The organism is Erythrobacter sp. KY5, assembly GCF_003264115.1.
Classification (GTDB): Bacteria; Pseudomonadota; Alphaproteobacteria; order Sphingomonadales; family Sphingomonadaceae; genus Erythrobacter.
Map to the genome: position 1 here is coordinate 975,001 of NZ_CP021912.1, position 57,671 is coordinate 1,032,671.

Sequence of the window (57,671 nt, forward strand, 5' to 3'; positions counted from 1 at the left end):
AAATCTTCTCAGGCCCACCATTTACCTATAAGGGGCCTTAGCTCAGCTGGGAGAGCACCTGCTTTGCAAGCAGGGGGTCATCGGTTCGATCCCGATAGGCTCCACCAGGTAACTTTCCGATTGTATGAAACGAAAACAGATCTCGTTTTCGAACGAGTAGGCGGATTTGCCGCCGACATTTGACATTGTGAATGGGTTTTTAAATCGATGCCGTGGCGCATGGATTGCATGGATGGTCTAGCCGACCATTCTATACGCGATCGATGCATCACAAAATCAATCAAATTGATTATCTGGCTGAGATAATTCCTCCGCATCATCGTTAGACTGCAGACTTTTATGCAGGTCTGTCGTTGATGGTGTGGATTCTCAAGCGTGAGGTAAGAGCATTTGGTGGATGCCTTGGCATGTACAGGCGAAGAAGGACGTGGCACGCTGCGATAAGCGTCGGGGAGTTGTGAGCAAACTTTGATCCGGCGATTTCCGAATGGGGAAACCCACCTTCACCATTTCTTTCGTTGGTCGTTCGCGGCCAACGAGAGAGGTGGATAAGGTATCACCTTAGTGAATATATAGCTTTGGTGAAGCAAACCCGGGGAACTGAAACATCTCAGTACCCGGAGGAAAAGACATCAACCGAGATTCCCGTAGTAGTGGCGAGCGAACCGGGACCAGGCCAGTGCCTTTTCATAAATTAGCAGAACTCTCTGGAAAGTGAGACCATAGTGGGTGACAGTCCCGTATGCAAAAATGATTGAAAAGGACTTGAGTAGGGCGGGACACGTGAAATCCTGTCTGAACATGGGGGGACCACCCTCCAAGCCTAAATACTCGTACATGACCGATAGCGAACACAGTACCGTGAGGGAAAGGTGAAAAGCACCCCGATTAGGGGAGTGAAACAGTACCTGAAACCGGATGCTTACAAGCAGTTGGAGCCCCATAGGGGGTGACAGCGTACCTCTTGCATAATGGGTCAGTGACTTAATCTAGCATGCGAGCTTAAGCCGTTAGGTGTAGGCGAAGCGAAAGCGAGTCTGAATAGGGCGACTGAGTATGTTGGATTAGACCCGAACCCCGGCGATCTAGGCATGAGCAGGTTGAAGGTGCGGTAACACGCACTGGAGGACCGAACCGTTGCATGTTGAAAAATGCTCGGATGACTTGTGTTTAGGGGTGAAAGGCCAATCAAGCCGGGAAATAGCTGGTTCTCCGCGAAATCTATTGAGGTAGAGCGTCAGATGTATGCCGATGGGGGTAGAGCACTGGATGGGCTAGGGCTGCGCGAGCGGTACCAAACCTAACCAAACTCCGAATACCATCGAGTCTTGTCTGGCAGACAGACGGCGGGTGCTAAGGTCCGTCGTCAAAAGGGAAACAGCCCTAACCTACAGCTAAGGTCCCCAAGTCATATCTAAGTGGGAAAGCATGTGGGAATCCCAAAACAACCAGGAGGTTGGCTTAGAAGCAGCCATCCTTTAAAGAAAGCGTAACAGCTCACTGGTCTAAATAAGGGTTCCTGCGGCGAAGATGTAACGGGGCTAAAGATATGCACCGAAGCTTAGGGTTCATAGTTTACTATGAGCGGTAGCGGAGCGTTCCGTAAGTGGTTGAAGCCGAAGGGTAACCGACGGTGGACATATCGGAAGTGCGAATGCTGACATGAGTAGCGATAAAAAGGGTGAGATGCCCTTTCGCCGAAAGACCAAGGGTTCCTGCGCAACGCTAATCGGCGCAGGGTAAGCCGGCCCCTAAGACGAGCCCGAAGGGGGTAGTCGATGGGAACCACGTTAATATTCGTGGGCCTGAAGATGTGTGACGGATGTCGGAAGTAGTGTGTCCTTATTGGATTGGGCATGCTGCCAAGATGTTCCAGGAAATAGCCTCTTCATATAGACCGTACCCGAAACCGACACAGGTGGTCAGGTAGAGTATACCAAGGCGCTTGAGAGAAGTATCCTGAAGGAACTCGGCAAATTGCCTCCGTACCTTCGGAAGAAGGAGGCCCTGAATCGAGGCAACTCTTTTCAGGGGGCACAGGCCAGGGGGTAGCGACTGTTTATCAAAAACACAGGACTCTGCTAAGTCGGCTTCAAGACGACGTATAGGGTCTGACGCCTGCCCGGTGCTGGAAGGTTAAGAGGAGGAGTGCAAGCTCCGAATTGAAGCCCCAGTAAACGGCGGCCGTAACTATAACGGTCCTAAGGTAGCGAAATTCCTTGTCGGGTAAGTTCCGACCTGCACGAATGGCGTAACGACTTCCCCACTGTCTCCAGGATATGCTCAGCGAAATTGAATTCTCCGTGAAGATGCGGAGTACCCGCGGTTAGACGGAAAGACCCCGTGCACCTTTACTGCAGCTTCAGAGTGGCATTAGGAAAGAGTTGTGTAGCATAGGTGGGAGGCTTTGAAACTTGGGCGCCAGTCCAAGTGGAGCCATAGGTGAAATACCACCCTGCTGTTTTCTGATGTCTAACCAACTACCGTTATCCGGTAGTGGGACCCTCTGTGGCGGGTAGTTTGACTGGGGCGGTCGCCTCCTAAAGAGTAACGGAGGCGCGCGATGGTAGGCTCAGGCCGGTTGGAAACCGGCTGCGAGAGTGCAATGGCATAAGCCTGCCTGACTGCGAGACTGACGAGTCGAGCAGAGACGAAAGTCGGTCATAGTGATCCGGTGGTCCCTCGTGGAAGGGCCATCGCTCAACGGATAAAAGGTACGCCGGGGATAACAGGCTGATGATTCCCAAGAGCTCATATCGACGGAATCGTTTGGCACCTCGATGTCGGCTCATCACATCCTGGGGCTGGAGCAGGTCCCAAGGGTTTGGCTGTTCGCCAATTAAAGTGGTACGTGAGCTGGGTTCAGAACGTCGCGAGACAGTTTGGTCCCTATCTGCCGTGGGCGTCGATACTTGAAAGGAGTTGCCCCTAGTACGAGAGGACCGGGGTGAACATGCCTCTGGTGTACCTGTCATCCTGCCAAGGGTGCCGCAGGGTAGCTATGCATGGACGGGATAACCGCTGAAAGCATCTAAGCGGGAAGCCTCCCTTAAGATAAGGTATCTTCGAACCGTCATAGACCATGACGTTGATAGGCTGGGTGTGGAAGCGCAGTAATGCGTGAAGCTAACCAGTCCTAATAGTTCTGTTCGCGCTTGAGAGTCTGCACTGTCAATGACAGACCTGAATAGGTCAGTCTGCGACGGAGGAGTTCTCCAGCCAGATAACGCCCTTTACCAATGTATTTGCCAGATTGAGGCAGGTGCACATCGATTTAAACCCGCTTTCGCTGGCTCCATTGCTTGGTGGTCATAGCGTCTGTGACCCACCCGATCCCATCTCGAACTCGGCCGTGAAACCAGATAGCGCCGATGGTACTGTGTCCTAAGGCACGGAAGAGTAGGTCGCCGCCAGGCATTGAAGCCAGCGATAGCGTGGAATAACCCATTCATTTGTCAAAGGGCTTGCCTCCGGGCTGGCCCTTTTGGCGTCTTTGGCGAATATCGCTTAAACGCCGAGTTAGGTGCCGCGGGATGGAGCAGTCCGGTAGCTCGTCAGGCTCATAACCTGAAGGTCGTTGGTTCAAATCCAACTCCCGCAACCAGCATCTTATTGAATTCATTAAGCAAAAGGTCCCATTGTCACCAGTGGGGCCTTTTTGCGTTTCAGCTGGAAGCATATAGGAAGCAGTTGTCGGCGAACTTCTCGGTATAATTCCAGTTGTCGCAGAATGACCGCTTTGCGCCCTAAATTCGGACCTAGGGTCGCACTACTTTCATTCGAACAGCAGACGTTCATGACAGGACGAGGCATCCACAAACTTCATCTGCCGACGGGCGTTTCTGCCGAGGGCGCCCTCACGACCCCCTCGGCGTTCCCTCAGATGCGATTATCTCGACCATGGTTTCGATCGCGGCATCGGTTAACCAGCGACCACCACTGGTGGTCAGGATCGTGAGCCCAAGATCGTGCTCCGGTGAAAAGACATAGACTGCAGCAAATCCATCGGCATCGCCATCATGCAGGTAGAAAGTGCCCTTTGGATGGCTGAGCTGGATCAGGCCGTAACCGAATTTAACCGGCTGGCCTTCGACATCGGTCAGGTTCGTGGTCAACACCAGCGGCGATGGACCGGCGGCGTTTGCAGGCCGTCGATAGGCCGCAAGCTGCGCTATCTGGAACGTCATCAAATCATCGAGAGTCGAATAGATCGCGCTGCCGGGCGTCGCCATGCCCATCACCGAGGTTGAGGTCGCGGTGCTGCGATCATCCTTGCGATAGGGGGTGGTCACCCGCTTACGCTGCATTGCATCGGGCACGACTGTCGTATCGCGCATGCCATTTGGGCGGGTGACATTTCCCGCAAGCAACGATGCGAAGTCCTGTCCTCCCGCACTTTCGGCTACCAGGCCAAGAACCGCATAGCCGCAGCTGGAATAGGCGAAACTGCCCACCTTGCTGCGATCGATCTTGATCACATCGAGATCCGCAACCAGTTTCGCGCGTGAATAGCCGTGCGGCCACGCCTCGCCTTCTTCGCGCTGGCGATAGAGCGAACAGGCCTGTTCGGGGATCGCCGCAGTATGCTGGAGGAGGTTCTCCACAGTGATCGCTTCGAGCTGCCTGCTCGCGTCGTCGCTCACGATATCGCCAAGATAGCTTGCGACCGACCGCTGCGGATCTATCGCGCCATCGGCGATCATCGTGCTCACCAGCGCACCGGTCAGCGTCTTGGAAAGCGAGGCGATCTGGTAGATCGACTGCGCATCGACAGGGCGTTCGCCGCTGCGGTCATGATGGCCCAGATTGACGATTGCCGCCTTGCGCCCGCCGCGCACCACGCCGATCGACATGGCCGGAATATCCTCCGTCTCGGCTATATCGGCAAAGCGCGTCGTCAGAAGGGCGCGCACATCCATATCCTCTACCGCCATCTCGGCCGATGCGCCGTCGGTTGCGTGGCGCACTCCGCCATTGTCAGCTGCACAGGCACCAAGAGCGAGCGACGCCGAAACGCTCAGGAACGATCGCAGGGGGAGGGACATAGACAAGTTTTCCAGTACCTGAGTGAGTGTATTGCATAAGTAATACACTACCTTGCAATTGGCAAGATGGGCTTCGACGCTAGGATTACTCGGTCGCCGGTCTGGTTCTTTCTGATCGTAAACCGCACTCAACTCCCCTCAGCGTCACAGCTCGTTCTCAGGCTCAAAAACCATCCGAAGCCGGCCGCCATCATCACGGTCACGCTCCACCACCGCGATTGGCGGCCATGCCCACTGCCACACATTGATGCCTGGCACTTTGGAGAAGGTAATTCTCCCTCGCGTTCCATGAATATCGACGCCCGCCCAGAGTTCTGGATCGCGCACCTCTCGCCGATCCAAAGCGTCAACCAAGGCCAGGATCGTATCGAAGCCTTCAAGCGCGACAAACGATGGTTGGCAGTTCAGGTGGGCGCGCAACGAATCCTGTATCTCCTGACCCAATGGAGGCAATTCCGGTGGCAGATAGCTCAGAAATGGTATCCCCATGCCGTTCTGACCCAGCGATGCCGCCCATTCCGCAAACTCGGCCTGTCCGGCGGGAGTGCCGATAAGAATATCCTCAAGCCCGGCAGCATTTCGCACTGCCTTCGCAACTGAAGCAGCAGGTTCGGGATACCCAGCGAGGATCAACACTGCCGTCGCTCCATCGGTCGCAAGTGCCTTTGACAGTTCGTCCGGTGAAAGGGAATTGAGTTCGAACACCCCCAGTTCCGCCCCGTGTGAAGCCAAATGGCTGTTCAAGATCTCCGATCCGGCTTCCCAGTAAGCGCTCGGTTGTCGGGCGACGGCTATTCGGCGATGCCCAGCTTCGAGCAGATAGTCGGCAAAGACACGCCAACCCCGCGACTGGGCAGGAGCCAGGCGAGCGACGACATTCGTCGGCATGTCCGTGAGATTGTCGAGGACGGCTGAGGAGCAAAGAAAGGGCAGCCCCAGTTCGGTCGCCCTTTTCGCCACTGCGCTGGCAACGACGCTGTGATATTCACCGGCCAAGGCGGTTATGCCCTCCGCCGCCAACTCGTCGACGATCGCGACCGCACGTGAGGCGTCGCCCGCCGTATCCCGCACCAGAAGCTCGACCGGTTCTTGATGGGGGCCGCGCCGATCATTGATCCAACGCGCTCCGAGCTTGATCCCTGCCAACAGATGCTCCCCAGCCTCTGCCCAACCGGGGCTCGTCAATGGAACCAGAGCGCCGACGCGGATCATGCCTTCGTCACCATTTTGTCTCCTTTCGAGAGTGTGGGCATCACACCTATACTGAACCGATATCGGCAGTGTTTCAGTGCTCTAGGCGCTAAGGCCGTTACCGCGCCTTCATGTAGACTTGGGGGCTGCGGCGGCCATAGAACACTTGGAGGTGCGTTCCGCAGGAGGCACCCAGCTCAGATCGGTTCCTCTTTTTTTTGGAGCAGGCCCGATCACCGCGAGCCTCTGGACTTAACCCCGCAAATGCAGGGCGAAGAGCGGAATGAACCCGGCAATGTTGACCAGGAGATGGCTTGCGATCGGCCAACCGACCGAATTGCTGAACCGGGTCACCACCATCCACACAGCGCCGAGCATCAGGCTTCCCCCGACCAATCCGATTGCACCCCGGCCACCAAGGTGGTCATTCGGCAGGTCTCATCTCGGCAATCGAGCGAGTGACGGGCGCGCTGTCATCGCCCTCTCGGAAAACATGCACATTGGCCAGCGAGCCATCGGCGCCGCGCTCGAAGCGCAGGCGGTTGGGATAATCCTCGACCGCGAACAGACCATTGCCGAGATGATGCATCCGGCTGCGATCAATACCGAGGAAATGCTGGAAGAATTCCGAGCCCACCCACAGCTCGCCCTCAATCTGCTCAATCCGGTAGTCAAAGCCCATGCCGTACAGAAGCCCGTTGTAAGGGCCGAGGATGGCATCACGCAGAGCCGGCTCGACCGGGCGGCTGTCCAACCGCTGGCGATGCCGCCAGCCCATCGCGTCGATGATTTCCCGCCGCAGCGTGGCGAAGACCGGGTTGGTGTTCGGATCGTCACCATTGCCCATGATCACGACACCGTAGCCTCCCTGCATCGAGGCGAGCATCTCTACATTGACCCCCGTGTTGGACCCGTCGTGGCGGAACCAATCGGTATTGCCGAACCCCATGCCCCGGAAGAAAGGCGTTCCTATCCCGCCCACGTAGCGCAAAGAGATAATTTCGGTCATCTCGCGCGCCAGCGATGGGGTGATCACGCCGACCTCCTGCCCGTCCAGCGCGCGCTGGAAGGCAATCATGAACCTCGCCATGTCCGACGGCGTCGACCACATTCCCGATGCGCTGATCTGCGGCGTGATCGGCAGGCCGGTGCGGATGACGGCACCGCTCTCGTCGTGGACAAGCGCGACGTTAGTCGGAAACCCCGCCGAACCGGGTTGCACCATGGTCGTATCCGCCATCCCCAATGGCTCGAAAATTCGCTCTGCAGCGAATTCTTCGAGAGTGCGACCCAGATGATCTTCGAGCGCCAATTGCACGATGACATACCCGCCGCCGCTATATTTCCAGCTGGAGCCAGGCGCGAAAAGGAACTCTATTGGCTTGTCATAGCGCGGCAGCCTTCCTTCGAGGCTGTCGATGAGCGAAGGGACCGCGTCTCCTTCGTAAAAATCCGCGAAGCCGTGCTGCGATGTGCCCGCAGTGTGCGTGAGCAATTGCCGCCATGTCACATCGGCCGCGCCGGGCACCTCGCTCGCGGGCAATTGCCAGCTCTTGAGATATCCACTGATCGGCTTGTCGAGATCGATCACCCCGTCGCGCGCGAGCATCAGGCATAAAAGGGCGGTGGCGACCTTCGAAATCGAAGCCGTCGAAAAGGCCGTCCGCTCATCCATGGCAGCGCCTGTATCGATAGATTTCACGCCTGCAGTGTGCACTTCGACGATCTCGTAATTGTCGAAGACTGCAACGCTGAGGCCGTGCAGCTTGCTCTGCGCCATTTCGGCAGAGACCTGCGGCCAGAGCTGGGCAAGCCTGACATGTTGAGCGGGCGGCAGCGCAGTGGCGGGCCGCGCTTCGAGGACCGGGCTGGCGGGCGCGCAGGCGGAGGCGCTCATTGCGAACGCACAAATGGTCATCAGTTTTTTCAAGGGGGCTCCAATCGGTTTAGATAGAACTGTATTAGTGTTGTAAAACACTAAGTGTCAACCGAGGCGGCAAGATGCCTGCCATCGGACTTCCAGCTAACCCTTCACGATCCGTGAGAGGGACGCCGGGACCGGCGCATCGCGCGGCACGCAGGTGTCGGCAATCGGTCGCCCTAGGGTAGTCGTCACCGGGACTACACCCACCCATGTGGCAGGGTCGAACTCGTCGTAGTCATCGATGGGAGGACCGGCCCGCACCTTGGCAGAGGCGGCTTCTATGACGACCTCGTAGACGCCAGTGCCCTTGATTTCCTTGTCATACGGCGCGCGAACCTCGTCCCAGCGACCCGGGAACATGTGCTCCGAGACGCATCGCAGCGCCTCCATCCGCGCCTCCGTCTCCTCGATCGGGAATGCCCGTCCATGCACGACGACCGAGCGGTAATTCATCGAGGATTCGAAGATCGAGCGACCGACCACAATGCCGTCGACCAGGGTGACGCACAGGCTCACCGGTTCCCCGTCGCAAGACGTCATCGCGCGCGACTTGCGGTGACCATGGAGAAAAAGGCGATCATCGTTGCGGCCATAGACCAGCGGGATGACGACGGGTCGGCCCTCGTCGATAAAGGCGACATGCGCGACGAACCCCCGGTCCAGAATCGCAAAAACGGACTCGCGGTCGTACGCACCGCGTTTTGCGATCTGCTTTACGCGGTTGATCCCGGCGGCAGTGAAGGGACTTTCGGGTAGATAGGGTGTTCGTGATCGCGCCATCGTGTTTGCCTTTCCCGTTTGCACGAGAGCGCAATCGCTTGCAGATTGGCTCTTTCCAAGAGCCAATTCTCGCAAATTGAGCAGTCCACTTGGGGGAGAGGCTAGGTCTCGGCCAAGGCGCCAGCCAGCAGCCTCACGCCTTTGGCGAGCGCCTTTTCCGGCCAGCCCGCGTAGCCCATGACCAGTCCAGCTGCGCCGCCTTGCGGATCTGCGAAATATGCGGAGAGCGGATTGGCACCGACCCCGCTCTGCTTCAGGGCCGCCGCCAGCTTTGCTTGCGCAACAGGCGCGGTAAACTCGCCCGTAATATGAAGCCCGGTGTCGTCGGGACCCACCTTCAACCTGTCGCGGAAATGCTGATCGAGGGCCGTCAGCAGCGCCTGCTGGCGCTCGCCATAGACTTTCCGCATGGCTCGCACATGCGATGCGAACTGGCCCGAGACGATGAACTCGGCCAATCCTCTCTGGGCGGTCACACCGGTATGTCCGCTCATTGCAAAGCGTAGGGATGCCGCCGGGTCGACCAGCGCAGGGGGCAAGACCAGATAAGCGAGGCGCAGCGCGGGAAACATCGACTTGCTGAATGTGCCCATGTGGATCACGCGATGCGAGCGGTCGATGCTCGCCAGGGTTGCGGTCGGCGAGCCGCGGTGCCTGAACTCGCCATCGTAATCGTCTTCGATGATCCATGCCCCGCTACGCTCGGCCCACGCCAGAAGGTCCATGCGGCGTCTTGCGCTCATGATGACCCCCGACGGATATTGATGCGCAGGCGTGACGTAGGCCATCCGTGCATTAGGAGCGGCGCGTTCCCCGTGTTCCACTATCAGCCCCTCCGCATCGCACGGCACCGGCACGACTTCGACGCCATTGTGGCTGATGACGTGCCGGGCTTCGGTATACCCCGGGTCCTCGAGCCACGCGCGATCGCCGGGGTCGGTAAGCAGCTTCAGCATCAGCTCGATAGCGCTGCGCGCACCGTCGAAGATCATGATCCGATCGGGATGGCAGGCCACGGCCCGCGAGGGGCCGATATGATCGGCGATAGCCATCCTAAGCGGCCGCCAGCCCAACGGATCGTCCTCGACGTCCCTTCCTGCGGCCAACCTCCCGCCGCGGGCGATGGCTCGTGCCCAGCTTTCGCGCGGGAAGAGGTCGGTGGCGGGAACGCCGGGGGCCAGCACCGGGCGCCGGGTGAGCGGATCGACAGGCGGGCTCGCTTGCACCATCGCCTCACCCCTGCGTGAAAGCTGCGGCGGGCCGTTCGGCGGCGCGGCGTCGACCACCGAGACGGTGGAGGCCAGCCCTTGCGCAACATAGGTCCCGGAGCCAGGCCGCGACACCGCGAAGCTTTCCGAGATGAGCTGAGCATAAGCATCCGCCACGGTATTCCGGCTAATGCCGTGCGCTTCCGCCGAACTTCGCGACGAGGGCAGACGCTGGCCAGACTTGATGGAACCACTCGTTATCGCGCTGCGGAGCTGGCGCGCAAATTGGCTCGAAAGGCTCTCCCTCGAAGTGCGATCGAGCGAGATGGTGTCGATATTCATAGCTGCTGTATAACAGGCCGAGCAAAGCGTGGCAGCTGTCTATCCCCGCGGCGGAACCCCCTTAGCTCACGCTCAAAAGATTATATCGACAGCCTGCCAATCCTAAGGCGACACACAAGGGCCGAACAACAAGGTTGGGGGCCATCGGCTCGAATTCCGAAGTGGAAGATGACGCATTGTCGCGCCCCAGCTTCGGCCACTGACACGCGACTTGAACTGGGCCGTTACCGGACGCCCCGGTCTTAGCGTTCAGATTGAAACAGCAGGTCCTCGCTTTAAGCAAGGAGTGACTGCACCAACAGCCGCGAAATCGCTAATGCTGCGGCTGGCGGCGTCTCGCGGCTGCAGCAAACTGGATGGCATTGGCTAGAGAGGAAATGGCTGTCGGGCAGAACTGCCGTAAGCATGGGCACGATTTGGGAGCGGGCCGCAATCGTCGTCATGTTGCGCGTCGATGGCCGCTTCGAGCTCTTCCCGGTTGCCAACTCGTCGCCGAATGAGCGCCAGTCCGCGGTTGGAAGGCGAGCGGACGACCTGCCGCGCCATCGCGCCCTTGGAGATCGTGAAGATTCGCAAGTCTTCGCTGCCACCTCCGTATCCCCTTACATCGAAATTATTGGTGGCCTCATCATAGAATGAGATGGACCAATATCCCGGCGTGCTTCCTACCTTCACAAGAATATCGCTCTCGGAGACGTCGTAGGCGCAGAGAGAATACAGGAGATCGGGAGAGGGTCGCACGACCTCGCGGCTCTCCTCGTCGACCGGTGGTGCCTTGATCATTTGGTTCGGACCGCCAGCCTCAGCCTCAATGCGTTCGAGCGCCGCGCTCATGATTACGCGCGGGGTCGCCCATGTGGTGGCCGTCCACCCCACGGCTCCTGCGACCAGGAATGTGAGGCCAAGGCCGACAACGGAAGGCCCTTTCAGCATGACAGTCGCCTTATGCGAGGAAAGTCAGCTGCTACTACCGAAGCGAGCAAGTCCTCGTCCGGCTCGTAGAGCCGCAAGACGAGATCGAACTCTCCGGCCTGATCTGTAGAAATCCAGTTGCCGGTTTCACCGACCTTCTTATTCGACAAGAGAGCGGACCAAGCCGCGTCGTTCTGTTCCAGCGAGCTCTTGTTGATCGAGTAGGCGCCTGTATCGTTTCGCGGCAAGAAGGCATCGGCCGCGTAGATGGTGATCGACCACCACTTGGCAGGTAGCTCGCCGCCATCAATCCTGTAGTAGCACCGCGCGCTCAATGGGCGCCCCGTGTCATCGGTGGAACGTGTGTAGTAGATCGCCTCGGATCGATTGAGCGCGAAAAGGCCGCGGCGTGCAGTGTGGGCACGCAGCAACATGTTCGCATTGTCGGAGCCTATGTCTGGGTCCGTGGTCCAGGCTTCTCCGTCTTTTCCGCCTATCCCGTTCAAAACCCCCGGACGTCCAGTCTGCCAGATCGATACGCCCGCGCCGACCAGGAGACCGGCGAGTGCAACAATGCTCACCGCCAACAACCTTGAGCTGCGCTTTGTCTCTTGCGCCTGAGGGTCGAGCCCCCGTCCATTCCTGAATTCGATGTCAGCGATTTTAAGCGCCTCCAGACATTCGCTCAGAGCCAGCGACTGACAAGGTCACCTTATCTGACACGTATCATCGTGCGGCGACCCGAATAAACGATCGACCCATCGTCAGCCAAGGCATGATTGTTGCCCTGGTCGAGCACGTTCGGATCGATTCCCAGATCGACCCGCCCGCTTTCTTCACCAGTCTCCAGATCGATCGAAGTGTACTGGTAGCGGTTTCCGTAACGGCCCATGCCGTAGGTATGGCAGTCGCTGCGAACACACGAGATGGTCGGCACGCCGTTGAAGAGGATCGACGGATTGGCCCATACAAGCCGGAAACGCCGCAAGTTCGGCAGCCAATCCACGCGCTGTACACCGCGCGGCGCGTTCGCACCGGGCTGGAACCCCGCCCATTGCGCGGCGACAATAGCTGTATCGAACACCGCGGGTGAGTTTTGCGCTGTGAAGCCGTCACCGTCTGGTGTGGAATAGGGAAGAGCGAAGACACCCGCGACGCGGCGGTCCAGGAACTCCCCGGCCTTGTTCGGATCGGGAAGCGCGCTCCAATCTGCAGGAATCGCCCCGCGCCAAAAAGCAACCAGATTGTTCTTGGGAGAATGCCCATCGACGATGACCATGACATCGCTGTCTCCGCCGATAAGCGTCGGCGTGGTCCCTGTCCCGGTACATGTCTCCCCGTTGGCCACGGCCAGAATTTCCTCCTCACGTGATCGGTCAGGCGGGACATCCTCGCAGCCAGGTCCTCGCATGTCATAAGGCGCTTCCCATGCACGGCGGAAGGCGCGGCCCGTCCAGTCGACCGCCACCGTCAGGTTTTGTGCTGCGACGAAGATCCGGCCATTCTGGTCGATTGGAAAGGAGTTCTGAAAGCTCGCGCCGCTATCGCCGGGAAGCTCGAAATTCGAGATGACCTGCCCCTGATCGAGATCGATCGCGATGAGCTGGTTTGCATCGGTCAAGGCTATCAGCGTTCCGTCGAAAGCCACGGAATGGTGGGCGAGCAGGTTGCCGTAGAGGTTTCGGTTGACGGCAATCCGGCGTTTGACTTCGAGATCCGAGGTCGGATTGGCTGGATCGATATCGCCGACTATCGCGATCGAATTGGTGAGGCGCTCGCTAACAACGGCATTGCCATTCGCCAGCAAGAGCAGACCCCAGTCGAAATCGAGCGGGTCGCGATTGAGCGGGAGAAAGTCGATCGCGCGAAAGTCGTCGCCATTGATCAGATATTTTGCCACTCCATTGTTTGGCGTCGTGATGACGGGCTGCGATCCGTCCCCGTATATCGGCCCCATCACGGTCCAGGGTGACACGTAGACCGGCGCAATCAGGCTAGTGAGCGATCCAATGATCTGCGCCTCTTGCACCGGACCCGGGCCTATGCGTGCAGATGCGGTTGCATAGCTGTTCGCATGAAAAATCGGCCAGCTCGACCCCGCGAGAAAGGGATTGCGCGGCGCTGCCGAAACATCTGCAGCCGGCGGAGGCGAAGCGGTGGGAGTCGGAGTGGGAGCAGGTGTCGACGTGGGCGGCGGCGGGGCGTCCTCACCTCCACAACTCGCTAGCATCAGCGCGCCCGTCAGCACCGCAGCGACAATATGAGGCCGCTTCATCGACCTTCCTCCTCGAAAGCGAAGATTCTGAGCGTGCCCTTGCGCACACCGACGATGATCGAGCCATCATCCGCGATCGTCTGCTGGTTTCCCTGGTCGGTGAAGTGATCCTCGTCTCCGAGCTTCAAGTCGAAGGCGATTTCGCCGGTATCGATGTCGAGCCCTCGATAAACGTAGCCGCAGCCCGCGCCCCTCCCGGTGCCGTAGACCAAACCTGTGGTCGAAGAGGCGGTGGGTATGCCGTTGAAATGAACGTCCGGGTTCGACCAGACCAGTTGGAAGCGCCGTGCCGATGCATCCCAATCGACGCGCTGAACTCCCTTCGGCGGCGTGCAGTCCGGGTTGAAGCCTGCCCATTGCGCGATGAAAACGGAACCGCCGAGCACCGCAGGAGAGTTCTCAGCCGTGTGACCTTCGCCTTCGGGTGTAGAAAGCGGCAAGGCGATGCGCCCCGCGAGACGTCGGTCCTGCCCGCGCAAGCCCTGCCAATCGTCAGGTATCTCGTCACGCCAGAATGCCACCAGATTGTTGCGCGGGGCATGGCCGTCGGTCATCACCACCAACCCATCCTTGGTCGTGCCCATCAGCGTTGGCGTCGTGCCGGTGCCGGTACATCGCATTCCGCGGATCGTGCGGATACGCTCGCGCAGGCGGGACGTGCGGCGCGGTGTCTTGCAGCCCGGTCCGCGAAAATCGTATTCGGCTACCCACGCATTGCGAAATTGGCGGCCATCCCAGTCGAGCGCCGTGACAGCGCTCTGCGTAGAGATGAAAATCCGCCCAGATTCATCGGTCGCGAAGGCGTTGTGGTAGCTGTAACCGCGTTCGCCATCGCCGAGCGAGTGCACCGCATCGACCTTGCCCGTCTCTATCGAAATTGCGGCCAGCTTGTTGTCCTCCATCAAGATGAGGACGTGGCCTGAATAGCTGACCGTGAAATGGATCGTGAGTTCGCCGACAGATCTTGGGACGTCGATTGTCCGGCTCACGATCAACGGACACTCAGCGCACCCCCTTTGCTCATCGCGCAGGAGGTAGATGCGGTTGTGTTTGATACTCGTCACCGCGATCTCGCCATTGCTGAGCGCAGCAACATTCCAGTCGAAGTCCCAACGCCCGCGAGGCAGGTCGAGATAGCTCACCTGCGTCATTTCCAGACCGTCTATCAGCCATTTGACGACACCCTTTTGCGTGTTGCTGATGACGGCCTGACGGCCGTCGGCGTAGGGCTTCATCACCACGGTCCAGGGCGCGGTTCCGTCTTCCGGGTTATCGAACCGCTGGAAACCAGCGCGAGCGTCGCGTCTGATCGAAGGAAGCGGGCCAGACGCCTGAGCATAGCCATTGCGATGGAAAAGCGGCCAGCTTGATGCGGCGAGATAAGGGTTGTCGGGAACTTGCTCAGTGCGCTGCGTGCCTGTGTTGTCTTGGGCAGAGCCCGGCATGGCGAGCATCCATCCGGCGCATATCGCGATTGCAGAATGTCTGTTCACGACGCGTGCTTTGAAAGCGCCATGAGGGCTGATTTCGAGAGATCCATAATCTCAGTCCTGTTTCCCGACTGAGCCGATCTTCCGCGCGCTTCGTAACGACCGTATTTCAAGATGCGCCCGATTTGTAACGAAGTGTTACAGGCATTGCATGCGGCGAGCTTGATTGGGAAAGTCTGCGAATGACGCAGCCCAAAGATATCATCGTCGTCGAGGACGACAGCGAGATCCGCGAAATGGTGGTCGAACTCCTGCGCAAGGAGGGGTGGTCGTGCGCCGGAGTGGGATCCGGAGAGGAACTCGATCGCCTCCGATCGGGCATCCGGGCCCGGCTCCTAATTCTGGACCTCAACCTTCCTGGAGAGGACGGCCTCCACATCGCCAAGCGCGTTTCTGGGGAGGGCGACGCGCCGGCGATCCTCATGCTCACTGCACGCAGCGACGACGTGGATCGGATCGTAGGCCTCGAGGTCGGCGCCGACGACTACCTCGGCAAGCCGTTCAATCCTCGCGAACTCGTCGCCCGGGTCCGGGCCCTGTTACGACGCCTCGATCGAACGCTGAGCTCAGTGGGAGCCCAAACGCTATCGGTTGCGGGGTACACCATAGACAAGGCTGCACGGTCAGTTCGTGGTGAAAGCGGAGAGGACATTGCCCTGTCCGGAGCTGAATTTGCCCTTCTCGCCGCATTGTCCGAGGCGAAAGGCCGGGTGCTGTCGCGCGATTACCTGCTCGACCACATCCATGGTCGTGAGGCTACTCCTTTCGATCGCTCGATCGACGTGTTGGTCAGCCGGGTGCGCAAGAAGGTCGATCGCGAGGGTCGTCCTTCGATCATCGAAAGTGTGCGCAATGCAGGTTACGTCATCAAGGATCACTCATCATGATCAGCTTTCTTCGCCGTTCGCGCCTCCGATCTTGGCTAATCGTCCTGAGCATTCTGGCCGCGCTTCAATTGCTGCTCGCCATCGTGTCCTTCTGGCAATCGACGACTACCCGGGACGAAGGATTCGCCCTTCCCGGACCGTCGCGCATTGCTGCAATTGTCTCGACACTCGAGGCGTCGTCGCCGTCAGAGCGGACAGCGATCCTGACCGCGATCTCAGACGAGCGCTTTTCCGGAACGATCGTGATGTCCGACCCGGTCGCCGATCGAAACGCGTCAGCACACATGCTCCCTGGAGTAGCCATGCTGATCGAGGCAGAGCTTTCTCACCGCAGCGGAAGAAATGTAGAGGCGTGGCTTGTCGGAAACGCAGGCGCACAAAACATCCGACGAACCCCGTTTGAGCTTTGGAGCACCGCCCCATTGCAGGTTTCAATCGCGCTTGCGCCGAACGAATGGCTGTTACTGGAAGCGATTGGCGATCACGCGAACTTCGTTTTCGGTCTGCCCCCAGGGTTCTGGGCCGGCTTCCTCGGCGTCACCGTCGCGTTTGCGGCTCTGGCGCTCCTATGGTGGAGTTTGCGACCGCTCGAGAGGATCGAGCGGGCGATGGAGCAGTTCGCCATGGTACCGGTAGCTGTTCCGATCGAGCCTCAGGGCCCGCGCGAAACTCAGCGTATCGTTGCAGTCGTGAACCGCATGCAGAGCCAACTCGCCAATCTCTTTCAGGAACGGCAAGTCATGTTCGGGGCGTTGTCTCATGACCTTCGCACTTTGCTTACCCGGCTGAGACTGCGCGTTGATCGGATAGAGGATGCGATCTGGCGCGAAAAAGCGGATGCCGATCTGGCGGCGATGAACGAAGTCATAGAAAATGGTCTCGCCCTTGCCCGGCTCGATGCTGCACGAGGCGGACATGCGCAGCGCGTCGACATTGCGGAGCTCTTGCGCGAAGTTGTGCGCAGCACCGAGCTTGCCCCAGATGATCTCGTAATTTCAAGAGAGGCGAAGCCGCTCGCCATTAACGCCGACCCGCACATCTTGCTGCGCGGTATTCGCAATCTGGTCGACAACGCGTTTCGCTATGGAGGCGATTGCTCCGTCGCGGTCGCCTTTTCCGAGGGCCGTCTCACGATTGATGTTGCTGATACAGGTCCGGGCATCGACGCAGCCGAGCTGGAACGACTGGTTCGCCCGTTCGAGCGAGGCGCCGAGACGAGGACCATGAAAGATAGCGGGTCTGGTTTGGGCCTCGCAATCGCCAAGCGAGCGGCCGAGAGCGCGGGCGGATCATTGACGCTCTACAATCGCGCCGCTGGTGGCCTCGTGGCGCGCATGGAATTGCCGGTCAAAGCCTGAGTTTGGGCCGGTAGCCGAATGGCAGCTTTCCGCTAGTGCCACACCAAGAGCTACCAGTCTGGAGACGGCCCAGTTACGGCCGTCACACTGCCGCAATTGACTGGAACTTTAGCCGATACTGGCTCGGCGTGATGCTCGTCGTTCGCTTGAAGAGACGACGGAACGAATTGGGATCCTCGTAGCCAACGTCCAGCGCGATATCGTCTATGGCCGTGTTAGTCGTCTCAAGCATCTGCTTGGCTTCCTCGATTCTGAGCGATTGAACATAATCGAGCGGTGCGTAGCCGGTGCATTTGGCGAAACGCCTCTTGAATGTCCGCTCGGCAAGACCCGATCTGTAGGCCATCTGGGAGACCGGGTTTGGCATCGCGTAATGATCGGCGATCCATTGCTGGCTATCAGCGATGATCTCGTCGTCGTGCTGCTTGGGACGCACCATCGCGGCAAAGGGCATCTGCCCGTGGCTGAGGTCGCCAAACAGGAATATCCTTGCGGTGCGCCGCGCCTCTGCCTCTCCGCAAAAGCGAGCAACCAGATAGAGCGCGAGCTCGGTCCAGCTGGCGGACCCGCCGCTGGTGACGATGCGGTGCTCGTGGCCGCCGGGCACCAGCAATCGTTCAGGCTGGAGGATCACGCGAGGATAGCAATCCGCGAAGGTCTGGGTTGCGCTCCAATGCGTGGTTGCATCGACACCATCCAGCAGTCCCGCTTCGGTCAGCATCATCGATCCCGTACAGACCGAGCAGACAATCGCGCCCCGGCTATATTGGTCGCGGATCCAGGCGATCTCGTCTCTCCACCGCCCAACCGGGCCCTGGCCGTCATCCAGGAACAGGTCCGCGACAATGACGACATCCGACCTGTGCATTTCGGCGAACGTATGGTCGGGAACGAGGATGGCGCCGATCGAGGTGCGCATGGGCTCTGTGTTGCGTCCGACGATACGCGGCACCATCGAACGCGTTTCGAAGCGGTCGCCGGTCAGGGCTTCCCAGGCGACGCCGACATAAGCGAACACTTCGTGCAGGCTGAGCACAATGGCGGCGGACACCTCCGGCACGGCAACAAGGCTGATCGAGACGGGTCTTTGAGGAGCAGACGCGGGCATTTTGCCATGATGGCACATTTGACCCGTTTCTGTCGATTCCAGCTCTCACTGTACAAGATCCTTTGCCGCCAGAACGCCCCTCAACGCGGGACCGCCCGCTTCTGAGGAAAGATTGACCATGTTTCACACATCATGTCGCCGGATGATCGGCGCATCCATGCTGGGCGTGGGGACTGTCCTTGCCGGTCTCGGTGCCAGCGCAAAGGGCGCAACGCTCAAGACCAAAGGAAACATTATGCTGGACCGCATTCCTGATCTGCCGAAAGGGCTGTCCGAGGCGGTGGAATTCCCCCTTATCGAGGCCATCCACGGGAGGCGCTCGCGCCGGTTCGCTCGCGGCGCGGCGATACCCGGCGGCCCACTTGCCTATGCGTCGAAGCACCCGCCGCAGCCCCTGTCCGAACTTGAACAGATGATGTTGCTCACGACCGTGGCCGGCAATACCGGCTGGTCGAACCTCATCCCCTACAACCGCAATTACCTGCCCAACATTCCGAACTATGCGGGTGCGGCTGGCGGACGCACTTTCCCCTCAGCGGCGGGATTTCAGATCACCGAGTTCTTCTACACGGACGATGACGGGGTCTATTTCCTGCCGACGCGGGACATGTCGGCCGTCGAGGCCAAGGCCGCGAACGGAGAAACCGATCTCAACGCCTATCTCGATGCCCACCGGAGCCGCATCGTCAAGATTGCCGACGGCCGTCTGGCAACTCCGGCGCGGCCGGAACATATGGAAATGCACAACGACTGGTGCGTGAACATCCCCGGCAGCACGCTGATCATTCCGGTGGCCGACCTCGCGCAGCACATCATCCAGGGGCTGTGCTACTTCGTCCAGAATGGCGTCTGCATCTATGACGACGTGAACAACCGGCCGATCCCGGGGCTCGAGAAGTTCAAGCACCTGGTCGATATCGAGAACCCCTACCCCTTCTCCTATGTCGAACAGGTCAGCGCCACCGAAGTGACCGTTGAGCTCTCATGCGCCTGCTATGCCGGCGCGCTGATGCTGCAGGCGATGGGACTGGGTGGCTGGATGTTCAATGGCCTCAATCCCTTCAGCATCCTCGGGGCCAGCGGCGATCCCGAGGTTCCGGGCCTGGGCTTCCGCTACGACATGATCGAAGGCGGACCCCTGCCGCATGTGACCGGTCTGCCCGGCATTCTCGAAGGCCACACCCAGCCGCATTTCAAGGATATGCGGGCTGCGGTGGAATCCGTTGTGAAGCGCAAATTCGGAAGCGGCGGGCCGTTCAACGCTGCCACGAAGGGTCCGTACAAGGTAACCGATGCTGTTAGGCGGAAGGCTGCGCCGATCGATGACGAGTTTATCGACTGCGTCGCGCATATGGCGCAATACATCCAGGACACCTTCGGGCGGTTCCCGGCCAAGGTACCTGCCATGCTGACACTCATGTATCTGCAGGCTCACAAGCTCGACACCGATTTCTACGACGAGCATTTCGAGCCCGGTGCCTATCTGCGCACCCACGCAAAGAACAGTCGGAACTGGTGAGCGGCCATGCGCAAACTTCTCATGCTTGTATTCGCGGCAGTCGCCTATCTACTCAGTCTGGCAAGCCTCACCTATATTGTCGGGTTCATCGCTGACATTGGCGTGCCCAAGGGCATTAGCGATGGCGAGCAGGTCTCGATCTGGGCGGCGATTGTGATCGACGCCACGCTGATCGCCATGTTCGGACTGCATCACTCGATCACTGCGAGATCATCGTTCAAGCGTTGGTGGACGAAGATCGTCCCGGCACCGATCGAGCGGGCAACATATCTGTACATGACGGCGATCAATGTCGGCTTGCTGGTCTATTACTGGAAGCCCATTCCGATCACGATCTGGCGGGTAGAAGCGCCTGTATCGTTAGGATTGATATTGACGGCCTATGCGGGGGTGTGGGTCATGATGGTGGCAGCAACCTTCCACTTCGGTCACTTCAGGTTCCTGGGCCTTGCGCAGGCGTGGGAGAATTTCCGGCAAACACCGCCCGAGAAAGGAGCGATGAGCGCAAGGTTCCTTTACGCTCTGGTCCGCCATCCGATCAGCGTCGGCTGGATGCTTGCCCCCTTCTTCGTAGCGCATTTCACGGTCGGCCATCTTGTGTTTGCGGGCGCGACCATGGCTTATGTGCTTCTCGCGACACCATTCGAGGAGGCCGACCTGATCGAGGAGATCGGCGAACCCTACCGCGAATATCGCAGGCGTGTTCCGGCTTTCGTGCCTTTCACGGGGCAGCGCGGCTCGCCATCCGACCCACAACCCAAGTTGGGAGAAAGCCGTGCAAGCGAAAACCAAGCTCGGAGTTAGTCGCTACATCTATCAGGAGTTCCGCCTGCCCGAGGGCGGTGCGATAAACTGACAATCTCAAGCCAGTCTCAAGACACCACCGGGAGTTCGAAACCATGCAACCGCTCCATATCCAGCGATTGATCGCGTTGCCCTATTTCGTTCTGGGGGGATGGTGCCTGCTGGCCCCGCAAACGGTCGAGCGGCAGACGATCGCGCCCGACTATCAGGTCCTGAACACAACCAGCGCAGTTTTGATCGGCTGTTTCGGGGCGCAGGCCGTTCTCGGCGGCCTCTTCATCTGGTTCAGCCGGTGGCAGCGCATGACTTTCCTAGTCTACGCCCTCGCCCTGCTTCCGTTCTTCTGGTTCAACTATTGGTTCGTATTCGAAGTCCCTGTCTTCAGTCGCTGGCTTGCGCTCGACCTGATCGCAAATGTGGCGATGCTTGGCCTAAGCCTGTGGGGATGGCGAGCAATGGCGAGCGACGAACCTGCATCAGCCCAAGGCGATGGTTCATAAACAATCGATCCTCAATACTTTGCCCACACTCATCGAAAGCGGCCTTATGAAAAATCAGCTAATCCTATCGATACTGGCAGCGCTCCTGGTCGGTCTGTCTGCATGTACCCCTTCAACTTCAAAGCCTGGCGATGCGGTCTCGCTGATCATCAGGTTCGAGGCGAGCGAGCAGGGAGTGCAGGAGTTCGCCGAAATCATGGCCGGCGTATCGGACGCCATGGCATCGGAGCCGGGCTTCATGTCCGCAAAGGTCAATCGCAATGTCGATGATCCGAACATCTTCGTCCTCGAGGAAGTCTGGGCGACGAAACAGCTGCATCAGGAACATTTCAACCGCATCAACCAATCGGGTGATTGGTCGCACATCAGTTCGCTGCTGATCGAAGAGCCCGACATGGGCTACTACAAGTCGATGTGATTGAAGTTGCGAGGAATCTCTTGGCATGTCCGCCTTATCGAGGAACCTTGGCCGCCTCTTGGCCAGTGTTCGATCAAGCGTTTAACTGGCAGTAGCCAGAAAAATTCAGATCCACATCACAATGTCTGCTTTTCCATCCCAGCCTACCATAAGCGGACCGACCGCTACCGGCCCAAAGCCAGCCCAACGGCGAAGGTTTCGCGCGTCGTTCGAAGCCCGAGCCTTCACTACTCAAAGAAGCGATCCGTCGGATCCGGCTCGTCTTCATGGTCAATTGCTATAGCGGTCCTGGCAGCAGGTGACAGCCCCAACACTGCTACGAAGCCTCGAACTATAACGTTCTGCTGATTGACGATACGCAGAAACGGGGATGTCGTGATGCTTCCTCACTCGATGCGAACGAGCATCGGCAAGGCTCGCAATTTTTCTTGTGCTTGCCTTCGCGTTTCCCAAGCCTCGACCAAAGCCTGGACGGTGAAGTGATCGAGCGCCTTGAGCATGCCCCGAGGCGAATTCTCTATCAAAAAGTCCCATGTCCCGCGCTCTTTCTCCGAGAGATGCTTTGGAGCTTGTGCGAGCGGCTGCGTCGGCACTGGCTCGCCTTCGATCAGTTTCGGATCGCGGCGATCGCGCGAGTTCTCGACGATCTTCAAATGCGTGGGCTTCTTGCGACGTCCCATTCTGATTACTCCAGGCTTCCTAGGAGAGCGCCGTCTTCCACATCAAGAACCTGATCGGAATGGGGCTCGTCGCTTATCCGCACTCAAAAGTAGGTGCACGAACCGGGGCGAACTTCAAAATATCGAGCCAGCCGAAATTTTTGCCGCCCGCCGGTGTCCTCTTAAAGGGCTCCAAGGTTTTCACTCCCCCCCTTCCCTACCAGCGTCGAGAGTGCTGAACGAGCGCGCATGCATGCGCATGCGCGGAACCGGTGCATCTCTATTTTTTTGATCGCTGCGCTTAGGAAGGCCTGCGCCGCTCCGCTAGTTCGAAGGCTCCCGCGTCGCAGGCCTTCCTAGTCAGAGGTTTGTGCTTGCTCTGACTGCAAGATGATCCTTGGTGAGGTCCGAGCGGAGGGCATAGGACGACCAACCCCCGCCGAATGGCTGGGTTGGTCCTCCCCTGATGCATATCGGATGCTCCTCGGAGCCGGCCGTCGCATTCGGGCACGCGTGGTGCCGACACCGGCCCACCCGCTTAGCAGCTGCTTACGAAACAATGTGCCATTTCGGAGGTCCCCGCTCTGCCGTTCGGACTCGGGTTTCCGCTATGACCTCACCCCATTTGGTAGCGGAACTGGTTGGGCGCACCGCCACACGTGTTTAGCCAAACGAGTGCGCCAGCCGCAACGAGGCGGCGGGATTGCATTCGTTCAGAGATGTTCGGGATTGATCGACGACCATTCGCGCTCAGCACGCTCAATGACGTCAATGTGATAGCGGACCCGATTACCTATTCTTGTGTAAGCTGGACCGATCCCTTTGTCTCGCCACCGTTCAAGGGTGCGCGAACTAATTCGCCAGCGTTCGGCCAATTCAGCCGTGGTGAGAAATATCGTCCTTCTGACCAAGAGAGCCTGCTCGTTTGAGAGGCTCCCCATCAATAGGTAACTTCCGATTCCTTTGAGGCGATAATCAGGAAACGAATTCCAAAGTCATCGCCCAGATTTGCGAAAACCTTCGGGAATTTTGGCGTGAGCCCAGGCAGCCTTGAAGATGTCGTCACGCACATCGAAGGGTAACAAACGATCTGCCAAATCCTGGATTTGCCGCTTCTTCACACCCTGCTTCGGCGGGACAACCGAGCAGACTTATTTGATGAATCACTTGGTACTGAGGTATCTATCTGTTGCTGGGGTCTCTGTTATTTCGACAAACGAGAACGGGCCAATTTTGTTACGCTCGAAGTCGACCTTCGCTGCGCCTTCCACAAGTTCGACAGCTATCTCTTCTCGGTCAGACTTACCGCGAGGTATCGCCCTTACACCCCACCTTCCCGTTCCGATCTGAATACGAAATTCTTCAAGCAGGGATTCTTCTAACTCTCTTCTCCGGAGCCAATCTGCTGAAGGCGCCTCATGGATTTGGAGAGGAATGCCATCCTTCAATCGTGTATTCGAACTCGGGCCTGTCACATCCGAAAGTGAATCCAACTCATCCCATAACTCTGGCGTAAGTAGCGTCTCTCGCGAAAACCTGCGCAGCGACCGATCGGGTCGCGCCTTAAGTCCTGGCGGTGTTATTTGTTCCACTACGCAACACTACTGCGCCCTGCTCAGGTCGCAAGCACCCAGCCGCCGGATTGACAACGCCGTTTATGAAAAGTCACGATAGCATCTGGGCCGATAGCCGAATGTCCGCTAGTTCACTGCAGAATGTTCGAACTAGACATTCACTTTGATGAGCACTGTAGAACAGACAACCATACACGTGATTGGTTGGAAGGGGCCGAAATGGGTTGTCCAGATCGAATTACGGTGCTTCGAGATCATTTTGATCTTTGTAACCACGATTCAGTCAGGCAAGATCGGCGGCAACTGACACAGCCGAGAGGTCCGAACAGCTAAGTTTGCTGATTTGGTCCGATATCTTTGCAGGCTGCTGCGGCTAGTCGGTGTTCACGGAATGCTCGAAAAACAGGGCGATAATCGCATCGGCATGCCGTTCGACCCATTCAGGCTCAGTGGGCTCCAACCCATAGATTTCCTGAATCTCTTGAGCGAGCACAAATGGCATCTGGGACGCAGCGACCAGAATGTAAGTGATCGATATCTCGTTGATCGCTGGCCAAAGGCGCTGCGATGCGTACTTTTCTCGAGACACCTGCCCGGCGCGATGCAGCGGAGCGATAAATTTCTCGACCATCCACTTGAAGCGCTCGCTCCCGTGGATCGATTGCTGCACCATGATGCGCGCGTGTTCCGGGTGACGGGCGCAATAGCGAACATATCGGCGAATGCCGTTCTTGAGCCGATCGAATTCGCTCAAATGATCTTCGCTGCCCGGCTCGATCGCCAATTCGGCCTCCATGCGACCAAACAGCAAAGCGACCGCTTCTTTCCACAATTCTTCCTTATTCGTGAAATGATGCCGGATGAGGCCATGATTCACGCCGACGCTGCCGGCGATTTCGCGCACGCTCGTCGCATCGAAACCCTTTTCCGCAAAGATATTAAGCGCTGCGTCGAGTATCTCGCCTCGCGTTTTCAGTCGCTGCTTTTCGCGTTGATTGACTGGCGTCTCTAAGTTCATGATCGAAAACCTAGCTTGGCGCTCCACACGGGGCAACCAAGCTTATCGCACAGCGTCAAGCTCGGCCACGATCTCGCGATGGCGCGACGAAGTGAGCGGATAGAACCACAACAGGGCGATCGCGCCGGCAAGAAAGCCGGCTGGCAGCAAGGTCATGATGACCTTGATTGATAACAGCGTCGAGGCCCCCTGCTCGGCATTGGGTACGTAGCCGATCCAGTCCAGCAGGAATCCGAGTATGGCTGCGGCGAAGCCGAAGCTGACCTTCTGAACGAAAGACATCAGACCGAAGGAAAGAGACTCGACCCTCTTGCCGGTCTGCCACTCGCCGTATTCGACAGTGTCAGGCAGCATGGACCAGAACGACAGGTAACTAGCCGCAGTGCCTGCAGCACCCAGCGCGAACAGCAAGGTGACGACGGGAACGGTCTCCAACGGATTGACATAGATTGCGATCGAGACAGCCAGCGATATTGCAAGACCGGAGAGCCAAACCGTCCGCTTCTCCAGTCGCGTTGCCAGCCATGCCCAAACGGGAATGAGGATCGCGGCCCCGCCTGTCATCAAAGCCAGCGCCGTGCCCGAGGCCGCTTCGTCACCCAGCGTATACTTGTAGTAGTAGATTAGTGTCTTGCTGGTCATCACGCCGCCCATAAAGAGCAGCGCAGTCGCAAGACAGACAAGCATGAAAGCGCGATTGCGAAACAACGCGCCAAGCGCATCCAGAAGGCCTATGGCATTTTCGTTGACGGATGAAGCGCTGGGTGACGTCGGTTCCTGTGTCGTGAAGAATAGGAAAAGGTAGATCGGCAGCGACAGTGCAGCAAAGCAGATAGCAGTCCAGAAGAAGCCGGCGGCCAGATCACCCTGCCCGAAATACTCGACAAGCCGCAGAGTGGCGAAGGCAACCAGGAAGCCGCCCGAGGTCGCCGACACCATCCGCCAGGCAGAAAGCTCGTTGCGCACCGCAGAGCTGCGCGTGATGCGCGCGGAAAGCGATGAATAGGGGATCGACATCACGGTGTAGAACGTGCGGAAAAGGACATGCGTGGCTGCCGCATAGACCACCAGCGCAGTGCTTTCGTAAGCGGGGCGGTAGAACATCAGCACCATCGTCACTGCAAGAGCGGGTCCGCCGAAAAGCAGGTACGGTCGATAGCTGCCCCACCGCGTCCGGGTGCGTTCTGCCAGATAGCCCATGATGGGATCGCTGATGCCGTCCCACACCATGGCCACCAGAAAGATCAGCCCGGCCGTTGTGGCTGAAAGCAACAGCACGTCCGTGTAATAATAGAGCAGGAACATACTGGCGGTCGACCAGTAAAGATTGAACCCGAAATCGCCGAAACCGTAGGCTGCCCGCCGCCAGCGCGGCAGTTCGCGGCCCGCATCGGTGGTCATGAGACCGCGCCCGAAAACTGCTGCTCGCGATAGCTCATTGCTTTATCTCCGCGTCAAAGGATGGCGGCGGATCGGTCTTTGGAGGCAGGGGGCCGGACTGAAGGGCTTTTTGCCATCGCCTGTACCCTTCGGGCAGAAGATGAATTCCGTCGTTAGTCAGGACAGGGTCGATCGCACCGCCTTCTCCCAGTGCAAGAGGATACACGTCGATGACATCCACACCATCTCGCCCGTCGAGCCCGCGCACACGGGTGTTGAAGGCCTCGATCCACGTCGCATGCTCTGCCTCGCGCGGGAAGAGAGTATGAACGTAAAGCTGGGTCGCGGGGCTGGCTTCACGCACGCCTTGCACGATCTGTTCGAGCCTCGCGAAGGCTGCCTCCGGCGTATCGTCCAGCCTGCTGCGATCGTTGCCGCCAATATACAAGAACAGCTTGGCCGGGCGCAGGGCGATGATTTCGTCGAGCCGGTCGAGAAGTCCGATAGTCGTGTCTGCGCCTATCCCGCGGTTCACCACGGTGTAGCCGGGGAACATGGCTTCGAACGGTCCTTCCTCGACAATGCTGGATCCCGCGAACACGATCGCCTCCTGCTCGCCAGGAAAGGCACGCCACAGCTCTGCTCTGCGGGCCTGTCGCAGCTCAATATAGGCATCCAAGGCAGCCTGGGGGACCGTCCGTTGCTGCGCGGGAGGGGAGGGCGCAGGTTGTCCGGCATCTGCAGACACACTGCCGAGCGTGGCAAGCGCGCATATCGGGAGCAAGATCGCAGCAGACAATTGCATGTTAAACGTTCCTCAACGCAAAAATGGCGGCACCGGACTCATGAAAGAACCAGTGCCGCCAGGGAGAGGACCGGGTATCAAAATGAGAAACGCGCGCGCGCGCCGAAGTAGCGGGAAAAGTCGCGCGGGACATACTGGCTTACGACGCCCGAATTCCCGAACAGGGGATCGCCGAAGATGTTCGTCGCGTAGAACTCGTCGAACACGTTGTTGGCGAACACCGAAACCGAATAGGAGCCGTCATCGGCTTCGATCCCGACCGCAATGTTCACGATTGCATACCCCGACTGATCCGCTCTGGGATCCCCGTCCAGGGAGTAGTTCAGGCTGCTTTGCCAACGGCCGGAGACCTGGACAAACGGATTGAACGCCGCCGCGATCGGGAATTCCTTTCTGACCAGTCCCGTCACGCGCCATTCGGGGGCGTTTGGCAAATCGGAGCCCGAAAGATCCTGAAGGTTCTGCACGATATCGTCGGACGGATCACCGGGAGTGCCGCCATCGTCCAAAGTAACCGGCACGCATCCTTCGGCGGCAGTCTGCTGGAAATAGCACGATGCGTTCTCGAATTCGGTGATTGACGCGTCGGTATAGGCAACGCCAGCCTGGATGAAGAAACTGTCGGTAGGCGTGAAGATCGCGTCCACTTCGACGCCTCTGGTGCGGACCGACCCGACATTGGTAAGGCGCGTTTCGGCCGACAGGAGGTTGTTGGGATCAGTGACGAGGACAGCGGCCTGCTCCTGAAAATTCTCGAAGTCGGTATGGAAAAGGGCCAGGTTGATGATCAGATCGTCGTTGAGCAACGACGATTTCAGCCCGAGTTCGAAGGCGTCCGAAGTTTCCGCCTCGATCGGCTCGACGCCCTGAGGCGCGCCGAACCCGGAATCGATCCCGCGACCCTTGTAACCCCGCGCATAGCGCGCATAAGCGTTCACATCGGGGCCGAAGGCATGGCGGATCCCGATGTCGCCCGTTACGGCGGTATCCTCGGTCTGGTCGACCAGAGCGAGGAACGTGCCCGGGTTGCCACCGAATGGCCGGTCGCCCGGTACCAGCACGTCGGCAGGGTCGCGGTTCACCCGGTAATCGAGCGTCTCGTTGATCAATCGTGCGCCGCCGAAGACCACCGTGTCGTCTGTCAGATAGACATTCGCGCTGCCGAACAGCGCCAGGTTCTGGGTGCTGACCGCAGCATCGAACTGCCCGCTCTGGTTAATCTGGAAGCCTCCGAAAAGCGGCAGCAGAATCTCGAAGCGACGCTGGAAGGTTCGGTCGATGTCGAGCAAGAAAGCGAAGCCGCCAAGCACGAAGTCGAACGGAGGACCTTGCGGCGACGTCAGGCGCACTTCCTGCGAAAGCTGCGTGATCTTGGTCGTGCCGCTGTTGAGATCGAAGGTGATGATCCCAAGCTCGGGGTCTTCCAGATCGAGCAGGTCGACATCGATATTGTTTACGAAGTCGTACCAGCGATAGGCAGAGATCGAGGTCAAGGTGTAACCACCGCCGACATCGAGGTCCGCCTTGCCCGACACGCCCCATTGTTCGCTGTTGTTGAAAACGGGTGCGTTTACGTTGCTCTGCGCATTTTCCCGGCCCGCCACGACCGGATTAAGCAGATCGTCGATCCTGCCGCCGCCGATGGCGCCGGACGCATTGCTGGTATCCCGCGCGACATAGATGCAGCAATCCTGTTCGGATTTGCGATAGTCGCCGATCAGGGTGAAACTTGAATCTCCATTACCCGGCTGGAAAAGGATTTTTCCGCGCAGGCCCCAGTTCTGGTATCCGTTGAGATCGCGCCCGTCGGACAGGTTTTCGATTTGGCCGTCGAACTCCTTGTAATATCCGGTCAGTCGCCCACTGAAGTCGCCGCCGAGAGGCCCCGAAAGCGATGCGCGCAGAGCGTATTCGCCGCCTTCCGCGACCTGTCCGTCGATCATGCCGCTAAAGTTGCTCGTCGGGGCTTGCGTTGTGACGGAAATCACACCGGCAGACGCGTTTTTCCCGAACAGCGTCGATTGCGGGCCGCGCAGGACTTCGACTCGCTGTACGTCGGCCAGATCCTGAAAGCCCATTGCCTGACGCGCCATCACGACATCGTCGACGACGACGGATACGCTCGATTCCACGCCTTGCGAGAACACGGATGTGCCGACCCCGCGAATGTTGATGGAATTGTTCTGATCGTTCGAAGATTGCGTGAAGGTCACGCTCGGCGCGATTGCGGTCAGGGCCTCCACCGAGCCGATGCCGGCATTGTCGAGGACCTCGCCCGAGATGGCGGTGACTGCGACCGGCACTTCCTGCAAGCTTTCCTCGCGCCGCGTCGCCGTCACGATGATGACGTTGGAGCTTTCCTCGACTGCCTCGTCCGGCAACTCGCCATCCGCAGACTGGGCCTGGGCCGGCAGCCAAACACAAGATGCAAGGCCGCAGGTGCCGGCAAGCCAGATCGATCGCTTCATACACTCTCTCCCCACGAATGTTTTCGTTATCCATTCGGTTATCGAATCGAAATTTGCCTGCGTCAAGTGGTTATCCGACTGTATCATCATTGCCCTTGACTCCCTGTCGGGGTGAAGTAGCTATCCGTACGGATAATCAATTTGACATGCCGAGCGTCTGCTTCCATGTCGAAGAAGGAGAACAGAGTGCCGGACCTCTCGCCGCGCAAAGGCATGACCGCATGGCAAATCGCGCAGACCATCGACCGGGTCATCGCGGAAGCCTTGCTCGAGGAAAAAGTCGCGATGATGAGCGGCAAGGGTTTCCTCGCTCAGATCCGGGAAGATAACGGAGAATGGGGCAAACGCCCCTACCGCGCCGGCGCCGGTCTCGATCGGCTGAATGTCCCCTATCTGTGGTTCACCGACGGGCCGCGCGGAGTGGCGCGCGGGCAGTCGACATGCTTTCCCTGTTCGATGTCGCGCGGGGCCAGCTTCGACATCGATCTGGAGCGGCGGATCGGCGAGATCATGGGGATCGAGACGCGCGCTCAGGATTGCAACCTCTCGGGCGCAGTATGCATCAATCTGCTGCGCCATCCGGCCTGGGGCCGCGCGCAGGAAACCTATGGCGAGGACCCGCACCATCTGGGCGAAATGGGCGCCGCGCTCGCCGTTGGCATCCAGACCCACAATGTCATGGCGACGGTCAAACATTTCGCGCTCAACTCGGTCGAGAACACCCGCTTCTCGATCGATGTGACGATCGAGGACGACGTGCTTCGCGAGGTCTATCTGCCGCATTTCAAACGCGTGCTGGATGCCGGCTGCGCAACCGTGATGAGCGCCTACAACAAGATGAACGGCGAGTATTGCGGGCAGCATTACGAGTTGTTGACCGACATTTTGCGTGGCGAATGGGGTTTCGACGGTTTCGTCCACTCGGACTGGGTCCTGGGTGTCTACAAACCCTATGGCGCCAGCGCGGGGCTCGATGTCGAAAACCCTGAGCCGGTTGTCTATGGCGAGCGCTTGGTGAATGCGGTTGAGCAGGGACAGATCGCACCCGGCGTCATCGACACCGCGTGCCGCAGAATTCTGACCACGCTCTACACCTTCCTCTCGGCAGAAGACCCGCTTCCCGAATACAAGGCCGAATATGTGGCCTGCGAAGACCACCGCGCTGTCGCGCTCGAAGCGGCGGAGAAGGGGGCTGTCCTGCTCGAAAATTCAGGGGTGCTCCCGCTGTCGCAGGATATCGGAAAGCTGGCGGTCGTCGGCGCTCTTTCCAACATCGAGAACACCGGTGATTTCGGATCGAGCAGGGTGAACGCGCCCTATACGATCACGCCCTTGCAAGGGCTGCGCGACCACCTTGGCGAGAAACGCGTGCTCCACGCAGACGGGGCAGACGAAAAGGCGACTTCAGAGGCGTTGGATCAGGCCGATGCGATCGTCGCCGTGGTGGGTTACACGGCCGACGACGAAGGCGAATATATTCCCGGTGACCTCGTGCCGCAGATGCCCGACGCGGTGAAGGAGATGTTGGACGATCGCGAAAACGAGCGCGAACCGCGTGGCGGCGACCGTGCCTCGCTCTCGCTGCCGGATGCACACGTTGCGCTGATCGAAAAGGCCAAGGCGACGGGCAAGCCGGTGATCGTGGTCATTGTGGCTGGATCGGCAGTGATGGTCGAAGAATGGCGCGAGGGGACGGGAGCCATCTTGCAGACCTTCTACTCGGGAATGGAAGGCGGAACCGCCCTCGCTCGTTTGCTTTTCGGGCTGGTTACTCCATCGGGGCGGCTTCCGTTCACCGTCGCCAAGGACGCGGCTGACTACCCGTTCTTTGATCGCACGGCCACCGCCATCACCTATGATCGCTGGCATGGCTACACAAAATTTGAGCGCGAAGGCCTGCAGCCGCGTTATCCTTTCGGTCATGGGCTCAGCTATACTGAGTTTGAGACACGCGCCCTCAGGGTTACCGACCGAGGCGATAATCTCGAAGTGAGTGTGTCAGTTCACAATAAAGGGTCCGTTGCAGGCGCGCATGTTGCGCTCGCCTATGTTCGGTCTCCGCGTACGACCGAGAATTACGCCGAACGACTGTTGCGAGGTTTCACGCGTGTTTACCTCGAACCGCAAGAAACTAGAGCGGCAACGATCTTGATCGACAAGCAGCAGTTGCGGCGCTTCGACAAGGACACGCGCGAATGGTTCCTGCCGAAGGGCCGGTATGTTCTGGAGATAGATGGAAGCTCAGCAGAGATCGCACTCTAGGCGCTGCGGCACCGTTCGCGCGCTGACCTCAGCTAAATCGGCCCGGGCGGCGCGTCATATACCAGTCGAAATCCGACGTTACTTGCCCCGAGTCCCGGATCCCGTCCCTGACGGGACTGCGGGCGATAGCGCTGACAATAATTTGGCGCGCATAGATACGACCCGCCTTTCATTACTCGCGTCACGAGGCCCGGGTTAAGCGGATCGTAGGCATCGGTTTCGCTTGGCCCCTTGGGACGGTCGCGGTCAGCGGGATCATGGCCTGGGCGGTACAAATCGCCGGTGACTTCCCAGACATTGCCGGTCATATCGTACAGCCCGAAGGCATTGGGAGCGTAACATCCAACTGGCGCGACGCCATAGAAGCCATCTGCCTCCTCATTAACCATGGGGAATACTCCCTGCCAGCTGTTTGCTTCGTCACCCGATGGCTGTTCAGTGCTAGCTGGTTCACCCGCGCTCGCTGCGTATTCCCACTCGGCTTCCGTGGGGAGCCGCCCCCCGCGCCATTTAGCATAAGCGAGCATATCTGCATGGGCGAGGTGCACCACGGGATTTCTGGGTTCGGCTGCCGGCTCGCCATTGCCCTCGGGCAATTTCCAGTTGGCGCCCGGCACATATTGCCACCAGTCCTGGTACCGGTTTGACGGTCTGCCCGGCGGAACGAAGACGGCCGAACCCGGCTTGAGCAAATCCGGCGGAATGCGTTCGCGTGGAATGCCTAATGCTTCAGGATCAACCGGCTTTTCGGCCACGGTGACATAGCCGGTGGCGTCAACGAAAGCGGCGAACTGTGCGTTGGTAACCTCGTGCGGATCGATCCAGAAACCGTCCACCGTGGTTTCGCGTTCGGGGCCCTCTTCGGCGTAGACAAGCTGCGAACCCATCGTGAAAGTACCCCCTTCGAGGCTCACGGGGTCCGAAGCGATCGGAGCGCAAGTACGCGCCTGCGCGATTTTCGGTTGATCAGCCTCGTTTCCCTCGCAAGCGCTCAGCGTCGCGAGCGTAGCGCAGACAGTAATGATAGATGGCAAGCGCTTGCTCATGGTTGCTATCGAACAGTCTGAGTGACGGTCTCACTTGGTGCGTAACCATAACGAATGGCTCTGGCTTTGACTGTCACACCGCCGCCAACCTCGAACGGGCGTGTGTAAATCGTGCCGGGCGAAAGCTCCTCCTCGCCCAGAACATAAGCGATGCTCGCCCCTGAGGTGGCGCTGGAAATCGTCACACGGCCATCCTTCACGGCAACGGTCGGAGGTGCTGTTATAGGCTGCACCATGCCTGGCCACATGGTCTCGATCATCTCGGCTTCCGGAACGGCGCTGAGATCGCCCGTTCTCTCCAGCCATGCATCCATGGCCCCGCGCATGCGGATCAGCACGTCGCGAAAGGCAGGATCATCTGCTAGATTGTCGATCTCATGCGGATCCGCCTGCGTATCGTACAGTTCTTCGGCCGGACTCGGTGCGGTGACGAGCCGCGCAGCTGCAGGCGGAAGCCCGCCTTCAGCCGCGAGGCGCCAGAATTCCTGCATGGCAAGCTGTGCGTCGCGAAAAGCCAGCGGGCGCAAGATCGCCAGATCGGGTCGGTAATTGCGCATATACTTGAAGCGGTCATCACGCGCCGCCTTGACCCGCCCTAGCACGTTATCATGACGATCTGCCGCAGCAAAAACGTAGTCGCGCTGTTCGCCAAGTACGAAGTTTCGTCCTTGGATAAATGGCGGGCGCGCGATCTTTGCCCATTCAAGGATGGTGGGAGCCAGATCGACGAAGCTGACCAGTCGCGAGTCGACTTCTCCAGCTCGGCGTTCGTCGGGAAAACGTACCATCAGGGGCACGCGCAGCCCGCTGTCATATACGGTGCGCTTCATGCGCGGCAGCCCGTCACCGTGATCGGTTGTGACGACGACGATAGTGTTTTCGAGCAGTCCATCTGCATCGAGCTTCGCGACGACCTCGGCGACCTTGCGTTCGGCAAAGGCGATATTGTCGTAGTGTGTTGCAATGTCCCGCCTCACGATCGGCGTGTCGGGAAGGTACGGCGGAACCTCGACATCGGCGGGATCGGTCAGACGCGCCTTTCCGGCCAGATCGCGCTGATTGCGCTGTGTCACCGCGTTGAGAAGCGGGGTGTCACTCTCGCGGTCTTCCGGCCAGATGTAGCTTTCATGCGTTTCGTAGATGTTGATCATCGCGAAGAACGGTTGGCCATCGCGGCGACCACGCCAATCTGCATCGGGCGCGTTCGCGTCCCAGATCGTGAAGGGTTCGCCGAACTGGTAATCTGTCTTGCCGTTGTTGGATGTATAATAGCCCGCCGCTCGCAAAAGCTCGGGAAAAGCTTTGACCTGCGGCGGGGGGACGGCTTCATACTCGATCGGACCGCCTCCCGACATACCGGGTAAAGCACCCTTGGTGCGCATCTGGTGCGTGCCAAGCGTCTGCTGATGCACCCCTGTTATCAAAGCCGAGCGGCTGGGTGCGCACACCCCCGCGGTGGTGAATGTGTTGGGATAGCGGACCGACTGCTGCGCCAGCGCGTCGATGCTGGGCGTTTGCGCAAGTTCGTCACCAAAGGCGCCCCAGCGCGGACTCAGGTCTTCGAACACGATGAGCACGATATTGGGCCGTTGCTCTTGCTGCGTTTTCGCTACGCCTGCGGGTTGCGGGGCCGTGCAGGCCATCAGCCCCAAAGCGGCGAGCAAGAAAACCAAGCCTCTGGTGAATCCCACTTGAAAAACTCCCCGCCCTCAGTCAGCTTGCTGTCCATATGTATAACCAAATCGGCGACAGCCGCAAGCGTGCGGCGGATCGATGCAGAGGGAGTGGTATCATACTACGGAGAATCTTCATTCGGGCGGTGTCACTCTTTTTGGGTATTTTCGCTGCGGTCACGGTGACCGCACCCGCGCATGCGTCGCAGCGGCCCAATATCGTACTGATCTATGCCGACGATCTGGGCTATGGCGATGTCTCGATCTACAATCCGCAGTCGCGCATCCCGACGCCGCATATCGACGCGCTTGCCCGGGGCGGAACCTGGCTTCGCGACGGGCACTCGGCGAGCACTGTCTGCACGCCGTCGCGCTATGCCTTGCTCACGGGTCAGTATGCATGGCGAACCGAGCTGCGTAGCGGCGTTCTCATGCCCTGGGGGCAGCCTGTCATCGCTCCCGATCTCGTAACATTGCCAGAGTATCTGCAGTCCGCCGGATATGACACCGCTTTGATCGGTAAATGGCACCTGGGATTTGAGTGGCCCTGGAAGGATAGCACCCGCCCGCCGGATGCCGAAATCCTGCAGCAAGGATGGATCAGCGTTGCCCGGAATGAGCAATTCGACTGGTCCCGGCATCTCGGCGGTGGGCCAACGGATCACGGCTTTGCGTATTATTTTGGTGACGATATCCCGAACATGCCGCCCTATGCCTGGATCGAAAACGATCGCATTGTGGCAGACCGCCTTGTCGACATCCCTCGTTCCGCGCTTATCAGCGTCGGCTTCACCGCAGGCATTCACGGCAGCGGGCCGGGCGAGCCGGGATGGCAGCTCGACCAGGTCATGCCGCAGCTTGTTACACGCTCGGTCGACTACATCGCCGATTCTGCGCGTAAGCAGACACCGTTTTTCCTGATGGTCTCGCTCACGGCTCCCCACACTCCTGTCGTTCCGCTGCCGGAATTCGACGGAAAGAGCGGTGCAGGAACATACGGTGATTTCGTCGTGCAAACCGATGCTGCTGTTGGCTCGGTGCTGGATGCGTTGGACAAGGCCGGATTGCGCGAGAATACGATGGTCATCGTGACCAGCGACAACGGACCGGAGTTCACCACGTATAGGCAATGGCGCCGGTTCGGTCATGACTCAGTGGCGGGGCTGCGCGGGATCAAGTCGGACACTTGGGAAGGCGGGCACCGCGTGCCATTTGTGGTCTCCTGGCCCAATGGCGGTGTCGACCACGGCCGACCCAATGATGCTCTCATCGCTCAACTTGATCTGTACGCGATGATCTCAGCGCTTCTAAATCGCCCTTTGTCGAAGGGAGCTGCGCCAGACAGCGTCAATGTGCTCGAAGCTTTGCTCGGACGTGATTTTCGCGGGCGAGAAGAACTCGTCTACCACGGATCACGCGGCAACCTTGGCTTGAGAGAAGGGCGCTGGGCCTTTCTGCGCGGTGGAGGGTTCGGGCGGCTGCCCCTTCCACTTTGGTCCGAGCCGAAATGGGTGCGCATTGCCCGCGGAGTGAGGGTCGATGGAGCGACCGAGGATGCACTCTATGATCTCGTCACCGACCCGGCACAGCGCGAGAACGTGATCGCCAAATTCCCGGATGTCGCAGAAAGATTGAAAGTCCGATTGGCTGAAATCGAAGGGTTGTGAGGAATTAGTCAATCGGTCGTCGACCATTCTGACGCCGTCCAACGTACTGAACAGCAGGGAAATTCAGGCTGTCTGCTTTTGGGTTGCTAGCGGACCGTCCGCTCTTGGCTTCACCTTGGGCAATATAGACATCCTCGGGGCCATAAGTCGGCGCGAGACGTTACCACTACATGACCATGCACTGCACGCGCACGGGGCGCGGAAAACCCCTTCTCCTTGTCCACGGACTGGGGGCAACCTGCGGCTCGTGGGACACTATCTCGCCTGCGCTTTCTCAAGTCAGGGAGGTAGTTGCCGTAGACCTGCCCGGCCATGGGCAGACACGCGAAGAGACCGACAGTGGTACGTTCGAAGGACTCGCGCGCAGTCTGGATGAATGGCTCCGCGCGGAGAATTTTACAGGTGTTGATATGGTTGGCAGCTCGCTGGGTGCTCGCCTAGTGCTCGAGATGGCGCGGCGCGGCCGAGCGGGCGCGGTTGTCGCACTGGATCCGGGCGGCTTCTGGCAGGGGTGGGAGCGCACCTTCTTCAAAGCCACCATAACGCCATCGGTTGCTCTGGTTCGCGCGCTGCGACCGGCGCTTCCTGCTATCACCCGAAATGTCGCAGGCCGGGCCGCGCTCATGGCCCAGCTTTCTGCAAGGCCGTGGGCGCTCGACGGGGCATTCGTCGCGCGTGAACTGAAGTCATTGGCGAATACGCGCACCGTCAATTCGCTTGTGAAGGACCTCGCCAACGGTGCAATGCAGGAGGGCCCTGCAAAAACGGCTGCGCCCGTTGTCATCGGCTGGGGACGCGAGGATCGGTTGTGTCTACCGCAGCAGGCGGATCGCGCGACCAAAGCGTTCCCTGAAGCGACGTTGCATTGGTTCGACCGTAGCGGACACTTCCCGATGTGGGATCAGCCAGAAGAAACCGTTCGCGTGATACTGGATGCAACGAGCGTCTCGGAATTGAAATGATACTGCAACTGGGCGATTAGCAAGACGAGGGCCTATGCAAGGGCTGACCCCATTGTAAGGTCCTTTGTTGGGCCGGTTGCAGACTGTCCGGTCTTTGGATCCGATCCTCGAAGAATGGACACTCCACCTGATCGGCATTCTGACGCCTAATCAGACCTGCGAAGCATTTCGGCGACGGTCTTATGCTTGGGAAACGCTTTTTTGTCCGCGAGAATTCGTAACAGGGACTTGAGAGCACTTGCGAATTGCCCATTGCATCGGTCCGCCGCTACAGTGCGAGCAAGCCGATACGATGAGAACTTATCAGGACATCTACCCATCTGCTCCGTTACTCCGCAGCGATGGAACCGTCCGACCGAGTGCGGCGGAGTTGCTGTCGCTCGAATTCTTCGAAGCCGAGCCCGCCTCGATGCCGCATGAGGTGTTCTCGCAGCATCACATCCCCATCAATCTCAAGGAAGAGCCGCATCGCGTCGAGAACTGGCGCGGCGAGGAACACCGGGACTTTATATTCCACAAGAACGAGATCGTAGTCACGCCTGCGGGCCTTAAGAGCGGATGGCGCTGGCATGAGAGGTCGAAAGTGATCGTCATCACGCTCGATCCGGCGCGGCTTGAAGCCTTCACGCAGAAGGAACTGGGAAAGGTCCTGACCCGCCAGCAACTTGTCGACACACCACAATTCGAGGCTATCGATCTCACTACGGCGGCGACGCTCATTTACGACGCATTGCGCCAGCCCTCAGGCAGTTCGCAGGTGATGTTCGAGAGTCTGGCGCGCATTTTTCTCGTCAAGCTGGTAGAGCGCTACGGCGACGAACAAGCCGAAAATATCGCGTTCTCCCGTGCTTTCACGCCTGCGCACTACAAGCGCGTGCTCGACTTTATCGTCGACCGCTTCGGCGACGCGATCACGATCGAGGACATCGCGCGTGAGGCGGGCTTGTCGCCATCGCATTTCACCCGATTGTTCAAGAAGACGGTCGGCGACACCCCGCACCAGTTCCTGATCCGCTACCGGGTCGAGCGGGCGGCCGAGATGCTGGCCGATCCGGCCCGCCCGGCAATCGATATCGCGCATAGCTGCGGCTTTTCCGACCAACCGCACCTCACCCGCATGTTCAAGCAGCTGCGCGGCGAGACATCGAGCGAATGGCGCAAGCGGCAGGCGGTTACCGGTTAGTTCTAGCTTCCCGACACCGTGATCACGCGCAAAGTCGGAATTTTCAAAAACTAAGCAGGCGGCGCCAAGCTTTTGGCGTTGTGGTCTCATACATAGGGTTCGTCAAATCGAACCCAAGGAGCCCCCCGATGTTCAAATCCCTCAAATCCTTCGCTTTGTCGGCTTCGGCCGTCGCCCTCGCTGCCGGAGCGGTTCCGGCCAGCACCACCGGAGCATTCGCCATGACTGCCGATAACGCAATCGCCACCCCGACGCAGAACGCCGCTTACACCACCGAGCGCGTCACCTTTCAATCAAACGGAGAGATGATCGTCGGCACGCTCTACGTGCCCGAAGGCGTCAATGCCTCGAACACGGTTAAGGCCGTAGTCGTCACCGGTGCCTGGACCACGATCAAGGAACAGATGCCCGCGCTCTATGCGCAGCGCCTGGCCGAGAACGGCATGGTCGCGCTTGCTTTCGACTTCCGCACCTGGGGCGAAAGCGCTGGCTCGACCCGCAGCCTTGAAAACTCGGAGATGAAGATTGCTGATATTGAGGCGGCCGGACGCTACCTGCTGTCGCGCCGCGAGGTGCTCGAAGTCCACGGGCTCGGAATCTGCGCCTCGTCGGGCTACATGGCGACCGCCGCCGAGCGCACCGATATCTTCACCTCGCTCGCGCTGGTCGCGCCCTGGCTCCACAACGCCGAAATCGTCGATGCCGTATATGGTGGTGAGGAAGGTGTCGCTGGCCTGATCGCCACCGGACGCGAAGCGATGACCAGCGAACGCGCCACTGGCGAGCCGCAGCTTATCACGGCCGCCGGCCCCTCAGGCTCGGACGCGCTGATGGCTATCGAAGGCTACTACATCGACCCCGATCGCGGCCTGGTCCCCGAATGGGAGAACACATTCAACCTCGCTTCCTGGGAAGGCTGGCTGACCTTCGATGGGGTGCGCGCCGCGGAAGGCATCACCGAGCCCACGCTGGTCGTCCATTCGGATGCTGCCGCGATCCCGGATGGTGCAAGGGCATTCTACGACCAATTGCGCGCACCCAAGGCGCAGGTCTGGCTCGACAACGTCACCCAGTTCGATTTTTACGATCAACCCAAAGGGGTCGATCCTGCGATCGAAGCCGTCACCGCCCACTTCTTGCGGAGTTGAGCCCCCAGCCCGCGCAATCGTCCCGGTGCCTCTCGCCTCAGCCCTCTCCCAAAAAGGCGACGGGACACAACTCTCTGAAAGGAGACCCGTCATGTTTCTCAAGAAAGGAACCTTCGCCATGACACTCGCGCTCGCCGCGACCACCCCGGCCCATGCCAACCCGTCGGACATCGCTGCCATCGAGACCGCGATCGAAAGCATCGGCACCCTTGCTGACCGATCGGAATTCGAAGCGCTCGAAACGCTGTTCGACGATGAGATCCGGATCGATTGTTCGAGCCTGACCGGCGAACCCGGGGAGATCACCAGCCCGCACGCACTGATGACCCAATGGGCGAGCACGCTTTCTGGTTTCGACCGCACCCGGCATGACCTCTCGGGCATCGTGGTAGAACTCAATGGAAGCATCGCCAGCGCTACCGCGAATGTCGTGGCCGATCACTGGGTCGATAGCCAGCACTGGCAGGTGAGTGGTCGCTACGACTACGCTTTCGAACGCGAGGGTGACGCCTGGAAAGTTACGGCAATGACCTTCACCGTCATCGACGAGGCAGGCTCGCGTGCCGTGTTCGGACTGGCAATGGAAGCTGCTGCCAGCAATCCCGCGCCCTATGTCCAGCGTCAGCGCACACGGCAGGCGGTGATCGAATTCCTCACCGGCCTCGAGGAAAAGGACATGGGCATGGTCAACGGCGTCTGGGCAGCAGACGACGTTCAGGACATGCCTTTTGCAACTGAAGGCAAACCGAGCCGCGTGGTCGGGCGCGACGCGCTGATTGCTCACTACTCAGGCTGGCCCGCCAATGCCGAGAACCCCAGCTTCACCGATTATCTCGTCATCCACCAGTTGCGCGATCCGCAGATGGTGTTCGCTGAGTATCGCGGACGGGTCGATATCGTCCCTACGGGCCGCGAATATCGGCAGACCTATGGTGGGCTGTTTCACGTCAATTGTGAAGGCAAGATCACGCTGTTCCGCGAATACTACGATCCGCGCCAATTCGGATACGCATTTGCGATCGGGGAGTAGGGAAAGCTTGCTGCCAGTCGCCAGGTCGTCCGGTCCCACCGGTCGGGCGATCGTTTGTGGGCCGGAAGCGGACCGTCCGGTTTTTGCATATCGTGTATGCTAAGCTGCCGTAGTGAAAGCCGGAGTAGCCAGAGAGGCGAAGCAGTTCCTCGCCTTGAAGGGCGCTCTGAAGTATCTGACATTCAAATAGTATTATCTGAGTTTAATGATTGGCAAGACGGGAAACGGCTTGCTACTCTCCCTGGGCGGGATATCTCTTCGCATACGCGCTGTGCAACTGCGGCGTAAGAGCTAACGTCAACGCAAATCGTGCGCGCCGAGGCTTCTCGGGAACCCGGGCGTGATTGGAAGAGATATCCCGTGCCACAAAACCCGTTCGCACCACCAATACACGTGCCAATTCCCCCGGAGATGCAAAGCAAATCATCCTTGGTTGCATACCTCTCATTGACCGAGGCAGAGCTTAAGAAGATCCGCTGGTTTCGGCGCGGAATGTACCATTATTTCGAGTTGGCCAAGGGAAATGGTAAGAGGCGCCGGATCATGGCGCCGGATGCAAGGCTGAAGCATCTTCAAAGGGCGCTACTTCCCCTGATGGAGAATCTCTATCGTGTCCGCAATCCAGTGCACGGTTTCGTTCGGGACAAGTCTGTCAAAACGAATGCAGCAGCCCACTTGCGCCGCAGAAATCTACTGAACATCGACCTGAAGGATTTTTTCGGAGCGATCACAGAGAACCGCGTCGTTGGAGTTCTTGAGGCGATTGGCGTTCCCGGCGACGTTGCCGCCGCTATCGGTTATCTGTGTTGCTGCGAGGGGTCTTTGCCGCAGGGCGCGCCGAGCAGTCCACTTTTGTCCAACATGGTTTGCTTTCGCCTCGACCGTGAGTTGATGCGCTACGCGAAGGAACACCGCTGCATCTACACGCGCTATGCCGATGACATCACGCTATCTAGCCACCAGCCCATGGCTTCTGCGTTTGATGGCCCAATACCGCCGGCCGGGACTGTGCAATCTGAGCTACTCGATCCCGAATTGCGCGGGATAATCGGGAGCAATGGTTTCGAGCTAAACCCAGACAAGATCCACTACGCTGACCGTAACTCGCGACGCATGGTCACTGGCCTTAAGGTCAACGAATTGCTGAATGTCGACCGACGCTTTGTGCGCAATCTGCGAGCAATGCTCCACTCCATCGAGATAAAAGGCCACGCTGACGCAAAAGCACGTTTTGCGTCGCTGGGCCATTCGGGCTCCATGTCCGCGCATATTCGCGGGAAAATCGAGTGGCTTGCGAGTATCAAAGGGACATCCGATCCGGTCGTGCGGGGTATCATACTTCGCTACAACGCTTGTTTTCCTGGCAAAGCTATTGCCGTTTCGCCCACCGATGAAGAGCGGCAAGACCGAGCTACTTGGATCACGGAAAACAAGAATGGACAGGGATCGCTATTCTTTCTTAAGGGCGTCGGGCTGGTGACGGCCGCACACTGCGTTGCCGATCTGCTCAATCTCGAGATCTTTCATCCGTCGAAACACGCAAATAGGTTCGGCGCGACCGTGACGAAATACGATAAGGATCGGCGGCGTTTGCGTTTGGGGCTAAAGAGGGTGCTGGATCCGATCGAGGCCGAAATGTGCGCGTGTCTGACCGCGCCACTTTTCGGGACGGGACCAAGGATCTTGTAGGCGACGGTGACTGTGAGCGAGGATACGGTCTTGATTGTTCGCGACAGACGCAATTTGCGCATCATTCGAACAACCAAGTGGCCAAAGACAGCTGCCGATCGGCCAAATGAGCATCCGTTCGGATAATAGCTATAGCCCAACGGTAGGCCGGAATGCCCGATCCCATCAATCTCTTCGTCCCTTAGCCACCTGCTCACAAAGCTGTCCGCATGCCGATCATTTGCGAGCCGGATGGGCTCATCGGTTAGGCGGACGCGCTCTTAAATTGTCCCGACAAATCTGGACCATCTCACGTGTCGCAGACGCTCTGCGATTACGTAAACATGGGAGTCCAAGGTATGTCCGATGAATTCACAGCGCAGGAATTGCGCGAACTCGAAGCTGAACTGGGCGAGCTCGCCAACGACTTCGGTGACTTTGAGATGTCCGACGAAGATTCGGCCGGCGCAAGTTCAGGCGACTTGGGCGAACTTCAAGCGGAACTGAGCGGCACCGAACTCGAAGTGTTCGGCGCTGACTTTGGCGACGGCGACGTTATGTCGCTCAGCTCGATGGCCGATAGCGAAGCAGATGCGCTCTTCGCCGGCCGGTTTCTCAAGAACAAGGTGCAAAAACTGATCCGCAAGCTGATCAGGCTGGTGAAGAAGTATCGCAAGCTCGCCAGCTGCGTACCGAAGGTCACTGCCGCGGTCGTCGCGTTCAAGAGCGGCAAATACGCGACCGCACTGCGCCGTGCCTGGGCCGCGTACAGGTGCATCAAGTCGAAGCTCTAGTTCGAGCAGAGGGCTGCTCTGGCGGCGCCGGGCGGCGCTGACCAGCGCGGCCTATCAAAACCCATCCGTCCAAGTGAGGCCTTCGCGATGGCTGACAATGACACGATTACCGCTGCCAATATCGATGAACAGGTTGAGTTTCTCGATGCCTGGTACCGTGAGAACTCTGGTGGCGATGAAAGCGAACCGCGCGCAGCACTTGTGGCCCGGCTCGTGAAACAGATCGACGCGGCGCTCGAAACGCTTGCCGAACTTGCGCCGCGTCCAGGTTGAGGAACTTTTTGCGGACCAGTGAAGCGTCCGTCTGACCCAACACAACCCGATCAACGGGTGAAGTCGAAAACGAGGAGATGCGACGTGGCCAATATCATCCAGCCGCGAAACCCGGTCTATCTGGTGAGCAACAAGAAAACGATGCCCCTCGACGGGGAACCGATGAGCGGGGCGCAGATCAAGCAAGCGATCGAACAGGTCATCGCGGTTGCCCCGGTAGCAGACGATGATGCGGGCGCGCAGGACGAGATGGAGATTATGTCGGTCATCACCCCTCCCGACGGGGATGAACTGGCCCTCGCTGAAGAAGGGCAACCGGATTCGACGATCGTTGTAGCCAAGCTGAGCGAGACGGCGGCGGACAATCTGCGCGATCGCCACGCAAACCTCCTCGTGGAACTCGATGAAGATATCGAAATGCTCGATACGGGCGGTCTGCTGCAAATGCATGGCCTCACCACAATGGTACCGCTGGATGCGGACAGCCTGCGCATCCGGATCAACGTCGTCGACGCAGATGGCAAAGCGATCCCGAAAGCGCGTGTCAGCCTGAGCGGAGAGATGTGGTTCGATCAGGCGCTAACCGGAAACAATGGCGTTGCGGAACTCAACATGCTGGGCGAAACGCTTGAGAGCCTGTCTTCGCTCACCATCAAACCGGCTGCCGGATTCTGGTCTCGCACGATTGCGCGGCCTGATCTCGTCAGCGGAACCGGTGCGGCAGCTCTTAACGTCGTTACCTTGCTATCGCTTGCGGAAGGGACCAGCGGTCTGCCCGGTTTCCCCGAGGAGCAGGGCACCCCATGGGGCGTCGTGGATCTCAACCTCACGGATCCGGCGCCAAATCCCCCGCTTGTGCGCCTCGCGATTATCGACAGCGGGATCGACAACGATCACCCTGATCTTGAGCACGCCACGCGCGGAAAGGCGTTTGCCATTGGCGATGATCCTGACGACGACACGTTCAACCTCGACAGCTCCGGCCACGGCACTCATGTCGCCGGGACCGCGGCAGGACGGGCCGCGAACGCATTCGGAGTGCAAGGCGTTGCACCGGATGCGGAGCTCCACGGTCTGCGCGTGTTCCCACAGGCGAAGATATCCAAACTCATCAAGGCGCTTCGCTATTGCCGCGAGAACGAGATCGACGTCGTCAATATGAGCCTTGGGATGGCGACACCTTCGCAATTGCTGAATGACGAGATCGACAGGTGTTTCGAGAGCGGGGTGGTCATGATTGCCGCCGCGGGAAATTCAGGTGGCAAGGTCAACTACCCCGCGGCCTTTGACAACGTTATCGCCGTCGCAGCACTAGGCCGTGCCGATCGCTTTCCAGAAGACAGCACCAACAGCGCTGCGATAACCAACGATAAGGATGCCGATGGTGTCTATTTCATCGCGCGCTTTTCCTGCCGCGGCCCTGAAATCGACGTCGCTGCGCCCGGGGTGGGGATCATTTCGACCTACCCTTCCGATAATCCCGTCCCTTTCGCCGAAATCAGCGGAACATCAATGGCCAGCCCTCATGTGGCAGGGTTCACGGCGAGGCTGTTGCAGCACAACGCCGAGCTTCGGGACATGGCCCGCAACGATGCCCGCGCATCGGCCATTCGCGAGGCGCTTTTCGAGGCCTGCCGACCGATGGGCGACGCTGAACTTTGGGGCAGGGGTTTGCCCGACTGGTCAAAGCTCGATCTTGGATCGGAGCCGTCTGAGCCTGGTGGGAACGGGAATGTCGACAGGCTGGTCGAGAAGCTCACCGATGCGCTTGATCTGGCAAAAGCACTGACCTGATAAACTCGTTCAGAAATCCCGCGTGCATGGTGTGGGCACCAGCCCTCTGACCACCAGTGCCACAGCGACTTGCGTTCGGTTCCTGACGCCCAGCTTGCGCTGCAATGCCTGAATGGCGAGCTTCACGCTGGCTTCGGACAAGTGGAGATCCCGGGCAATGACCTTGTTGGGATGTCCCTGCGCGAGTTCTGCACCCACATGGCGTTCGCGGTCGGTCAGTTTAGGGTTCGACTGGCTGTGCTCGAGGTTATTGCGTCGCCAGCCATTCAAGGCCTCGCCTAGGTTGTCGGGGTAAACCCTGTGGCCGGAAGCGACGAAATTCAGCGCGCAGCTGAGCGCCTCGATGGGTATCGAGGTCAGGAGAAATCCATGGCAGCCGATCGAGAAGCAATCCGCCAGTCGGAACAGATCGAATTTCTCTTCCAACATGACACATCGCAACTGGCCGGTATCATCGCGCAGCGGTTCGAGCGCCCGCGCCAGTGGCTTCAGGGTGGAGGGCGCCTCGGTCAAAACGACCATCGGCTCTTTCCTGCTGGCTAAGGGGCAAAGCTCGAGGCGATCGACCGAGGGGGCTGCATCTGCGACTGTGTGACCCAACCGCGACAAGCTGTCGGATAAGGCATTACGATACAACGCATTTCGTAGCGCGAGGGCAACCGCCATCTTTCCCCCCAATGCATCAAAGCGAAGGCTCGATCATAACATACCTAAGGAATTGCGGCCAGCTGTACTTAACGGCAAGAGAATTTGACCGGCATGTGATGGAAAAAGAATCTACTCGGTGCTCCCTAATATAATTTAGTCTGTCATAGGATAGGCACCTATTCGCCTGAATATTTGGTACATTGTTTTCTTACTCGGGCTAACTTGCGAAACGCAGCTCCGGAAATTCGTGCATCCCAAAGCCTTCGGGAAGGGTGCGTGGACCCGGCGGACGACGGGTCATCCACGGCGGTCAACCCTCACCCGAAAGTCGCATCGCCACAATCGGCAAGGCACGCTATGCTCACAGCCTATGGCGAGCGAGATCAGTGAAATTGTCCGGTTCCTGCGATCGACACCGCCTTTCGGTGCGCTTGGCGATGAAAAGCTCGGCTCGCTCAGCCGGGTGATCGAAGTCACTTATCGCAAGCGCGGTGAGACCGTGATCGAGGCGGGAGCGCATAACGACAGGCTCTTCCTTGTGCGGTCGGGCGCTGTCGAATTGATGCTTGCCGGCGAAGAGCTTACCGCGCGGCTCGGGGCGGGTTCGTGCTTTGCTTACCCGTCGCTCCTTCGAGGCGGGGAGGTTCGCAATACGACCACCGCTATCGAAGACACCTTGCTTTACGCGCTTCCGGCGGAGCATTTTCATTCGCTTCGCGAAAGCTCACCGGGATTTGCAGGCTTCTTCGATGACGACGAAGCCGCGCGGCTCAAACATGCACTCAAGCAACGCCGCGAAGGCAGCGCCTTTTCGATCAAGAGCCGCCAGGTTGGCGAGCTTATCGCACGCGCCGCGCCCGTGACCTGTCCTGCGGATGCGACGATTGCGAGCGCGGTCGCAATCATGGTCGAGCACGATGTCTCGACGCTTGCGATCTGCTACAACGGAGCCTTGGCCGGGATTTTCACCGACAAGGATATTCGCAAGCGCGTGGTCGCGCAGGACGTCCCTTTCGAACGGCCAATTGCCGATGTGATGACGCCAGCGCCGCGTACCTTGCCCCGACACAGCCCGATTGCAGAAGCGATCGCGCTGATGGCGAGCGGGGGTTTCAGGCACTTGCCGATCCTCGATGACAGCGGGGGTTTGATGGGGATAGTGTCGGCAACCGACATTCTCGCCGCCATCGGTAGCAACGCCATTGATGCGGGCATGATGATTGCCAAGGCCAAGACTGAAGGTCAGCTGATCGAAGCGTGCCAGCACATCCCCGAGAGTTTCGCCTCAATGGTCGCAAGCGGGGTCGATGCGGCGCACGTGATGCGCTTTACCTCCGCGCTGGGCGAGGCGGCGCATCGGCGGGCGGCGGAACTGGCTGAGGCCGAACTAGGCCCGCCTCCGTGCCCATACGCGCTGGTGGTCTTCGGCTCGCTTGCACGGGGAGAGCAACTTGTGGGCTCCGATCAGGACAACGGACTTGTCATTGCCGACAGCGCGACAGCCGAGGATGAGCATTATTTCGAAGCGCTGGGAACCCGCATCTCCGATCTTTTGCACGATAGCGGCTTTGTCTACTGCAAGGGCGGCATCATGGCGAAGAACGCGCAGCAGCGCCTGCGTTTCAAGGACTGGTGCGACCGCTATACCAGCTGGATCACCAATCCCAGCGAAGACCGGGTCCTTCGCGCAACGATCTTTTTCGACATGCGAAGCGTCCATGGCGAGATGTCTCTCGTTGCAGATCTGCGGCGCGAAGTGCTTGCGCGGTTCAAGGACAACCCGCTGTTCATCAGCTTCCTTGCCCGCGACGCGCTGCGTTCAAAGGTTCCGCTTGGCGTCTTCAGAAATCTGGTCCTCGACAAGGGCAAGGATGGACAAAAGACCTTCAACGCCAAGTCACAGGCGATCCTGCCGATCATCGATATCGCTCGCACACACGCGCTGTCCGCAGGGGTAAGCGCCGTGGGCACGTCAGAACGATTTGCCGCCCTTGTCGACGCGGGGCGCATGCACCCGGACGATGCGAACAGTCTTGAGGATGCATTCGCTTTTGTTAATGCCCTGCGCGTTGCGCATCAGGCCCGCCAGATCGAGCGCGGCGAGAGTCCGGACAACGCGATAGCGCCAGCTGACTTGTCTTCGCTTGAAAGAGATTATCTCAAGGATGCGCTGAAAGTGATCCGCGACGGGCTGGATGCAGTACGGCGCAACTTTGCAGGCGGCATTGCATGAATTTGCTAACGCGCTGGAGATTTGAACGCGCGCTGACGGCGCTCCGCCGATCCGACCTGCCTCTTATTCAAGCCTATGCGAATGCCGCCTGGCCTTCAGCGGACACACCGGCAAGCGAGGCTGCGTTTCTCGCTCTGGACTTTGAACTCGATGGGCTGCGCAAAGGCGCGCATCTGCTTCAGGCGGGTTGGACCCCGTTCCGCGTCGGGGCGATCACGTTCAAGCAAGCGCGTTCGCTGGACATACACAGCGATGCAACGCTCAACCGCGAGGCGGTCACGGTGCACGGTATCGGCGAGGATAGGGCCAGCGCCGGGCTGCCTATCGGTGACGTGGCCGAAGAATTGCTCAGTGTTCTTGCAGGCCGGGTAATCGTTGCACACGCCGCCGCGATCGAAGTGACCGCCATCAAGGAGGCGGCGAAGTCGCTTTACGGCGCAAACCTGCCCGTGCGCGCGATCTGTACACTCAGGCTGGAAAAGCATCTTCGACCGGAGATTGCCGGGGCCGATGCCTACCGCCTTGGCCCGACGCGGGAAAGGTACGGCCTTCCTGAATATCGCGCGCACGACGCGCTGACCGATGCAATCGCTGCCGCTGAACTGTTTCAGGCGCAGCTGACCCGCCTTTCCTCGGGCGTGACCCTGGGGTGGCTTGAAGCGGTCTAGCCCCGATTGATCGGGGTGTAAGACTAAAGTCCATCTCCCACACGCTGCCCCAAGCCCATAGCCTGCACGTGAAGGTTCGAAGAAGAGTCTCTCGGACCCATGGGAGTAGAAGGAGGGGATAGTTATGGACGATGTAGCGTCTACAGCGGACTCCGGCGATTTCGACGACACTCACGATGCTGGCTATACGGCGCCTGCTGGTGAGAAATCTGTCGATGCGCCTGCCGCAGAAACAAACGCAGCCGAAGGGGCGTATTGGCGGGAGAATGTCCGCCTGCTCGTATCGCTGATGGTGATCTGGTTCGCCGTTTCATACGGTGCCGGCATCCTGTTCCGCGACTTTTTGGATCAGTTCATGCTCGGCGGATACCCGCTCGGTTTCTGGTTCGCGCAGCAGGGCTCCATCTACGTCTTCATCGCACTCATCTTCTTCTACGTCGTTCGTATGAAGCAGATCGAGCGCAAATACGATCTCGACGATTGAGGGGGAGGGGACAATGGAAACGCAAACCCTGATCTATCTCTTCGTCGGAGCCAGCTTCGCGCTTTATATCGGCATTGCCATCTGGAGCCGCGCGGGTTCGACGAAAGAGTTCTATGTCGCAGGCGGCGGGGTCAATCCGGTCGTCAATGGAATGGCCACGGCTGCCGACTGGATGAGCGCGGCAAGCTTTCTTTCAATGGCCGGGCTCATTGCCTTCATGGGCTATGACGCGTCTGTCTACCTGATGGGGTGGACGGGCGGATACGTCATGCTCGCGCTGTTGCTTGCGCCATATCTGCGCAAGTTCGGACAGTTTACCGTGCCCGACTTCATCGGCACGCGGTACTATTCGAAAGCGGCGCGCGTGGTGGCGGTGATCTGCCTGATCTTCATCAGCTTCACCTATATCGCAGGTCAGATGCGCGGCGTGGGAATTGTGTTCTCGCAGTTCCTTGACGTTGGCATCACCGCAGGCGTGATCATCGGGATGGGCATCGTGTTCATCTACGCCGTTCTGGGCGGAATGAAGGGGATCACCTACACTCAGGTTGCGCAATATTGCGTGCTGATCTTCGCTTACATGGTGCCAGCCTTCTTCATCAGCTTCATGCTGACGGGCAATCCGATCCCGCAGATCGGGCTGGGATCGGAAGTGCAGGACGGGTCTGGCATGTACATGCTCGAGCGGCTCGACAACGTGCTCGTCGATCTGGGCTTCAACCAGTATACCGCCGGAAGCAAGTCGACGATCGACATGTTCTGCATCACCATGGCTTTGATGGTCGGCACCGCCGGTCTGCCTCACGTGATCGTGCGCTTCTTCACGGTGCCCAAGGCATCGGATGCGCGCAAATCGGCAGGCTGGGCGCTGGTCTTCATCGCTTTGCTTTACACCACCGCTCCGGCCATCGGCGCATTCGGCATGTACAACCTCATCAACAAGGTTGACGATGTCGCATACACCGAAGTCGAGCCGTTCTTCACCAACTGGGAAGATGCGGACCTCTACGCCTGGCAGGACAAAAACGGCGACGGTGTGATGCAGTATCGCCCCGGAACCGCTTTCGAGGGCAAGCCTGAATTCACCGGCGAAACCGGTCCTTCGGGTGAGCGTCTGGTGGCGAATGCGCCGAACATGGAAAGCGAGAACGAGGTCTATGTCGACCGTGACACGCTGGTCCTTGCCAATCCTGAGATTGCTAATCTGCCCGGCTGGGTGGTGGCGTTGATGGCGGCGGGCGGCCTTGCGGCGGCCCTGTCGACGGCAGCGGGCCTGTTGCTGGTGATCTCCAGTTCCATCAGCCACGATCTGCTCAAGAGCACCTTTGCGCCGAACATCTCGGCCAAGGGAGAGCTGTTTGCAGCGCGCGCTGCGGCGACCGCTGCGATCATGGTGGCAGGCTATCTCGGCATCTATCCTCCGGGATGGGTGGCGCAGGTGGTGGCGTTTGCCTTCGGGCTTGCGGCATCGAGCCTGTTCCCCGCGATCTTCATGGGCATCTTCTTCAAGGCGATGAACAAGGAAGGCGCGATTGCAGGGATGGTCTCAGGCCTGGTCTTCACCTTCAGCTACATCCTGTACTTCAAGCTGATGAACCCGGCGGCAAACGTCGCGGAGAACTGGCTGTTTGGGATTTCGCCTGAAGGCATCGGAGTGATCGGCATGCTGATCAACTTCGGTGTGGCCATTGCGGTCGCCAGCGTGACCAAGGGCACACCGGTCGAGATCCGCAAGCTGGTGGACTCGATCCGCGTCCCGCGCGGAGCCGGAGAAGCCCACGCACACTGATCCTGTATAGTAGCAGGATCGCGCAAAGAGGGGCGGTGCCGTAGCGGCGCCGCCCCTTTTTCTTGCCTTATCGGTGCTTTGCTCTAGCCTTCTTGATGGGAGAGGATTGGGATCATGCTTCTGGGTGCGGCCATTGTTGCTGCTGCGACCTATGTGGTTTTTCTATTCTGGCTGGCGGCTCGCCGCGACCGGGGTGCGCCCGCATGGCTGATGCGCCACTCGGGGACGGTGTACGGCCTCAGTCTTGCGGTTTACTGCACCAGCTGGACCTTTTTCGGAGGTGTCGGCACGGCAGCGAGCGCGGGGCTGGATTTTCTCCCGATCTATCTTGGCCCGATCCTTGTTTTCACGTTTGGCTTCACATTCGTGCGGCGCGTCCTCGCGCAGGCCAAGGCTCAGCATTCGACTTCGATCGCCGACTTTCTCTCCGCTCGTTATGGCAAGAGCGCCACGGTAGCAGCGCTGGTGACCGTAATCGCGACTGTCGGTTCGTTACCCTACATGGCCTTGCAACTTCGGTCGGTCGGCAATTCGCTGCTGGTCCTCGACCCTGAGCTTGAGTCTAGCGTCGCGCTCGACGAGATTGTCTTGATGGTGGCGGCGCTCATGGCGCTGTTCGCGATCCTGTTCGGCTCGCGCCGAGCCGACCATCCGGGCGACAATGCGGGTCTGGTGTTGACCATCGCGTTTGAATCGGTGGTCAAGCTTGTTGCGCTGCTCGCTCTGGCGGCACTTGCGATTGCAATCCTGTTGGGACAGCCTCTGTCAAACGCAGCGCTAGCCCCTTCGATTGGCGAGGTTTTCAATCTCGGCCAGATCGATGCGCGTTTCGCAGTCCTGACCTTGATCGCGGCCTGTGCGGCCTTGTGCCTGCCGCGCCAGTTTCACATGACTTTCGTGGAGGCGGAGAGCGACCGGGCAAGCCGCTCCATGCGCTGGGTGTTCCCGATCTATCTCGCGATTACCTCTGCCGTGATTGTCCCTATCGTCCTCGCCGGTTTGAGCGCCCTGCCATCAGAGACGGATCCGGACACCATCGTGATGGCGTTGCCGCTTTCGACCGGAAACGAAGCGCTCGCGCTGCTGGTGTTTATCGGTGGTTTTGCCGCATCGGCTGGCATGATCGTTGTCGCAAGCGTGGCGCTTTCGATGATGATCACCAATGACCTGATCGCGCCGGTCGCTTTCCGACGCGAGTTGCGCGGCGCGGGTGATCGGTCCGAAATCGCACGCAAGCTCTTGAGAGTGCGGCGCTTTGTGATCGCCGCCGTGCTGGCGCTCGCATTCATGGTCAATCAGAGCTTTTCGGCGCTGACTGCGCTGGCCGGACTCGGCACCCTCGCCTTCGCCGCCGTCGCACAATTTGCTCCGGGTCTTGTTCTTGGCATGTTGACGCGGGCGGGCAATCGCGGCGGCATGATCGCAGGCCTATTTACCGGCTTCGTGTTGTGGTTCGCGCTGCTTGTGTTTCCTACGGCAACGAACAGTCTGCCAATTGTCCTGGTTCACCCTGACGCGCTTGTCTCCGGTGTCCTTATCAGCCTTGGTGCGAATTGCGCGGCCTACTGGATCGGCTCTTCCCTCTCGCGTCCTTCGCTCATCGACGCAGCACAGGCAGCAGCGTTTGCGGGAAGCGGCGCAGCGGGTGGCATGCAGCCGCGCGTCACCAACAAGCGCGTGGCCGACATTCGCCTGTTGCTGGCTCAGTTCGTGGGCCGCAGCCGCGCAGACGATGCCATCGCCGCCATGTCACTCAGCTATCGCGACCGTGACAGGGCCGATGCCGAGGTCATTGCGATGGCCGAGCGCACGATTTCAGGTGTCGTCGGAAGCTCGTCGGCGCGGATGCTTGTCAATTCGTGGGCGGGAGGCGACCCGGTCCCTCTGCCCGATATCGTCGCAATGTTCGACGAGACCAACCGCCGTTTGTCCTTCAGCGGCGAACTCCTCCAGATTGCTATCGAGAACATCGACCAGGGCATTGCCGTGGTCGATGCCGAGATGAACCTTGTTGCGTGGAACACCCGCTATCAGGAAATGTTCGAGCTGCCCGATCATCTGGTGAGCGTCGGCACGCCTATCGCCCGGCTCATCTGCTTCAATCTGGAGCGCATCGGGCTCGACGAATACAACATCGAAGAGCAGGTTGAACGTCGCCTCGAATACATGCGCTCAGGGGCGGTGCACCGGATGGAGCGCGAGCAACACGATGGACGGATCATGCGGATCGTCGGTTCGCCGGCACCACAGGGAGGGTACGTCACCTCCTACACCGATATCACCGCCGACCGCCGGGCAGAGCAGGCGCTGGAGGAAAAGGTTGCCGAACGCACTGTGCAGCTCAGCGAGGCGAACGCCGCGCTTGAGGCCGCCACCCGGTCCAAGACGCGCTTCCTCGCTGCGGCCAGCCACGATCTGATCCAGCCCCTGAACGCTGCTCGCCTGTTTGCGTCAGCCCTCGACGAAGAGGTCAGCGGGACGCCTCAGCTCGAGCAATTGGTGAAGGATCTCGACGGGTCGATCGCGTCTGCCGACCGGCTCATTCGTGCGCTGCTCGACATTTCCAAGCTCGATGGAGGGGGCATCACGCCCAAGCCTGAAATGCTCGCCATCGACCGCATCTTCGATGAGATCGTGCGCGAATTCAGCGTGCAGGCTGAGGCAAAGGGGCTGCGTTTTCGCCGCGTGCAGACCAGCGCATGGGTGGTAACCGACCGCGCTCTGCTGGCGAGCGTGCTGCGCAATCTTGTCAGTAATGCGATCCGCTACACCGAGAAAGGCGGCGTGCTACTGGGCGTCAGGCGTGCCGGCGATGATATTCGCCTCAAGGTGTACGACACAGGCCGCGGCATTGAAGCGGCCGATGTCGAACGCATCTTCGACGAGTTTCAGCGCGCCTCCTCCAGGGACCGCGAAGGGCTTGGGCTGGGCCTCGCCATTGTGCGCAGGATCACGCATTTGCTCGACGTCCATGTCGAGACCACCAGTGAGCCGGACAGGGGAAGCTGTTTCTCGCTCCACATGCCGTTGATGCGCTGGAGCGCGGTGCCGCAACGCGCAAAGCCCCAGCGTAACGCGCGGCAGATGGATAATGCAGCGGTTCTGGTTGTCGATAATGACGAAGCGGCGCTCAACGCGACTTCCGCGCTGCTTGAGAAGTGGGGATTGCGCACAACTTGCGCAGGCTCGCTTGCACAGGCTGCCTCGCGCATGCCTGCCAGCCCGGATCTGGTGATAATGGATTACCGGCTCGATGGAGAGGAGCGGGGAGACGGTGTTTACAGGGCGCTGTGCGACCAGTGGGGTGCAAAGCCACCCGTCATCCTGCTTACCGCTGAAGGTAGCGAAGAAACGGCGTTGGCCGCGCGCTCTATCGACGCAAATCGGTTGCTCAAGCCCTCGTCACCCGGCGCGCTGAGAGCGCTGATTTCGGATTGCCTGTCGCGCGCGAAATCGTCTGGAACAGATCAGTCAGGGACTGAGTCCGCAACCGGCTGATCAACGTCCAGCTTGCCCGCGACCAGCACCGCCTGCGTGCGGTTGTTTACGCCCAACTTGCGGAAGATCGCCGTGATATGCGCTTTCACCGTCGCCTCGCTGACATCGAGTTCGTAGGCGATCTGCTTGTTCAGCAGGCCCTTGCGCATCGCCTCGAGGATGCGGCGCTGCGCAGGGGTGAGGCTTGCCATGCGCGCGAGGTCGTCGTCCTCTTCGACATTGCTTTCAGGAAACCACGCATCGCCCTCACGTACCGCGTTCAAGGCGTCGCGCATCTCGTCGAGGCCAGATGATTTTGGTATGAAAGCCGCCGCGCCTAATTGTTGAGCGGCTGCGTAGACGCGCGGCTCTTCGCTGGCTGAAACGATAGCGATGGGCAGCGCCGGAAACTCCTGGCGAAGGTCCATCAGGACCGACAAGCCGTTGGAATCTTCCATGTGCAGGTCGAGCAACAAGGCTTCCGCGCCGCCCTCCAGTTCTGATCGGGCAGCACCAGCGGAACTCGCCTCGACAATCTGCGCCTCGGGCCACGCTTTCGCGACCGCGTGGCTAAGCGCGGTGCGAAAGAGGGGGTGGTCGTCGGCGATGATGATCCGCTGGGCCATATTGTCAGCGGTTCTGCCGCCCTTCGATCAAACGATCAACCAAGGACGGGTCGGCCAGTGTGGATGTATCGCCGAGCGACCCGTAATCGTTCTCCGCAACCTTTCTCAGGATACGCCGCATGATCTTGCCCGATCGCGTTTTGGGCAGACCATCGGTGAACTGGATATGATCGGGCGTCGCGATCGGGCCGATCTCCTTGCGGACATGGGCGCGCAAATCCTTGAAGAGCTCCTCGGAGCCTTCCTCACCGGCATTCAAGGTGACGTAGCAATAGATGCCCTGTCCCTTGATATCGTGCGGGTATCCGACCACTGCCGCCTCTGCGACCTTGTCGTGCAGCACCAGTGCGCTTTCGACCTCCGCTGTACCCATTCGGTGGCCGGAGACATTGATGACATCGTCGACGCGGCCCGTGATCCAGTAATAGCCATCTTCGTCGCGCCGGCACCCGTCGCCGGTGAAATACTTGCCGTGGTAGGTGCTGAAATAGGTCTGTTCGAAGCGTTCGTGGTCGCCGTAGACGCTTCGCGCCTGCCCCGGCCAGCTGGCAGTGATGCACAGATTGCCTTCGACCGCGCCATCGAGCACGCCGCCATCATTGTCGACCAGTTGCGGTTGGATGCCGAAGAACGGAAGGCCTGCGCTGCCCGGCTTCATGTCGTGTGCGGCAGGAAGCGTAGTGATCATCACGCCGCCCGTTTCGGTCTGCCACCATGTGTCGACAATCGGGCAGCGCCCTTCGCCGACAACGTCGAAATACCAGCGCCATGCCTCCGGATTGATCGGTTCGCCGACCGACCCGAGCAGGCGCAGTGACGAGCGATCCCGGCTCGTCACGAAGTCGTCCCCCTCGCGCATCAGGGCGCGGATCGCGGTAGGCGCGGTGTAGAGGATATTGACCTGGTGCTTGTCCACCACGTCCCAGAAGCGCCCATGATCGGGATAGTTGGGCACGCCCTCGAAGACGACGCTGGTCGCGCCGTTCATCAGCGGGCCGTAGACGATATAGCTGTGCCCCGTGACCCAGCCGATATCGGCAGTGCACCAGTAATACTCGCCCGGCTGGTAGTCGAAGACGTAGTTGAACGTCGTCGCAGTCCACACGCCATATCCGCCGGTCGTATGAAGCACGCCCTTGGGCTTTCCGGTGGAGCCTGAGGTATAAAGGATGAAGAGCGGATCTTCGGCCTGCATTACTTCACATGGCACGTCCTTGTCCGATGCGAGATCGCTGAACCAATGGTCGCGGCCTTGCGTCATCGCAACGTCCGCCCCGGTGTGTGCAACGACCAGCACGCCGTCGACATCTGCGCCCTCGATCTGGAGCGCGGCATCGACATTGGCTTTCAGCGGCACACGCTTCGAACCGCGCAGACCCTGGTCGGCAGTGACGACAAATCGACTGCCGCAATCCTCGATCCGCCCGGCGAGCGCTTCGGGTGAGAAGCCACCGAATACCACCGAGTGTATCGCGCCGATCCGTGCGCAGGCGAGCATTGCGGTGACGCCTTCGACCACCATCGGCATGTAGAGCGTGACGCGGTCGCCCTTCTTCACGCCCATGGCAAGAAGCGCGTTGGCCATCCGCACCACTTCGCCGTGAAGCTCGCGATAGGTGAGCGTGCGCGCCGGGGTCGCGGGATCGTCCGGCTCGAAGATGATCGCAGTATCGTCGCCGCGCGCCTCAAGATGGCGGTCAACCGCGTTGTAGCAAAGGTTGAGCGTTCCGTCGGCGAACCACTTGATATCGACTGGATCGTACGACCACTCGCCGCCCTTTGCGGGCATGTCGAACCAGTCGAGCCTCTGCGCCTGTTCAAGCCAGAACGCATCGGGCGTTTCCACCGAGCGGCGGTAGAGCTCGCCATATTGCTCGCTCACGCAATGCGTGGAGCGGCTCGATTGTGGGCGTTGGACGGCGTGCATCATGTCGATTCTCCCTTCACGCCGCCGCTTTTACTGCATTGGCGTGCTCCAACGCTCTGCGACAAAGGTCGTACGACTATCCGCTAGCTGTGCGCCCGCGATGTGCCGCGTCATTCTGATCCGACAAATCCAAAAGGATCGGGAGGGGATAAGATGACAATGGGGAAGCCAGCCTTTCGTGGAGCATTGCTCGCCAGCACCATGATGGCCGCATCGCCTGCAATGGCGCAGGATGGTAATGTCGAGGATCGGCTGGACCGGCTGGAAGCGCTGGTCGAAGGTCTGATCGAACGGCTCGATGCGCAGCAAGGCGCGACCGAGCAGCAGCAAAGTGCCTTGATGGCGGAACGCGAACAGATGCGCGCTCAAAGTGAGGCACTGCTGGCCGCGACACAGGACCTGCAAACCCGCCAGGATAATCTTGCCCAACAGATCGCCGCCGCACCGCCATCGGGAGGCGTATCGAGCCCGGGCAAGACGACTTTCAGCTATGGTGGCTATGTCAAACTCGACGCAATCAGCCAGCGCACCAGCGGCGGGCAACTCCCGAACAATTCGATCCTGCGCGACTTCCTCATTCCGGTGGCCATTCCGGTAGGCGGGGACGCGAGCGGCTTCGATACCGACTTCAGCGCGCGCCAGACGCGGTTCCTG

At 59.4% G+C, this 57,671-nt stretch carries 43 protein-coding genes, 3 tRNA genes and 2 rRNA genes (2 of these 48 only partly in view); 27 read left to right on the plus strand and 21 right to left on the minus strand.

Annotated elements, in window-relative coordinates:
• From CD351_RS04710 to CD351_RS04730, 5 genes are all read left to right on the plus strand, one after another.
• Positions 1-20 (plus strand) — tRNA-Ile (locus CD351_RS04710) (it extends 57 nt beyond the left edge of the window).
• An 11-nt stretch (positions 21-31) separates the two neighbouring features.
• Positions 32-107 (plus strand) — tRNA-Ala (locus tag CD351_RS04715).
• Positions 108-370: 263 nt separating this feature from the next.
• A 23S ribosomal RNA gene (locus CD351_RS04720) occupies positions 371-3,160 on the plus strand.
• A gap of 141 nt (positions 3,161-3,301) precedes the next feature.
• Positions 3,302-3,416 (plus strand): 5S ribosomal RNA (gene rrf / locus CD351_RS04725).
• A 111-nt stretch (positions 3,417-3,527) separates the two neighbouring features.
• Positions 3,528-3,604: transfer RNA gene (locus CD351_RS04730), tRNA-Met, on the plus strand.
• A 253-nt stretch (positions 3,605-3,857) separates the two neighbouring features.
• Here CD351_RS04730 and CD351_RS04735 read toward each other — a convergent pair.
• From CD351_RS04735 to CD351_RS04775, 9 genes are all read right to left on the minus strand, one after another.
• Positions 3,858-5,045, minus strand: a complete 1,188-nt coding sequence (locus CD351_RS04735) for a serine hydrolase (RefSeq protein WP_111991542.1) — start codon at positions 5,043-5,045, stop codon at positions 3,858-3,860.
• Positions 5,046-5,189: 144 nt separating this feature from the next.
• A complete protein-coding gene (locus CD351_RS04740) occupies positions 5,190-6,257 on the minus strand; it encodes an ABC transporter substrate-binding protein (protein ID WP_111991543.1) in 1,068 nt (355 codons plus the stop codon).
• 403 nt (positions 6,258-6,660) lie between these two features.
• On the minus strand, positions 6,661-8,133 hold the full coding sequence (locus CD351_RS04745) for a serine hydrolase (protein ID WP_162627609.1): 1,473 nt from the start codon (positions 8,131-8,133) through the stop codon (positions 6,661-6,663).
• A gap of 126 nt (positions 8,134-8,259) precedes the next feature.
• Positions 8,260-8,940: a pyridoxamine 5'-phosphate oxidase family protein gene (locus tag CD351_RS04750; protein WP_111991545.1), complete on the minus strand. Its 681-nt coding sequence runs from the start codon at positions 8,938-8,940 to the stop codon at positions 8,260-8,262.
• A gap of 101 nt (positions 8,941-9,041) precedes the next feature.
• The gene (locus tag CD351_RS04755; protein WP_111991546.1) at positions 9,042-10,490 is read right to left on the minus strand and encodes a PLP-dependent aminotransferase family protein; all 1,449 of its coding nucleotides are present in this window, start codon (positions 10,488-10,490) and stop codon (positions 9,042-9,044) included.
• Between the two features lie 366 nt (positions 10,491-10,856).
• Positions 10,857-11,423: a DUF1254 domain-containing protein gene (locus CD351_RS04760; RefSeq protein ID WP_111991547.1), complete on the minus strand. Its 567-nt coding sequence runs from the start codon at positions 11,421-11,423 to the stop codon at positions 10,857-10,859.
• On the minus strand, positions 11,417-11,983 hold the full coding sequence (locus tag CD351_RS04765) for a DUF1214 domain-containing protein (RefSeq protein WP_111991548.1): 567 nt from the start codon (positions 11,981-11,983) through the stop codon (positions 11,417-11,419). The genes CD351_RS04760 and CD351_RS04765 overlap by 7 nt, the downstream gene beginning before the upstream one ends.
• 131 nt (positions 11,984-12,114) lie before the next feature.
• The gene (locus CD351_RS04770; RefSeq protein ID WP_111991549.1) at positions 12,115-13,677 is read right to left on the minus strand and encodes a hypothetical protein; all 1,563 of its coding nucleotides are present in this window, start codon (positions 13,675-13,677) and stop codon (positions 12,115-12,117) included.
• Positions 13,674-15,170 carry a hypothetical protein gene (locus CD351_RS04775; RefSeq protein WP_162627610.1) on the minus strand — a complete coding sequence of 499 codons (1,497 nt, stop codon included), beginning with the start codon at positions 15,168-15,170 and terminating at the stop codon, positions 13,674-13,676. The genes CD351_RS04770 and CD351_RS04775 overlap by 4 nt, the downstream gene beginning before the upstream one ends.
• 179 nt (positions 15,171-15,349) lie before the next feature.
• Between CD351_RS04775 and CD351_RS04780 the strand changes: the two genes are divergently transcribed.
• Together CD351_RS04780 and CD351_RS04785 are read left to right on the plus strand one after the other, a co-directional pair.
• Positions 15,350-16,054, plus strand: a complete 705-nt coding sequence (locus CD351_RS04780; protein WP_111991551.1) for a response regulator — start codon at positions 15,350-15,352, stop codon at positions 16,052-16,054.
• Positions 16,051-17,412 (plus strand): ATP-binding protein, encoded by a 1,362-nt coding sequence (locus CD351_RS04785; RefSeq protein ID WP_111991552.1) that lies wholly within the window; start codon positions 16,051-16,053, stop codon positions 17,410-17,412. Before CD351_RS04780 ends, CD351_RS04785 begins: the two co-directional genes overlap by 4 nt.
• An 82-nt stretch (positions 17,413-17,494) precedes the next feature.
• On the opposite strand, the gene CD351_RS04790 is transcribed toward CD351_RS04785, so the two are convergent.
• Entirely contained in the window at positions 17,495-18,520 is a 1,026-nt protein-coding gene (locus tag CD351_RS04790; protein WP_111993590.1) for a GlxA family transcriptional regulator, read from the minus strand.
• 118 nt (positions 18,521-18,638) lie between these two features.
• On the opposite strand from CD351_RS04790, the gene CD351_RS04795 reads away from it, so the two are divergent.
• The 4 genes from CD351_RS04795 (at position 18,639) to CD351_RS04810 (ending at position 21,761) form a co-directional block, all read left to right on the plus strand.
• Positions 18,639-20,039 (plus strand): hypothetical protein, encoded by a 1,401-nt coding sequence (locus CD351_RS04795; RefSeq protein WP_199797901.1) that lies wholly within the window; start codon positions 18,639-18,641, stop codon positions 20,037-20,039.
• A 6-nt stretch (positions 20,040-20,045) separates the two neighbouring features.
• On the plus strand, positions 20,046-20,843 hold the full coding sequence (locus CD351_RS04800; protein ID WP_111991553.1) for an isoprenylcysteine carboxylmethyltransferase family protein: 798 nt from the start codon (positions 20,046-20,048) through the stop codon (positions 20,841-20,843).
• A gap of 95 nt (positions 20,844-20,938) precedes the next feature.
• Entirely contained in the window at positions 20,939-21,343 is a 405-nt protein-coding gene (locus tag CD351_RS04805) for a hypothetical protein (protein WP_162627611.1), read from the plus strand.
• A gap of 46 nt (positions 21,344-21,389) precedes the next feature.
• The gene (locus tag CD351_RS04810; protein ID WP_162627612.1) at positions 21,390-21,761 is read left to right on the plus strand and encodes a putative quinol monooxygenase; all 372 of its coding nucleotides are present in this window, start codon (positions 21,390-21,392) and stop codon (positions 21,759-21,761) included.
• A 386-nt stretch (positions 21,762-22,147) separates the two neighbouring features.
• On the opposite strand, the gene CD351_RS04815 is transcribed toward CD351_RS04810, so the two are convergent.
• From CD351_RS04815 to CD351_RS04845, 6 genes are all read right to left on the minus strand, one after another.
• Complete coding sequence (locus CD351_RS04815; protein ID WP_111991556.1) at positions 22,148-22,441, minus strand: hypothetical protein; 294 nt, start codon at positions 22,439-22,441, stop codon at positions 22,148-22,150.
• 692 nt (positions 22,442-23,133) lie between these two features.
• Complete coding sequence (locus tag CD351_RS16080; protein WP_111991557.1) at positions 23,134-23,361, minus strand: AlpA family transcriptional regulator; 228 nt, start codon at positions 23,359-23,361, stop codon at positions 23,134-23,136.
• 1,006 nt (positions 23,362-24,367) lie between these two features.
• Entirely contained in the window at positions 24,368-25,012 is a 645-nt protein-coding gene (locus CD351_RS04830) for a TetR/AcrR family transcriptional regulator (RefSeq protein ID WP_111991559.1), read from the minus strand.
• A gap of 42 nt (positions 25,013-25,054) precedes the next feature.
• Complete coding sequence (locus CD351_RS04835) at positions 25,055-26,413, minus strand: MFS transporter (protein ID WP_111991560.1); 1,359 nt, start codon at positions 26,411-26,413, stop codon at positions 25,055-25,057.
• Positions 26,414-26,447: 34 nt separating this feature from the next.
• Positions 26,448-27,197, minus strand: a complete 750-nt coding sequence (locus tag CD351_RS04840; protein WP_111991561.1) for a GDSL-type esterase/lipase family protein — start codon at positions 27,195-27,197, stop codon at positions 26,448-26,450.
• Positions 27,198-27,274: 77 nt separating this feature from the next.
• Entirely contained in the window at positions 27,275-29,665 is a 2,391-nt protein-coding gene (locus CD351_RS04845; protein ID WP_162627613.1) for a TonB-dependent receptor, read from the minus strand.
• A 186-nt stretch (positions 29,666-29,851) separates the two neighbouring features.
• Here CD351_RS04845 and CD351_RS04850 point away from each other — a divergent pair, with 186 nt between their 5' ends.
• Complete coding sequence (locus tag CD351_RS04850) at positions 29,852-31,927, plus strand: beta-glucosidase (protein ID WP_162627614.1); 2,076 nt, start codon at positions 29,852-29,854, stop codon at positions 31,925-31,927.
• Positions 31,928-31,959: 32 nt separating this feature from the next.
• Here CD351_RS04850 and CD351_RS04855 read toward each other — a convergent pair whose 3' ends face one another.
• Positions 31,960-32,973, minus strand: a complete 1,014-nt coding sequence (locus CD351_RS04855; RefSeq protein WP_111991564.1) for a formylglycine-generating enzyme family protein — start codon at positions 32,971-32,973, stop codon at positions 31,960-31,962.
• Positions 32,974-32,978: 5 nt separating this feature from the next.
• Entirely contained in the window at positions 32,979-34,646 is a 1,668-nt protein-coding gene (locus CD351_RS04860; protein ID WP_199797903.1) for a sulfatase-like hydrolase/transferase, read from the minus strand.
• A gap of 146 nt (positions 34,647-34,792) precedes the next feature.
• Here CD351_RS04860 and CD351_RS04865 point away from each other — a divergent pair, with 146 nt between their 5' ends.
• The 9 genes from CD351_RS04865 to CD351_RS04905 all read left to right on the plus strand — a co-directional run bounded on the left by CD351_RS04865 (position 34,793) and on the right by CD351_RS04905 (position 45,165).
• Positions 34,793-36,313, plus strand: a complete 1,521-nt coding sequence (locus tag CD351_RS04865) for an arylsulfatase (RefSeq protein ID WP_162627615.1) — start codon at positions 34,793-34,795, stop codon at positions 36,311-36,313.
• 176 nt (positions 36,314-36,489) lie between these two features.
• Positions 36,490-37,275, plus strand: a complete 786-nt coding sequence (locus tag CD351_RS04870) for an alpha/beta fold hydrolase (protein WP_234027282.1) — start codon at positions 36,490-36,492, stop codon at positions 37,273-37,275.
• Positions 37,276-37,567: 292 nt separating this feature from the next.
• Positions 37,568-38,458 (plus strand): helix-turn-helix domain-containing protein, encoded by an 891-nt coding sequence (locus CD351_RS04875; RefSeq protein ID WP_111991568.1) that lies wholly within the window; start codon positions 37,568-37,570, stop codon positions 38,456-38,458.
• A 128-nt stretch (positions 38,459-38,586) separates the two neighbouring features.
• Entirely contained in the window at positions 38,587-39,606 is a 1,020-nt protein-coding gene (locus CD351_RS04880) for an alpha/beta hydrolase (protein ID WP_199797904.1), read from the plus strand.
• 91 nt (positions 39,607-39,697) lie between these two features.
• Complete coding sequence (locus tag CD351_RS04885; protein ID WP_111991569.1) at positions 39,698-40,636, plus strand: nuclear transport factor 2 family protein; 939 nt, start codon at positions 39,698-39,700, stop codon at positions 40,634-40,636.
• A 429-nt stretch (positions 40,637-41,065) separates the two neighbouring features.
• Positions 41,066-42,325 carry a reverse transcriptase family protein gene (locus CD351_RS04890; protein ID WP_162627616.1) on the plus strand — a complete coding sequence of 420 codons (1,260 nt, stop codon included), beginning with the start codon at positions 41,066-41,068 and terminating at the stop codon, positions 42,323-42,325.
• Positions 42,326-42,663: 338 nt separating this feature from the next.
• The gene (locus CD351_RS04895) at positions 42,664-43,098 is read left to right on the plus strand and encodes a hypothetical protein (protein ID WP_111991571.1); all 435 of its coding nucleotides are present in this window, start codon (positions 42,664-42,666) and stop codon (positions 43,096-43,098) included.
• A gap of 87 nt (positions 43,099-43,185) precedes the next feature.
• Positions 43,186-43,371 carry a hypothetical protein gene (locus tag CD351_RS04900; protein ID WP_111991572.1) on the plus strand — a complete coding sequence of 62 codons (186 nt, stop codon included), beginning with the start codon at positions 43,186-43,188 and terminating at the stop codon, positions 43,369-43,371.
• An 84-nt stretch (positions 43,372-43,455) separates the two neighbouring features.
• Complete coding sequence (locus CD351_RS04905; protein WP_111991573.1) at positions 43,456-45,165, plus strand: S8 family peptidase; 1,710 nt, start codon at positions 43,456-43,458, stop codon at positions 45,163-45,165.
• A gap of 9 nt (positions 45,166-45,174) precedes the next feature.
• Here the strand turns inward: CD351_RS04905 and CD351_RS04910 are convergent, their stop codons facing one another.
• Positions 45,175-45,831, minus strand: a complete 657-nt coding sequence (locus CD351_RS04910; RefSeq protein WP_111991574.1) for a response regulator transcription factor — start codon at positions 45,829-45,831, stop codon at positions 45,175-45,177.
• A gap of 352 nt (positions 45,832-46,183) precedes the next feature.
• On the opposite strand from CD351_RS04910, the gene CD351_RS04915 reads away from it, so the two are divergent.
• The 5 genes from CD351_RS04915 (at position 46,184) to CD351_RS04935 (ending at position 54,485) form a co-directional block, all read left to right on the plus strand.
• Positions 46,184-48,046: a putative nucleotidyltransferase substrate binding domain-containing protein gene (locus tag CD351_RS04915; protein ID WP_111991575.1), complete on the plus strand. Its 1,863-nt coding sequence runs from the start codon at positions 46,184-46,186 to the stop codon at positions 48,044-48,046.
• Entirely contained in the window at positions 48,043-48,714 is a 672-nt protein-coding gene (locus CD351_RS04920; protein ID WP_111991576.1) for an exonuclease domain-containing protein, read from the plus strand. Before CD351_RS04915 ends, CD351_RS04920 begins: the two co-directional genes overlap by 4 nt.
• Positions 48,715-48,838: 124 nt before the next feature.
• Positions 48,839-49,198: a DUF4212 domain-containing protein gene (locus CD351_RS04925; protein WP_111991577.1), complete on the plus strand. Its 360-nt coding sequence runs from the start codon at positions 48,839-48,841 to the stop codon at positions 49,196-49,198.
• Positions 49,199-49,211: 13 nt separating this feature from the next.
• Positions 49,212-50,987 (plus strand): sodium:solute symporter family protein, encoded by a 1,776-nt coding sequence (locus CD351_RS04930; protein WP_111991578.1) that lies wholly within the window; start codon positions 49,212-49,214, stop codon positions 50,985-50,987.
• A gap of 114 nt (positions 50,988-51,101) precedes the next feature.
• A complete protein-coding gene (locus CD351_RS04935) occupies positions 51,102-54,485 on the plus strand; it encodes a PAS-domain containing protein (protein WP_111991579.1) in 3,384 nt (1,127 codons plus the stop codon).
• Here CD351_RS04935 and CD351_RS04940 read toward each other — a convergent pair.
• A complete protein-coding gene (locus CD351_RS04940; RefSeq protein WP_111991580.1) occupies positions 54,455-55,090 on the minus strand; it encodes a response regulator transcription factor in 636 nt (211 codons plus the stop codon). The genes CD351_RS04935 and CD351_RS04940 overlap by 31 nt on opposite strands.
• A gap of 4 nt (positions 55,091-55,094) precedes the next feature.
• Positions 55,095-57,020 carry an acetate--CoA ligase gene (gene acs / locus CD351_RS04945; RefSeq protein ID WP_111991581.1) on the minus strand — a complete coding sequence of 642 codons (1,926 nt, stop codon included), beginning with the start codon at positions 57,018-57,020 and terminating at the stop codon, positions 55,095-55,097.
• 156 nt (positions 57,021-57,176) lie between these two features.
• Between acs and CD351_RS04950 the strand changes: the two genes are divergently transcribed.
• Positions 57,177-57,671 carry the beginning of a DcaP family trimeric outer membrane transporter gene (locus CD351_RS04950; RefSeq protein WP_234027229.1) on the plus strand. 900 nt of this gene lie beyond the right edge of the window, so the window shows 495 of its 1,395 coding nt (coding positions 1-495); its start codon is at positions 57,177-57,179; the stop codon falls past the right edge of the window.

Excerpts from the sequence above, each read along its gene's own strand:
- CD351_RS04735 (WP_111991542.1), bottom strand. The coding sequence starts at position 5,045 with ATGTCCCTCCCCCTGCGATCGTTCCTGAGCGTTTCGGCGTCGCTCGCT.
- CD351_RS04740 (WP_111991543.1), bottom strand. The coding sequence starts at position 6,257 with ATGATCCGCGTCGGCGCTCTGGTTCCATTGACGAGCCCCGGTTGGGCA.
- CD351_RS04745 (WP_162627609.1), bottom strand. The coding sequence starts at position 8,133 with ATGAGCGCCTCCGCCTGCGCGCCCGCCAGCCCGGTCCTCGAAGCGCGG.
- CD351_RS04750 (WP_111991545.1), bottom strand. The coding sequence starts at position 8,940 with ATGGCGCGATCACGAACACCCTATCTACCCGAAAGTCCCTTCACTGCC.
- CD351_RS04755 (WP_111991546.1), bottom strand. The coding sequence starts at position 10,490 with ATGAATATCGACACCATCTCGCTCGATCGCACTTCGAGGGAGAGCCTT.
- CD351_RS04760 (WP_111991547.1), bottom strand. The coding sequence starts at position 11,423 with ATGCTGAAAGGGCCTTCCGTTGTCGGCCTTGGCCTCACATTCCTGGTC.
- CD351_RS04770 (WP_111991549.1), bottom strand. The coding sequence starts at position 13,677 with ATGAAGCGGCCTCATATTGTCGCTGCGGTGCTGACGGGCGCGCTGATG.
- CD351_RS04780 (WP_111991551.1), top strand. The coding sequence starts at position 15,350 with ATGACGCAGCCCAAAGATATCATCGTCGTCGAGGACGACAGCGAGATC.
- CD351_RS04785 (WP_111991552.1), top strand. The coding sequence starts at position 16,051 with ATGATCAGCTTTCTTCGCCGTTCGCGCCTCCGATCTTGGCTAATCGTC.
- CD351_RS04790 (WP_111993590.1), bottom strand. The coding sequence starts at position 18,520 with ATGCCCGCGTCTGCTCCTCAAAGACCCGTCTCGATCAGCCTTGTTGCC.
- CD351_RS04795 (WP_199797901.1), top strand. The coding sequence starts at position 18,639 with ATGTTTCACACATCATGTCGCCGGATGATCGGCGCATCCATGCTGGGC.
- CD351_RS04800 (WP_111991553.1), top strand. The coding sequence starts at position 20,046 with ATGCGCAAACTTCTCATGCTTGTATTCGCGGCAGTCGCCTATCTACTC.
- CD351_RS04805 (WP_162627611.1), top strand. The coding sequence starts at position 20,939 with ATGCAACCGCTCCATATCCAGCGATTGATCGCGTTGCCCTATTTCGTT.
- CD351_RS04810 (WP_162627612.1), top strand. The coding sequence starts at position 21,390 with ATGAAAAATCAGCTAATCCTATCGATACTGGCAGCGCTCCTGGTCGGT.
- CD351_RS04815 (WP_111991556.1), bottom strand. The coding sequence starts at position 22,441 with ATGGGACGTCGCAAGAAGCCCACGCATTTGAAGATCGTCGAGAACTCG.
- CD351_RS16080 (WP_111991557.1), bottom strand. The coding sequence starts at position 23,361 with ATGGGGAGCCTCTCAAACGAGCAGGCTCTCTTGGTCAGAAGGACGATA.
- CD351_RS04830 (WP_111991559.1), bottom strand. The coding sequence starts at position 25,012 with ATGAACTTAGAGACGCCAGTCAATCAACGCGAAAAGCAGCGACTGAAA.
- CD351_RS04835 (WP_111991560.1), bottom strand. The coding sequence starts at position 26,413 with ATGACCACCGATGCGGGCCGCGAACTGCCGCGCTGGCGGCGGGCAGCC.
- CD351_RS04840 (WP_111991561.1), bottom strand. The coding sequence starts at position 27,197 with ATGCAATTGTCTGCTGCGATCTTGCTCCCGATATGCGCGCTTGCCACG.
- CD351_RS04845 (WP_162627613.1), bottom strand. The coding sequence starts at position 29,665 with ATGAAGCGATCGATCTGGCTTGCCGGCACCTGCGGCCTTGCATCTTGT.
- CD351_RS04855 (WP_111991564.1), bottom strand. The coding sequence starts at position 32,973 with ATGAGCAAGCGCTTGCCATCTATCATTACTGTCTGCGCTACGCTCGCG.
- CD351_RS04870 (WP_234027282.1), top strand. The coding sequence starts at position 36,490 with ATGCACTGCACGCGCACGGGGCGCGGAAAACCCCTTCTCCTTGTCCAC.
- CD351_RS04875 (WP_111991568.1), top strand. The coding sequence starts at position 37,568 with ATGAGAACTTATCAGGACATCTACCCATCTGCTCCGTTACTCCGCAGC.
- CD351_RS04880 (WP_199797904.1), top strand. The coding sequence starts at position 38,587 with ATGTTCAAATCCCTCAAATCCTTCGCTTTGTCGGCTTCGGCCGTCGCC.
- CD351_RS04885 (WP_111991569.1), top strand. The coding sequence starts at position 39,698 with ATGTTTCTCAAGAAAGGAACCTTCGCCATGACACTCGCGCTCGCCGCG.
- CD351_RS04895 (WP_111991571.1), top strand. The coding sequence starts at position 42,664 with ATGTCCGATGAATTCACAGCGCAGGAATTGCGCGAACTCGAAGCTGAA.
- CD351_RS04900 (WP_111991572.1), top strand. The coding sequence starts at position 43,186 with ATGGCTGACAATGACACGATTACCGCTGCCAATATCGATGAACAGGTT.
- CD351_RS04910 (WP_111991574.1), bottom strand. The coding sequence starts at position 45,831 with ATGGCGGTTGCCCTCGCGCTACGAAATGCGTTGTATCGTAATGCCTTA.
- CD351_RS04915 (WP_111991575.1), top strand. The coding sequence starts at position 46,184 with ATGGCGAGCGAGATCAGTGAAATTGTCCGGTTCCTGCGATCGACACCG.
- CD351_RS04920 (WP_111991576.1), top strand. The coding sequence starts at position 48,043 with ATGAATTTGCTAACGCGCTGGAGATTTGAACGCGCGCTGACGGCGCTC.
- CD351_RS04925 (WP_111991577.1), top strand. The coding sequence starts at position 48,839 with ATGGACGATGTAGCGTCTACAGCGGACTCCGGCGATTTCGACGACACT.
- CD351_RS04930 (WP_111991578.1), top strand. The coding sequence starts at position 49,212 with ATGGAAACGCAAACCCTGATCTATCTCTTCGTCGGAGCCAGCTTCGCG.
- CD351_RS04935 (WP_111991579.1), top strand. The coding sequence starts at position 51,102 with ATGCTTCTGGGTGCGGCCATTGTTGCTGCTGCGACCTATGTGGTTTTT.
- CD351_RS04940 (WP_111991580.1), bottom strand. The coding sequence starts at position 55,090 with ATGGCCCAGCGGATCATCATCGCCGACGACCACCCCCTCTTTCGCACC.
- acs (WP_111991581.1), bottom strand. The coding sequence starts at position 57,020 with ATGATGCACGCCGTCCAACGCCCACAATCGAGCCGCTCCACGCATTGC.